The organism is Hymenobacter setariae (assembly GCF_007713685.1).
Taxonomy (GTDB): domain Bacteria; phylum Bacteroidota; class Bacteroidia; order Cytophagales; family Hymenobacteraceae; genus Hymenobacter; species Hymenobacter setariae.
Genome location: NZ_VMRJ01000003.1, coordinates 790,604 through 847,457, shown reverse-complemented (window position 1 = coordinate 847,457; position 56,854 = coordinate 790,604). Strand labels below are relative to the sequence as shown.

Here is a 56,854-nt window from a genome sequence, read left to right as displayed (position 1 = left end):
GGTCATTTCCTTTTGATTGACTTCGCTGGCTCCGTTTTCGCGAAGCAACTGAGTCAATTTCGGCAACTGCGAGCTGGTTTCATCCAGTTCAATAGCTACTACAAATTTGTCGTCGGTCGAGCGCGCATCCAGCACTGGCGTTTTGATGCGTGGGTACAACTTCGAGATAGTATAGAAAGTGATTACCATGCCGTGGCAGGTAAAAAACACTGTCAATTCGAAGCTAACCGGAATAAAGGCCGGTAAAGCGATATTAGGCTTACCACCAATAATCATTGGCCAGTCAAAACCCAACATATATATCTGCATCCACAGTGCGAAAGACAAACCGCACAAGCCATAGAAGAAGGCTGCAATAGGCAAACGCGACCGCTCAATACCTAGGGCATCATCAATGCCGTGGACTGGGTAAGGAGAGAAAACATCGTAAATCTTAACTCCCGCGCCGCGAACATTATCAATTGCGTGGAGGAGCACATCTTCATCCTCGAAGATGCCGAGAGCAAAGCGCTTAGTCATGTTTGTCGTAGTTTACAGGTGCCGAAGCAGGAACACCGGGCGTAGAATAAGGTGTCGGCGAATTACGACGGCTGGCCGATTGTGAGCCATCATTAGTACCACCGTAAGTAGGGCCATCGTTAACGGTGTACTTCAGGATAGTCTTAACTTCTGCCATGTTAATAACAGGGAAGAACTTAGCGAAAAGCAAGAACAGCGTGAAGAACAAACCAATGGTACCTACATAGACACCTACGTCGATGCTAGTTGGCGAGAACATTGCCCACGAGGAAGGGAGGTAGTCGCGGTGTAGCGAGGACACAATGATTACAAAGCGCTCGAACCACATCCCGATGTTCACGATGATAGACAGGATGAACGTGAGCAGAATACTATAACGAACCCGACGGAACCATACCAGCTGTGGAGTAATAACGTTGCAGGTCATCATGCTGGCATACGCCCACCAGTATGGACCAGTAGCACGGTTGATGAAGCAGTACTGCTCATACTCAACCTGCGAATACCAAGCGATGAAAAACTCGGTAATGTAAGCTACACCCACAATAGAGCCAGTAGTCATCATGATTTTGTTCATGAGGGCAATGTGCTCCAATGTGATGTAATCTTCTAGTTTGAATACTACGCGGGTGATAAGCATCAGCGTAAGTACCATTGCGAAACCCGAGAAGATAGCACCTGCTACGAAGTAAGGCGGGAAAATGGTGGTGTGCCAACCTGGTACTACTGAAGTTGCAAAGTCCATTGATACGATAGTGTGTACCGAGAGCACTAGAGGCGTTGAAACACCAGCCAGAATCAAGGACACTGTCTCATACCGCGACCAATGCTTGGCCGAGCCAGTCCAACCGAAGCTTAATAGCGAGTAGCTTACTTTAGCAATTTTACCCTTAGCACGGTCACGGATGGTAGCAAAGTCTGGTACTAGACCAGTGTACCAGAATACCAGTGATACTGTGAAATAGGTAGAGATAGCGAATACGTCCCACAGTAGGGGCGAATTGAAGTTTGCCCACAACGACCCTAGGGTATTTTGCAACGGGAAAACGTAGAAAGCGAGCCAAGGGCGTCCCATGTGCAACACCGGGAACATAGCAGCGCAGATTACGGCGAAAATCGTCATAGCTTCTGCTGCCCGGTTGATGGACGACCGCCATTTCTGACGGAACAGCAACAGTACTGCAGAAATCAGTGTGCCGGCGTGGCCGATACCTACCCACCATACGAAGTTGGTGATGTCCCAGGCCCAACCAATGGTTTTATTGAGACCCCACTCGCCGATACCATACCATAGAGTACGGTAAACAGAGTAGAAGAAAACGCCTAGCAGAACCAGGGCTACAGCCAAGGCGCCCATCCACCGAACGTTCGGGGCAGCTTCTACTTGGTAGCAGATATCCTGAGTTACGTCGTGGTACGTCTTGCCACTCGTTACGAGCGGCTCGCGTACAGGTGATACGTGCTGCATAATGATGAATAATTAAAGACTTAACTCTTGGTAATCAGGCTATCTGCAGCTTAGGCTGGCTTTTCTTCTGGGAAGAATGCCGACTGCTCTACATTGCGGATTTTAGTCAGGTACGTAACGTTGGGCTGCACGTTGATAGAATCCAACACGTGGAATGCACGCTCGCCATCTTCGCGCTTCAACAGCTTGCTGATACGGCTGCTAGGGTCACGCATATCGCCAAAGAGAATTGCTTCGGTGGGGCATGACTGTGCACAAGCAGCTACAACTTCTCCATCGAGTGGGCGACGCTTCTGCTTCTTGGCTTCCAACTTACCTAGCTGAATGCGCTGTACGCAGAAAGAGCATTTTTCCATCACGCCACGAGCCCGTACAGTTACGTCAGGGTTCAGCACCATCCGGCCTAGGTCAGTGAACATGTGGCCGTTAACGTCCTCAAACTTCTCGTTAGAGTAGTAAGAGAACCAGTTAAAGCGACGCACTTTATAAGGGCAGTTGTTAGCGCAGTAGCGGGTACCTACGCAACGGTTGTAGGTCATCTGATTGAGACCTTCCGAGCTGTGCGTGGTAGCTAGTACAGGGCACACCGTTTCGCAAGGCGCGTGGTTGCAGTGCTGGCAAAGCATCGGCTGGAATACGACCTGCGGGTTATCCGAGGGGTCTTCCATAGCTGCATAAGTATCCAGCTTGCCTTTTTCGTCAAAATCACTTTTATGCGCGTTTGAGCTATAGTAGCGATCGATACGCATCCAGTGCATCTCGCGGCGATTGATAACCTGCTGCTTTCCTACAACGGCAATGTTGTTTTCGGTTTGGCACCCAATTACGCAAGAGCCACAGCCAATGCACGAATTGAGGTCAATTGCCATTCCCCAATGGTGGTCATTATACTGATAATCCTGCCAGAGCGAAACCTTACTGGGTTTTTCTAAGCCTTCAGGCGTAGCAATCCGCTCGTATTCCGTTACTTCTTTCGGATTCTCGCGATACTTTGCTAACGTATTTTCCTGTACCACCTCACGGCGGTCCATGATAGTATGGTGAGTCTGCGTCTGCGCGATAGGGCTATTAGCGCCTGTAGCTTTCAGCGTTACAGCATTTGTGTAGACAATACCATCCTTACCAACCTGAGCAAAGGGGAAAGCGTTTTCGCCAACGTTGTCACCAACTCGGCCGGCCATCATGCGGCCATATCCAACAGCGATACTAACAGTACCGTCAGCTTGACCTGGCTGAATTAGCACTGGTAGGTTGAGCGGCTTGGCTACTCCAGCAGCACTAACACTCAATACGTCACCCTGCTCCCATTTATTAGCTACTGCCATAGCACGGGGCACAGCTACATAGTTACCCCAAGTGGCTTTAGAGATGGGGTCAGGCAACTCTTGCAAGAAGGGATTATTAGCTTCTACGCCTCCTTCACCAATACCAACTTTTTCGTATAGTGCAAGCTCTACCGTACCGGCTGGAGCAGCAGTCACATTACGTAGACGGCTTACTGCTTCGGCTGCACCGATTACGGGCGAAGAGAAAGCTGGAGCTACAGCTAAAGCGGTACCGGTAGCAACACCATCATGTACTGCTTTGTCCCAAGCAGCTTGGAAACCATTGGCACCAAGCACATTACGCCAGCCTGCTTTCAGGAAGTTGTAGTAGGTCTCGTTAGAACCAGCCCACCGCAAGAAGCTCTCCTGCCCTTGACGGGTTTTGAAGATAGGGGTAATCGCAGGTTGAGCGAGGCTCAGGAAACCACGTTTAGGCTCATAGTCATTCCACGACTCCAGCCAATGGCTATCAGGAGTCTGGTATTGACATAGCGAACCAGTTTCATCAAGACGGTCATTGAGCGATACACTCAACGCAGCTTTTGCAATACCAGCCTTAATCTGAGCACCTAGAGGGTGGTTGTATACTGGGTTTGCGTTGTAAAAGAATACAGCGCTAATAGCACCATTATTGAGGTCACGAACGAACTGAGCCATGCGTGCATCATCGCCCTGACGCACATAGGATGGGTTAGTTAAATCGACCGTTGTACCTACGTTGCCGAGGCTTTGGTTGATAGCTGCTACCAAAGATTGAACAGCAGGGTCGTTAGAGCCAGCTACCACGAGCGAAGCGCCCCGGTTGTTTTGCAGCTCAGCAGCAGCAGTCTTAATCTTCTCGTTGATAGCTGGCGTCAAAGTAGGCACAGCCCCACCACCTACGATTGCACCATACAATGCCAATACGACCGCCGCCATCTGCGAAGGCTTAACTGGCACACGAATATCAGCATTGGAACCACTCAGGGATAAAGCAGTTTCAAACTGATAGTGGCGTGACATAGTAGGCTTTGCAGGCCCATCGCTTCTTACCTTGCGGTTAGTGATATACTGGCGAGAATACTCAACAGGAGATATCCAAGTGCCCAAGAAATCAGCACCTAAGCTTACAATAACGTTAGCACGGCTGAAATCATAGGCAGGCAGTACGCCGCCATTGGCTTGCAGAAGCCCCGACGCAGAGTTGACATCGTACATGACGTGCTCAACATTGCGGTGGCTTCCTGCAAAAGCAGCAATAGCCCGCTTAGTGCTAGGGCTGATAATGGTTGGCGATACAATGGTGATTTTACCTGTAGCACTGTTCAACCCAGCTCGAATGGCTCGGTCGGCCTCTTCAAAATCGACCTTCTTACCTTTTGCCATAAAGTGCTGCAAGCGGCCACCGTCGTATAGACTTAGAATAGCTGCTTGAGCACGAGCTGAAAGGCCACCACGCGTTACGGGAGACTCTGGGTTGCCTTCTAGCTTGATTGGACGACCATCACGGTTTTTTACCAAAACAGCGTTATAGTCAGAGCCCGTAAAGTAAGTTGAAGCGTAGAAGTTAGAAATGGTTGGGTCAACCTCTTCCGGCTTGTTGAGATACGGGATTGCTTTGCGAACCGGCGCTTCACAAGCGGCTAGGGTAGCTGCTGCTACGCCGAAACCCATGAGCTTTAGGAAGTCGCGGCGCGGTGCTACCGAAGTATCCTCGGCATCACCAGCGCGGCTTTCCTTCACCGGCAGAAAGTCGGGAAATTCGGCGAAGGCGTTCTTGGCGAACTCCGGCGAATTATCCAGCTCTTCAATTCCCTTCCAGTATTTCATTGTAGGTAGTAAGGAGACAGCCAAAGCAAACCTAAGATGCAGCGGTAGGATGACAACCTGCGCTTGCCTATGCTTAGATAGCGGCTTCGGGTCTTAAATAATAAAGCTTAGCTGAAAAAACTTAGTAGTGGCACTTCGAGCACTCGGTACCGCCGTTCGACGACACGGTGAAAGGCACAGCATTGTTAGACTTATCGTGCAGTTTCACGAGATTGTCGTAGTAGGCATTGCCTTTCGTATTGAGAGGAGTCTCGCGGTGGCAGTTAATGCACCAGCCCATGGTAAGAGCCGAATACTGATATACCACCTCCATATTTTGGATGGGGCCGTGGCAAGTCTGGCACTGAATGCCGCCGACCTGGGTGTGCTGCGAGTGGTTGAAATAGGCAAGGTCAGGCAAGTTGTGCACGCGAACCCACTGGATGGGTTGCTTGCGCTCGATAGCCCGGTATATTTTCTTAATTTCTGGCGATTCTGTTTTAATCTGCGAGTGGCAGTTCATACAGATGTTAGCCGAAGGAATGTTAGCCGACTTCCCTTTGTAAACCGAGGTGTGGCAGTAAGCGCAGTTAATATTGTTTTCACCAGCGTGCAGTTTGTGCGAGAAGGCAATCGGCTGAGTAGGTTGATAACCTTGCGTCAAGCCAACGGCCATCACGCTTTGCACACCAGCATACAGTAGGGCTAAAGCTACTACTGCCCCTACTATACCACGGAGAGCAGTAGACTTATACAGACCAGCCCAGTCGAAACGCTGCTCTAAGATTTCTACATCACGGCCATCTAGGTCTTTGCGACCACGCAGCACGTCTTTCATCAGGTTGGCGATGATAACGAGCGTTACTACGAGTACAATTAGCACTACTACTAGTACGATGAGTAATACATCGGCATACTTACCAGCACCTGCACCGGAACCATCCTGACCATCGGTTGCAGTTTGATTTTCTTTTGTCACACCAGCGCCACCACCATCAGCAACAGTTTTTTGCCCTTCTTGGGAAGTAACCCAAGCCATGATGCTAGTTATCTCCTGGTCCGACAGTGCGAACGAAGGCATTTGCTGCTTGCCATAGTCATTAAACAGCTTTACGGCATACTCGTCGCCGCTAGCAATAACTTTGGCAGGATTCTTGACCCACTTAACCAACCACGGAATTTGACGGCGCTTGGTAATTCCGGCTAGTGCCGGACCCACTACCTTTTCATTTACTGCGTGGCATTGCGTACAGTTAGCCTTGAAAAGAGCGTCGCCTGCTTGAATAGCAGCGGCATCACCACCGCCAGTAGCGGGGTTGGCTCCTGCGGCGCCCCCAGGGGTTACGCCTTGCTGGCTTACGGTAGCTGCCGATGTGGCGTCCTGTGCAGTGGCGGAGCCCGCCAAAGCCAGAAATAGTGCTAGCACCCAATAGCTGGTGCGCGATAGAAAGCTATTCATCATCCAAACGAACCGGTAAAAACGGAATGCGGGCGTACCCTTTCCGGGGTACAAATGTAGGCTAGGAATTGTGGGTGGCAAAGGTAGAAAAGGCATTTTAGAGCCCCGGCACCTTATTTAGAATTTACCTAAATAACCAATTAAGACAGCTTTATCCTGCTGTAGTGCAGGAGCGATTTATACTAAGGTATCACCTACGCAGTTAATTGGCTAAGCAGGAGCTTAGTTTTAAGAACGACTAGAGGCGCGGTGCTTGGTTGGGTAAGTCTTGCTACTTACGATTAGTTCAGGTAGCTAACTAGACGGTTGGCTCTAGATGGAGGATACTTAATGTTAGCGCTTGGTAATCTTGCGGAATATCAGTACCTTTGCACCCCAATTCATTTTTTCACTCCCAAAATCAACCCCGTCAATGGACGTAAGAAATTACGAGACGGTCTTCATCCTTACCCCCGTACTAAACGAGGGCCAGGTGCAAGAGACGGTCGAGAAGTTCTCGCAGGTGCTTAAGGAAAATAGCGCCGACCTCATTTCTACTGAAGCCTGGGGCTTGCGCAAGCTGGCTTACCCAATTCAAAAGAAATCCACTGGTTACTACTTTACCCTGACCTACAACGGCTCGGGCAATATTGTAGACGTACTGGAGCTGGCTTTCCGCCGCGACGAGCGGGTTATCCGCTTCCTGACTACGGTGCTCGACAAGCACGCCGTGACTTACAACGAGCGCCGCCGCAACGGCGAAATGAACCAGCCGAAAGCTCCGCAAGAAGCCGCAGCTCAGTAACCCTCTAGTACGTAACACGATGGCTACCTCGAACAACCGCAATAACAACCGCGATAACGGTAACAAACCCGTTGACACGCGCAATAAGTACTGCCGCTTCAAAAAGAACGGTATCAAGTACGTAGATTACAAAGACCCTAACTTCTTGCTGAAGTTTGTGAACGAGCAGGGCCGCTTGCTGCCCCGCCGCATCACAGGCACTAGCCTAAAGTTTCAGCGGAAAGTAGCTCAGGCCGTGGCTAAAGCCCGCCACCTGGCTCTGATGCCCTACGTAACTGACGCTCTAAAATAGACTTTATAGAGATGGAAATCATTCTGAAAGACGACGTTAAGGGTCTAGGCTACAAGAACGACCTCGTAACGGTAAAGTCGGGCTACGGCCGCAACTACCTGTTGCCCCAAGGCCTTGCTATCTTGGCTGATAAATCGGCTAAGAAAATTGTAGCAGAGAACGTGCGCCAAGCAGCACACAAAGCTGAGAAGGTGAAGGCTGACGCGCAAGCTGTGGCTGACCAAATTGGTGACCAAGTATTTGAGCTACCCGCTAAAGTAGGCGAGACCGGCAAAATCTTTGGCCGCGTAACCACTCTGCAACTAGCTGACGCACTGAAGGCTAAAGGCATCGAGGCAGACCGCAAGCGTCTGAGCTTCGACCAGGAGCCTACTACTGCTGGTGACTACACCGCTACCCTGAACCTACATAAAGAGGTGAAGCACACGATTAATTTCCGTGTGGTAGCTGCTTAATTTTAAGCCGTTGGCTATTAGCAATAGCTACTAGCTATTCGTATTAAGAAGCCCCGATGGGTGGCCTGCTCTTAGCTAGGTCACTACATCGGGGCTTTTTTGCATTGACTAACAAGCTACTATTAGTGTCAAAACCTAATGCTTAGCCTCTATAAGCTAACAGCTAAGTAGCGCCTACCTTTGTGGCTCATGTTTCGGACTGAATTAACTATTGCGCCGCAGGAGCGGCTATTGCCGCGCACGGCGCGGGTGCTGACGGTGGGCTCGTGTTTTGCCGATAGCATTGGCGAGCGGCTGCGCCTCAATAAAGTAAACACCTTGGTCAATCCTTTTGGCACTGTGTTTCAACCATTGGCGCTAGCGCAATTGCTGCGGGCAGCGGCTGGCGAAGAGCAGGACTGGCAACAGCACGTGGTAGAAGCTAGGGGCCGTTGGCAGAGCTACGACTTTCACAGCACTATCGGGGCCGAGTCGCCGGTTGAGTTACTGCAAACCATTCAAGAAACAGTGCGCCGGGTGGGTGACTTTGTGCGCACAGCTGATGCAGTAGTTCTTACCCTAGGTACCGCTTGGGCCTACCGCCTACGCGAAACCGGTGAGCTAGTGAGCAATCTGCATAAGCTGCCATCTGGCCTATTTGAGAAGGAACTGCTGACGGCTGATGAGATAGTGAATGGGCTGGCGGAGGTTCATGCCTTGTTGCGGCTGATGAACCCAGCTATTCGCATCGTACTCACAGTGAGCCCTGTGCGGCACATTAAAGATACGCTACCGCTAAATGCAGTCAGTAAGTCGGTGTTGAGGGTAGCCTGTCATTACTTGAGCGAGTTGTTACCTAATGTCAGTTATTTCCCAGCTTACGAGCTATTGACTGATGACTTACGCGACTATCGCTTTTATGCGGCCGACATGCTACACCCGTCGGAGGTTGCGGAAGACTATATCTGGGAGCGATTTGCACGAACTTATTTTGACGCTGATTTCGGACGCTTCCGCAAGGAATGGGCGGCGGTGCGGCAGTCTTTGGGCCATCGGCCACTGCACCCGGGTGCTCCCGAGCACCGTGCTTTTCTTGACCAAACGCGCGAGCGCCTAGAGCGCATGACGAGCCAGGGCGTAGATGTGCGCCAAGAGCTGCGCGATGTGAAGCGCCAGCTAGCTGCTTTGCCCCCACCCCGCCCCACACGTGTGCCCGAGGTGGAGCCGCTAGATGACGAAGAACGGATTGATATTGGCAGTGACGAGGCTGATAATGCCTCCCCTACCCTTCTACCGCATACTGAGCCTACGCAGCAGCAAAACCGTCGCCACGAGAATCGCCGCGATGGCCGGCGCAACGAACGCACCAACCGCGACCGGCGTGATAACCGCCCAGCCCCGGTGGCATCGCCAGCGCTGGAGGAAGTAGCAGTACCGGTCGAAGCACTGCCCGAAGAACCGGTAACAGCTGAGGTAGAAGCTCTGCTCACTACCCCAGAGGCGGAGCTATTAGTAACGGTGCCGGAGGAAGGTGTTGGTTATCCTGCTAAAAAGAAGAAACGCCGCTCGCGAGGTGGAGCCAAGCGCACGGCGCGTAAAAATGCCGCCCGCCTAGCTGCTGAACAGGAAACTAGCCCACTTTCATCGGACGAGATAGGAGAGCTTACTGCAGAGGCAACAGAAGATTTTGCTGCTCCTGATGAGACACTTGAACTCTCGGCTGTAGAAGAAACTTTTGCTGAGCCGCTTGCCCTAGGTGAGCTACCCAATGAGTTGGCTTTCGAGATAAATGATAACCTAGGAGCTGGCACTGCTATGGAGCAACCGGTCGAAGCTTCGGCACCAGCTAGTCCCGAGCAGCCAGCGCCGGTTCGTAAGCGGGGAACTGGTCCGACTCCTAAAAAATCTAAAGTCATTACGAAATCGGGCCTAGTGAAGCGAGGTAAGCGCACCAGCCTATACCGCTCGCCTACGCCCGAAGCCACCGAAGCGGCTGTCCCCGAACCGACCGCAGTACCCGCAACGGCGCCAATTATTTCGCCGCCGATTATTCCTGAAATTCTACTAGAGCGGCCCGCAGTAGCGCTGGCTGAATTTCCGCCTAGTGAGCCCGAGGTAGAAGAGTTTGCGGCTGAGGTAGCTGCTGATGCTGCTCCTGCTAAGCCTAAAAGAGGTCGGCCTAAAGCCACTCGCAAGCCCACAGTGCCAGCCGAGAGTCCGGCACCTACTGAGGCCGAAGCACCCAGTTTACCAGTTGAAGCAGCTCCGGCTGCTTCGGAACCTAACGAGGGCGCGGCCAATGATAAGCCCGCTACTCCTAAGGCTAAGCCCCGGCCGGCTCGGGCTGCCAAAACTGCTACGCCTAAAAAGCCAGCGGCAAAAGCAGACACGCCACGCCGCGGTCGGCCGCCAGGCAAGAAAACACCACCAGCGGCTCCAGAAGCGCCTGCTGAATAATTTCTCGAAACCCAGCCCACCCGGCTGGGTTTTGTTTTACCCGTCCCTTTCCTCGCTATGTCTACGTCCTCGTCCATTTCGCCCGCTAACCGCCTAGGGCACGAAACCAGCCCCTACTTGCTGCAACATGCTCATAACCCCGTGGACTGGTACCCTTGGGGACCGGAAGCACTGGCACGGGCGCAGGCCGAGCAAAAACCTATTATCGTAAGCATAGGCTACGCAGCGTGCCACTGGTGCCACGTGATGGAGCGTGAGTCGTTTGAAAACGAGCAGGTGGCGCGGGTAATGAACGAGCACTTTGTATGCATCAAGGTTGACCGGGAGGAGCGGCCCGATGTAGACCAGATATACATGGACGCGGTGCAAGCTATGGGCATCCAGGGCGGCTGGCCGCTGAACGTGATGCTGACGCCCGAAGCCAAGCCTTTTTACGGCGGCACGTATTTCCCACCCGGCAACTGGGTGAAGCTGCTGGAAAACATTGCCCAAGCCTATGCCGGCGAGCACCGCGCTGAGCTAGACGGCTCTGCCGAGCGTTTTGCGCAAGTGCTGCAAGCTAGCGAATTAGAAAAATACGGCGCGGCGAGCGATGGCCCCAGCGCACAGGTAAACGATGAAGAGTTTAAGCTGCTGGCGTACAACCTAGGGCTGCGCTTCGACCGCGAGCGGGGCGGCACCAACCGTGCGCCAAAGTTTATGATGCCTAGCATCTGGCGGTTTTTACTGCGCACGTACCACATCACGGGCAGCCAGCAGATGCTTAATCAAGTCAACCTGACGCTACGCGAGATGGCGTGGGGCGGCATCTACGACCAGGTAGGCGGCGGCTGGGCTCGCTACTCGGTCGATGCGGAGTGGCTGGTGCCACACTTCGAAAAGATGCTGTACGACAACGGCCAGCTACTCAGCCTCTACAGCGAGGCGTATCAGGTCACGCGCGACCCGCTGTACCGCGAGGTAGTGTTTCAGACTGTGGCTTGGGTGCGGCGCGAGCTCACCAATCCAGAAGGCGGTTTTTATTCCTCACTCGATGCTGACAGCGAAGGCGAAGAAGGCAAATTCTACGTCTGGACGCGGGAGGAACTGCAACATATCCTAGGTGCCGAAGAAGCGCTGGCAGCGGCTTACTACAACTGCACGGGCCTAGGCAACTGGGAGCACGGCCGTAATATTCTGCACCGGCGGCAATCGGACGCTGACTTTGCTGCCGAGCATGGCCTAGAACCGCACGTCTTGGCTAAACTCGTGCATGGGTGGCAGCACCAGCTACTGGCGGCGCGAAGCTACCGCGTACGGCCAGGACTGGACGACAAAGTACTGACTGGCTGGAATGCGCTTATGCTCAGCGGGCTGGTGGCAGCCTACCGGGCCTTTGGCGAAGCGGAATTGCTAGAGTTGGCTCTGCGCAATGCGGAGTTTTTACAGCAAAACCTCCGCAACGGCCCACAGCTTTACCGCACTTGGAAAAACGGCCGCGCCACTATCAGCGGCTTTCTGGAAGACTATGCGCTGGTGATTGAGGCCTACATTGGCCTCTACGAAGTCACCTTCGACGAAAGCTGGCTGCGCGAAGCCGAGGTGCTGATGCGCTACGTGCTCGACAACTTCTTCGACCCGGCCGAGCAGCAATTTTTCTATACCGATGCGAGCGCCGAGCCACTCATTGCCCGCAAGAAAGAATTATTTGATAACGTTATCCCCGGCTCTAACTCGGTAATGGCGCATAACCTACTGCGCCTAGGTCGCCATCTCGAAAACACTCAGTACCAAGACATAGCAGCGGCCATGCTCGGCCGAGTGCAAAGCCTGGTGGTGAAAGAGCCGCAGCACCTCACCAACTGGGCTAGTCTCTACGTGGCGCTGGTACGGCCGGGCGCCGAGGTGGCCATCACTGGGCCAGAGGTTGAGAAGTTTCGGCGTGAGCTTAGCCAATATTTTCTGCCCAATGATATCCTCGCCGGCACGCTGTCTTCTAGCAGTTTACCGCTTTTACAAGGGCGCGAGGCCACGGCCGAAACTACTCTTTATGTATGCCGCAACCGGGCTTGCCAGCTACCAGTGCACTCGGTGAATGAGGCCCTAGGTCAGCTCGCGCTGGCCGAGCAATAGGGTAACGCTAGGCGCCAGACGACGGGCAGTATTAACGCACTTTATTAAACCATCTGCCCCGCGGCCGGGGTTATCTTTACTATTCGCCTGCCGCTAGTTAGTCTCTGTGTCGCTTACGTTCGAATTTGCTTCGCCTGCCCCCGTCCCAACGCCCGCGCCCGACCGCGTGACGCTGTTTGTGGACGTTATTTTGCCCCTGCCGCTGCCCAAGCTCTACACCTACCGTGTGCCCTACGAGCTGAACGACAACGTCGTGATTGGCGGCCGGGTCATTGTGCAGTTTGGGGCCAAGCGCACGCTGAGCTGCATCGTGGCTGCCGTGCACGAAACGCCACCTAAGGAATACCAGGCTAAGTACATTCTGGAGTTTATCGACGATGCGCCAGTAGTGACGCAGCCACAACTGAAGCTTTTTCGCTGGATGGCTGAGTACTACATGTGCACCCTGGGCGAAGTGATAAACGCCGCGCTGCCCTCGGCGCTCAAGCTGAGCTCGGAGTCGCGCATTCAGCTGCACCCGGTGTTCGTGGCTGAAGGCAGCCCGTACCCACTCGATGATAAGGAGCAACGCATTGTGGACGCCCTAGGTGGCGAAGATGGCAAAGCGTTGACCTTTACCGAGGTGGGCGACCTGCTGGAAGTGGCTTCTTTTCACAAGGTTATTAAGTCCTTAATGCAGAAGGATGTCATCTTTCTGTTTGAGCAGATGGCCGATAAGTACACGCCTAAGGTGGTGAAGAAGGTGCGCTTGGCCGAGCACTTCGTGACCATGGCGGCCGTAGAGCAATTGTTCGACACGCTGGCCAGCAAGCCTAAGCAGGTCGATGTGCTGCTGAAGTATTTGCAGCGCGTGCCGGTGCACCACAACGAGCATCTCAACCAGCAGGGTATTGAGAAAGCCGCGCTTACCAGTTCGCCGCACTTGTCGCCTTCGGCTGTAAATACGCTGATAAAGAACGGCATTCTAGAGCAATTTGACCAGATTGTCTCGCGCTTTCCGCTGGAGGAAAACCCGCTGGCGCAGATGCCCTTCCAGCTCAGCGAAGCTCAGACTACAGCGCGCGACGAGGTAATGACCTTGTTTGGTCAAAAGAATATTGTGCTGCTGCACGGCGTCACGGGCTCGGGCAAGACGGAGATTTATATTGACCTCATTCGCAATGCGCTCGATGGCGGCGGGCAGGTGCTATACTTGCTGCCTGAAATCGCGCTCACGGCCCAGATTGTAACGCGCCTCATGCGTGTGTTTGGCTCGCGCCTAGGGGTGTATCATTCTAAGTTTTCGGACAACGAACGCGTAGAGGTCTGGAATGGCGTGCTCTCGGGCCGCTTTCAGGTGGTGGTGGGCGTGCGCTCAGCGGTGTTTCTACCCTTCGACAGCCTCTCGCTGCTGATTGTAGACGAGGAGCACGAGTCAAGCTACAAGCAGTACGACCCCGCCCCGCGCTATAACGCCCGCGAGGTGGCCCTGATGATAGGCAACTTCCAAGGCGCCAAGGTGCTCCTAGGTTCGGCTACGCCGGCGGTCGAGACCTTTTACATGGCGCGGCAGGGTCGCTATGGCCTAGTGTCGCTGAGCAAGCGCTTTGGCGAGGCCGGCATGCCCGAGATTGAGCTGATTGACACCCGCAAGCTGCGAGCTGACAAGAAGATGCACAATCATTTCTCGTCCGACTTGCTGAGCGCGATGGAGAGCAAGATTGCGCAGCAGGAGCAAGTTATTCTGTTCCAAAACCGCCGGGGCTACGCGCCGGTCATTGCCTGCCAAGACTGCGGCTATATTCCGAAGTGCCAGAGCTGTGCTGTGAGCCTGAGCTACCACAAGCACGCCCACGAGTTGCGCTGCCACTACTGCGGCTACCACGAGGGCATGCCCACGCAGTGCCCGGCCTGCGGCTCGCGCGCCTTGCGCACCCAGGGCTTTGGTACCGAGAAGCTGGAAGACGACCTCAAAATCATGCTGCCGCAGGCCAACGTGCAGCGCATGGACCTAGACACTACTCGCGCCAAGAATGCCTACCAGCAGATTATCGGCGACTTTGAGCAGCAAAAAACCAACGTACTCGTCGGTACCCAAATGGTGACCAAGGGGCTGGACTTTGAAAATGTGAGTTTGGTAGGCATTGTCAATGCCGACGCCATCATCCACTACCCCGACTACCGGGCCCACGAGCGCGCCTACCAGATGTTTGTGCAGGTGAGCGGTCGGGCTGGGCGCAAAGGCAAGAAAGGTAAGGTCTTAATTCAGACTGGCGACCCCACACAGGTAATTTTTGATAAGGTTATCCGCAACGATTACCTCGAGTTTTACGCCTACGAAATCGAGCAGCGCCGCGAGCACGAGTACCCGCCCTTCACTCGCATGATAAAATTGACAGTGAAGCACATGGACCAGGAGCTAGCTCAGAAAGCAGCCATCCTGCTCACGCAGGAACTGGTCGACCGCCTAGGCCGGAGCGTGGTGCTGGGGCCCGAGCCGCCGTACATTTTCCGCATTCGTAATTTCTTCTTGCAAGAAATCGTCATCAAGCTTAGCCGCGAGCACACGGTGCTTAAGCAAGCCAAACTTGACATCTGCGCCGCGATGGACATAGTACGCGACCAAAAAGAGTTTCGCCAGGCCCGGCTCGTGGCAGACGTAGACCCCATGTAATGCCAGCCTAAATGCAAGAAAGCCCTAGGTGCTAAGCACCTAGGGCTTTCTTTATGCCTCATGCTAGTTTTCTCTAGGCTTGGTCAAGCAACCAGAGCACTAGGAAGACCAGGCCAATGACGAGCAGGATGGTACCTACGATACCAAAAATGGCATTCACACCGCTAAATAGTAACACAATCAGACCTATCAAACCAAAGAGGACAGCGCTGCGCAAGTTGCCATCGAGGCCCCCACGAGCGGCGCTGGCATCGCGCTGCTTGAGCTGCGGAGCCTGACTGGCTAGCTTGTCCAGCTTCTTGGTGATTTTGCGTAGGGTTAGGCGCTGAACCAAATTCATCTTAGGAGCCGGCGCAGTAGCAGCGCTAGCTTGGGGTGCTACGGCAGCTACCGAAGCAGCTGGCGCTACAGCTGGAGTGGCGGGTGCCACAATGGCCGGGGTAGCTGCGGGCGTGGCCGGAGCTGGCTGCACGGCTACTGGAGCGGTAGGCGCAGCTTGGGTTGGGGTAGCTACTTTCACGGTAGCTGAAGCGTCGTCAGCTACTGGCACATAGGGAGTCGCTTGGGCGATGGGGGTGCTGGCAGGCTGCGTGGTAGCGCGCGACAGCGGAGCATAATCGGCGCGGCCGCAGGCGCCAAGCGAGAGAGCGGTAGCAACTACAAGCGTTACGCGGCCGAGTGTAAGGGATAGTTTTTTCATAAGGTGAAAAAAGGGGAAGAAGTAAGAAAGTAGGGGTCCCTACGTTATATGACGCAATTTGGCTGCCCTATTAGGGTATTTGTTATACTTAATGTTGTTATTGCACTAAGAAATAACTGTACTGCTTTGCTGAACGCCTATTAGCTCAGCACTGTTGGGCAGGCAGTTCAATAAGCTAGCCTAGGTCTAATTACGTATGAAAAAAGCCGTTGTGAGATGGATATTGGCTGGTACAACCGCCGCTGGCGCTTGCACTCAGCTACCGATAGAGTCAAACGTCGCCTCGCAGGCTTTCTTGCGTTCGGACATGCCTAATGCCCAAACGTCGGATACGGCGGGCTACGAAACTCGTGCTCCGCGCGACCCGAGTGGCATCGGCCGCTACTACCTAGGGCGGCAAATAGCCCACGTAATGGGCCACGAGGGTGCCGACTGGCTCGAGCGCTCGGACCGCCGCGAGGAGGAAGGCACCGATATCCTGCTTAAAGAGCTACAGCTCAAGCCAACTGATGTCGTAGCCGACCTAGGGGCGGGCACTGGCTTCTTTTCTTTTCGGATGGCGGCGCTAGTACCTAATGGCCAAGTGCTGGCTGAAGACATTCAGCCCGAGATGATAGCCGAGCTAAACCAGCGCAAGGCCAAAAACAAGCTGACTAATGTGAAACCCGTCTTGGGCACGACGACCGACCCGCACCTACCCGCCAATAGCGTCGACTTGGTGTTGCTGGTTGATGCATACCACGAGTTTGACCACCCGCGCGAGATGGGCCGTGCCATTCGCAATGCTCTACGACCGCACACTGGCCGCCTGGCACTGGTAGAGTACCGGGCCGAAGACCCTAAGGTGCCTATCAAGCCCATCCACAAAATGACCGTGACACAGGCCAAAAAGGAAATGAGCGCCGTCGGGCTAGAATTTGTAGAAGTGCGAGAAAGCCTACCGCAGCAGCACTTGATGTTATTCCGGCGGCCCTAGGTAGCTAGTCAGCTACTCAAAAAACGACTGTCATGCTGAGCCTGCGAAGCATCTTATCACGTCAGAATGGTTGTTCTCAGCGTGATATGATGCTTCGCAAGCTCAGCATGACAGTCGTTTTTTACCGCTTCATCAAGCGCTCGATGTCGGCCAGTTCCAGCGGAATGTCGGCCATTAAGTCCTCATTGCCGGTAGGCGTGATGAGGAAGTCGTTTTCGAGGCGAATACCTAGCTTCTCCTCCCGGATATAAATGCCTGGCTCGTTGGTGTACACCATACCTGCCTCAAACTTGCGGTACTTAAAACCTACGTCGTGCACGTCGAGACCTAGGTAGTGGCTGGTGCCGTGCGGAAAGTACTTCTTGTAGAGCGGCGCGTCGGGGTCCTGGTTTTTGACGTCGCTGGCGTTTAGCAAGTCCAGCTTAATAAGCTCCTGCTCCATCGTTTCGCCCACAGCCCTGTGGTAGGCCTCGATTTCGTTGCCTACTACAAGCTGGCTTTGGGCAAACTTGAATACTCGGAGCACCGACTCGTACACTTGGCGCTGGCGCGGCGTGAAGGTGCCATTGACCGGAATGCTGCGCGTGAGGTCAGCAGCGTAGTTGGCGTACTCAGCACCGAAGTCCATCAGCAGCACGTCGCCGTCCTGGCACTGGCGGTCGTTGGAGATATAGTGCAAGATGGTAGCGCTTTCGCCGCTGCCAATGATGCTGGTGTAGGCCGGGCCGCGCGAGCCCGAGCGCACAAACTCGTGGAGGATTTCAGCTTCTACCTCAAACTCCCACACGCCAGGCTGCACAAAGCCTAGCACGCGGCGGAAGGCATTGCCGGTAATCTCGCAGGCGCGGCGCATCAGCCGGATTTCCTCGGGGCTCTTGATGGCGCGCAGTTGGTGCGTGAGGCGAGCGGCGCGGCGGTACTGGTGCAGTGGGTAGCGGCGCTGCAAGTCCTTGATAAAGCGAGCATCGCGGGTTTCAACCTCCACCACCGAGCGAATGTGCTCGTTGGAGTTCAAGTATACATACTCCGCCTCATTCATCAGGGCCGGCAGTACCGTCTCAAACTGGTCGAGCCACATGATGGTCGGGATGCCTGACACTTGGCGCGCCTCTTCCTTGGTCAGCTTGTAGCCTTCCCAAACTAGGATATGCTCGGAGGTTTCGCGCAGAAACAGGATTTCGCGATACCTAGGCAGTGTGGCATCGGGGCAGATGACGAGAATGCTTTCCTCTTGGTCAACGCCGCTGAGGTAAAACAGGTCGGTGTTTTGCTTCAGCGGCAAGGTGCCGTCAGCGTTGGTAGGCAAGATGTCGTTGGCATTAAAAATGGCCAGCGACTGCGGCGGCAGCAGCTCGCGAAAGCGGCGGCGATTCTCGATGAACAGCTCGGGGGCAATGGGTCCGTAGCGCATGGGCAGCAAGTAAGTAGGACAGAATGGAGGCCGCAAGTTAGCGGTCGGCCATCGGCCATCCGCAGTTACCAGAAGCTTCTTTCTACCCTACCCTCTCATGCCCAACCAGTTGACCTAAGCTAACTGCGGCACCAGCGCCGGCAGCACAATGCGCTGCGTGCGCGACCGCAAAAGAGCTACTACCGAAGCCTCGTCGCGAGGCTCGCCATCGAGCAGCACAAAGTGGCGCGCCAGTAGGTCATAGCGCTTGGCCATGAGGTAAAAGAAAATGTGCAGGAAGTGGATGCCATCAAAGACAATGGCCTTCTGCGCGATGTACTCGCTTAGGTTCTGGCGAAAGTGCGCCGGGTGGTCGGTCCAGTGCAAGGCCGGCTTGAGGTGGTGGCTGATATGGTAGCCATCATTCCAGCACTTGTGGTTGTAAGCAGTATTGATACACGTCACGCTATTAGTGTAGCAATTGTCCGGGGTGTTGGCATCGACAAACGCGTGCTGGGCCCAGTTACCGAGCATCATAATGACCCGCGACAGTACAAACGGCACCACAAACACGGCCAGCGTGCCCGGCAGGTTCATAAAGCTGAGCACCAGCACCAGCCCTAGGTAGGCCGTTTCGCCGCGCAAGAGCCGGAACCGCAGTGTCGTCTTGTTGCGGCGCGTGAAATACCCGGCCAGCCGCACAGCCCCGAGCACTAGAAAGTCGCCTAAGTAACGCAAAAACCCCCGGAGCGAATCGCGCTTATACGCCATGGTCGAGCTTTCATCATCAGGCATGTTGTTTTCGGGGTGGTGCATGCCCATGTGGTGCACGAAGTACGACTCCGGCGTCTGGCCAAACAGCGGCCCTAGCACCCACGGAATAATGTGATTCAGCCAGCCGTGCTGCTTCTTAAACAGCATGCGGTGGCTAGTGCAATGCAGCATCAGTCCGAATGGCCCTTTGAACCGCGCATTGCTGAAGTAGAAAAACAATCCAAATACCGCCCACCACCACGCCCCGCGCAATGCGGGCACAAACAGCGCCACTGCCAGCGGCAGCATAGTGGCCGCTATTTTCAGCATAAGGTGCGCAAAGGGCAAATCACGCGGGTCTTGCAAATAGCGCAGCAGCCATGCGTTGAGGTAGGAATGCGTAGCCGGCCGGCTATAAACCGGGTCGGTACTAGGAGTTAGTAGCTTCATGAGGTTAAATTGTGAGCTCCTTCTCCCCTACCTAGCTGCCCGGTCGCCTACGCAACGCGGCTATATCTGGGCAACAGCAAGTGACTGGTCAGCTAAACAGAGAGCTGAACGCAGCCCGGCGTGGGCCAGCTTGGCCCTACGTGCTTTCCTAAAACCCTACTTAAGCGAAGTAGTTCAGGCAGATACTAAAATAGCTATTTTTACTAGCTGGCTTTGTGTCTCTAACACCTTACTAGTTATGCTTTCTAATAAGCTCGCAACCAGCACCTGTATCGCTTGCCGTAGCCATTTATTTTTTTACTAGCCCAGTATTGGTGAGTTGCAGCATACTTAAGTCAAGGCCCTGGCTGCGAAACTGTTGCGCGATAGTTTGGCGAAACTGACCGGCTTGCCCGTGCTGGCGGGCGCTTTGCCAACCTAGGTACAGCATAATGGCTTGCAGCTTCGTGGCTTCGCCAAACCGGGCAACGGCCGTGGTCGAGGTCAATCCTTTGTTTTGGCTCAAAATACCGGCGGCCTGCCGTTGCAGCGCCCGGTCCATGGTCGGCGTGATGCTGCTTTCATTTTGTACATCGTTGACGATGGCGTAGCCAATTTCTAAGTAAGCAGCGAATGCGGTAGCGGCATTGTTGGCCGGCAGACCCGACTGCTTCACCATCTCCATAAATAGCTGGTTATAATCGGCTTTACCTGGCCCAAAGGCATTGTTGAAGGACTGCCCGGCGGCCGGGTTGCTGGCTTGCAGCTTGCGCCCTAGCTCCTGCACCGTTTGCTGCCGCAGGGTGGCCGTGGGCGTGTAGGCTAAGTTGACGGTGCGGCTGGCGGCGCTACCAGCTGCTTTCCCGCGGGCTGCATCTTTCTTAGCAGTCGAATTTTCATAGGCCGACATTACCGCGTTGTTGTTCAACAGGGTAGTGGTCTGCGAGAGCACCGAACTGGTGAAAATATCCATCGTCAGCTCTACCGACTGCGCCCGGCCTGGGCGGGCACCTAGGGCCAGCCCACCCAGCAGCGCTAGCATCAACAGTCCTTTTTTCATAATTGGCAGGTTGCTACGTTCACCCGGCATTCATTTGCCGACTTGGGGCTGTACGCCACCCGCCCGCCTAGGTTGGTGCGCGAGATTGGGCCAGGCAAAAACGCAGCAGCCAGAAAATCAGGCCGCCCCAAAACCGGGCTTGGGACGGGTTGAGTAGCGGGGGTATCTTTACTTAAACCCGCCGCACCAATCACCGCCCTTTACTTGTTGATTGAGGCTAGCTACTTGATACGATGCCCACGTTTTCGCACCTCCACTCGCACACCCAGTACTCGTTGCTCGACGGCCAGGCCAGCATTGGCGCGCTCATGAAGAAGGCGCAGGCCGACGGTATGCCCGCCGTAGCCCTCACCGACCACGGCAACATGTTTGGGGCGTTCAACTTCGTGGCCGAGGCTAACAAGTACAATGTCAAGCCGATAGTAGGCTGCGAATTCTACCTAGTGGCCGACCGCCATAAGAAAACCTTCTTGCGTGAAAAGGGCGAAAAAGACGAGCGTTACCACCAGCTGCTGCTCGCCAAAGACCAGGCTGGCTACCACAACCTGGCCAAGCTATGCTCGCTCAGCTTTATCGAGGGCGTGTACTCGAAGTTTCCGCGCATCGATAAAGAGTTGATTCTGAAGTACCATGAAGGGCTAATTGCTACCTCGTGCTGCATCGGGGCCGAGATTCCGCAGGCCATTCTATTTGAGAGCGAAGAAGTAGCCGAAGAGAAGCTACGCTGGTGGCTCGACGTGTTTGGCGAGGATTTCTACATCGAAATTCAACGCCACGGGCTGATGAACTTCGACGGCACTGGCAAAAGCCAAGAGGATGTAAACCAGGTGCTCCTAGGGTTCGCGAAGAAGTATGGCGTCAAGGTTATCTGCACTAATGACTCGCACTACGTAGACCAAACCGACTACGCTGCCCACGACCTGCTACTGTGCGTGAACACGGCCGAAGAGCGCAGCATCCCGGTCGGCGACTTTGAAACGAACTACTACACCGTACTCACCGCCGACCAGCGCGTGCACTACGGCCCGCTCGATGAGCTACGCAAGGCGCACAGCTACGACGAAAACGCCCGCCGCATGCTCTCGCGCATTGATGAAGAGCTGCAAAAGCCGCCCAAGCAGCGCCGCCGCCGCTTCGGCTTCGCCAACGACCAGTTCTATTTCAAGACTCAAGCCGAGATGTCGGAGCTGTTCTCTGACGTGCCCGAGAGCCTTGACAACACCAACGAGATAGTCGATAAAATAACGCCGCCCAAGCTGGCGCGCGATATTCTACTGCCCAACTTCCCGCTGCCCGCCGGCTTCGCTACGGCCGACGACTTTTTGCGCGAGCTGACCTACGTGGGGGCCTTCGGGCCAAGCGCCGGCAACGGCACCGTGACCATGAGCAAGCCGCCTAGGTACTCCGAGCGTACGCCCGAGGTTGAGGAGCGCCTGGAATACGAGCTGCGCATCATCAAGACGATGGGTTTTGCGGGCTACTTTCTGATTACGCAGGACTTTATTAACAAGGGTCGTAGTATGGGCGTGGCCGTGGGGCCGGGCCGGGGGTCAGCGGCGGGCTCGGCGGTAGCCTACTGCGTGGGTATCACCAACATCGACCCCATCAAGTACTCGCTGCTATTCGAGCGCTTTCTAAACCCCGAGCGCGTGTCGATGCCCGATATCGACATTGACTTTGACGACGTGAACCGCCAGAAAGTCATTGACTACGTGGTGGGTAAGTACGGCAAAACGCAGGTGGCCCAGATTATTACCTTCGGTACGATGGCCGCCAAGTCGTCTATCAAGGACGTGGCCCGCGCCATGGAGCTGCCGCTGCCCGCCGCCAACGAGATGGCCAAGCTCGTACCCGAAAAGCCCGGTACTACCCTATCTGGCGCCTTCCGCGACGTGCCTGAGCTGCAAGCCATCCGCGATGACAAAACCGACCTAAAAGGTCAGATTCTGGCCCTCGCCGAGCGCCTAGAGGGCTCGGTGCGCAACACCGGCATCCACGCAGCGGGCGTTATCATCGCGCCCGACGACATCACAAACTACATTCCGGTTTCGACCTCCAAGGACTCGGACCTGCTCGTGACGCAGTTTGACGGCAAGGTGATTGAGAGCGCCGGCATGCTCAAGATGGACTTCCTAGGGCTCAAAACCCTGACCATCATCGTGGATGCCATGAATTTGATTGAGCGCAACCACGGCGTCAAAATCGACATCGACAATATTCCGCTCGACGACGAGAAGACCTACGCGCTCTACCAGCGCGGCGATACCATCGGCACATTCCAGTTCGAGTCGGAAGGTATGCGCATGTACCTCAAGGACTTGAAGCCAACCAACATCGAGGACTTGATTGCGATGAACGCCTTGTATCGGCCCGGCCCGATGCAGTTCATCCCTGACTTCATCAACCGCAAGCACGGCCGCGAGCCGGTCGAATACCCGCACGAGCTACTCAAGCCCATCCTGGAGTATAGCCAGGGCATTATGGTGTACCAGGAGCAGATTATGCAAACGGCCCAGATTCTGGCCGGCTACTCCCTAGGTGGCGCTGACTTGCTGCGCCGCGCCATGGGTAAGAAAGACATGAAAAAGATGGCCCTAGAGCGCGAAAAATTCGTGAAGGGTGCGGGCGAAATCCACAAAATTCCGGCTAAGAAGGCATCTGAAGTCTTCGACGTGATGGAGAAGTTTGCGGAGTACGGCTTCAACCGGTCGCACTCGGCCGCCTACTCGGTAGTGGCGTATCAGACTGGCTACCTTAAGGCTAACTATCCAGCTGAGTACATGGCCGCCGTACTCACCAACAACATGGGCGATATCAAGAAGGTGACCTTCTTTATCGAGGAAGCCCGCAAGCAAGGCGTGGCCGTACTCGGGCCGGATGTGAACGAAAGCGAGCAAAAATTCAACGTACCGCGCGCCAACCAGATTCGCTTTGGCCTAGCCGCTGTGAAGGGCGCGGGTGAAGCCGCCGTACTCGAATTGGTAGAAGAGCGCCAGAAAAACGGCCCGTTCACCGATGTATTCGACTTTGCGAAGCGCGTGAACCTGCGCGCTGTGAACAAGAAAACTTGGGAAAGCCTCGCCCAGGCCGGCGCCTTTGACAGCTTCGAGAAATACAACCGCCGCCAGTTTATGGACGCTCCGGCCGGCGACCAAAACCTGATTGAGAAGGCGCTGAAGCTCGGCCAGCAGCATCAGGCCGCTAAGGAATCGGCGCAGCACAGCTTGTTTGGAGCCGGAGCTTTTGGGGCGGTGGCCGCGCCACTGCCCAAGGTGCAGGACCTAGAGGAATGGAGTGCACCTGAGAAGCTGCGCCGCGAAAAGGAAGTGGTAGGTTTCTACCTCTCGGGCCATCCGCTCGATACTTTCCGCATGGAAATCGACGCCTACTGTACTTGCCCGCTCGACAAACTCGACCAGCAGAAGGGCAAGGATGTGAACATCGCCGGCCTACTCTCGGGCGTAGTGTTCCGTACCACTAAAAGCGGACAGCCGATGGCCTCGTTCAACGTAGAAGACTACGATTCGAGCATCAACCTAGCGCTGTTCCGCGATGATTACACGCGCTTTAGCGCTCTCATCAACCCTCGCAACTACCCACAGGAGCAGGTGCCACCCATGTTCATTCGGGGCAAGATGGAGCTGCGCTACGGCACCCAGGACCAGTGGGAACTGAAGATAAAAACCATGGAGCCGCTGGCCCAGGTAGCCGAAAAGCTCAGCAAAGGCGTGCGCGTAAAACTCGACCTGCGCACCGTGACCGGGCCCATGATTGACCGCTTACAAGAAGCTATTGAGCACGCCAAGGGTTCGAAGCGGTTGGAGATTCAATTTGTGGAGCCGCACGAAAAACTGGCCGTAGATATGTTCTCGCGCCGCTTTCAAATTGAACCTAAAGCGTTTATAGATAAAATGCGCGAGTTTGAATTAGATGTATGCGCGCTGATTTAGGGCGTATGAACTAGCGCTGAACTTTCTACCACCACTGTTGTTTTACTCGCACTCCGCTACCTTGCGGCCTTGTCGGCCGTACACGCCGGACGTTTTTTCACTAATAAAACCTTAGCGTCATGGCGCACAAAGCAATTGAAATAACCGACGCCAACTTCGAGGAGATTATCAACTCGGATAAGCCAGTACTCGTGGACTTTTGGGCCGAATGGTGCGGCCCCTGCCGCATGGTAGGCCCCGTAGTAGAAGAGTTGGCTGGCGAATACGAAGGCAAAGCCATCATCGGCAAGGTAGATGTAGACGCTAATCCACAGACCTCAATGAAGTTTGGCATCCGCAGCATCCCTACGCTGCTGGTCTTTAAGAACGGCCAGATTGTAGACAAGCAAGTAGGCGCCGTGCCTAAGCACGTGCTCGCTCAGAAGCTCGAAGCTCAGGTAACTGCCTAGGTAGCTCCGCTGCCTCGCTTTATGTAAAAGCCCCTCGCCCTCACTAGGCGAGGGGCTTTTGCTATTTTAAGGCACTGCTGCGACTGCGAACACAACCTAGCATGCCAAACTTATCGTAAAATATTCTCGACAGTGCCCGCTGTTTCTACTCTGCAGGTGCCTTACCTTTTGGCACATTTTCTGCCACCTAGGGCAACACTTCTTCCACCTATTTTTTCACATCCCATGCAACGCCTCACCTCCCTTTTCGCCACGCTGCTCGTAGCCGGTAGCATCGCTGCCCACGCCCAAACGACCCCGGCCGCTACCACCACAAGCAGCACGTCGAAAACCATGACCACCAAAACGACGCAAGCCCCAGCGACCAAAACCACAACCCGCACGACAACCATGACCAACCCAGCGGGCATGAGCAAATCGGCAACTACCACTAAAAGCCAAGCCAGCACGAGCAAGTCGAGCACCATGACTACGCCCTCGGGCATGAGCAAGTCGTCGACTACGACTAAGACCAACACCGCTCCAGGCATGCAGTCGAAGTCTACCAAGACTACCTCGACGACCAAGTCGGTAATGTAAGACTAACCCTAGCCACAAAAAAGCCCCGCGTAGTGAGACTACGCGGGGCTTTTTTGTGGCTAGGGTTGCTTTCGTAGGGCAATGCCGGTTGTCAATGAGTCAAAAATTAAGAAACGTAAAGGCACAGCTCCCCCGTAACAAGGTTCTTTCAAGCCCTAGGTCCATATGTAAAGGAGCCACCAACACGAATGTTGGTGGCTCCTTTACATATGGACCTAGGGCTTCTGTCGCTACCCGGCTATTGGCTGAGCGGTTGGCTCTAGCTGTACCGAGCGGCTAAACACTTCGTCTAGCGAGATTAAAGTTTCGGTGCGCTCCACACCCTCTATCTGTTGCACCTGGTCGTGCAGCACATTGCGCAGGTGCTGGGTATCGCGGCAAGCCAAGCGGGCAAACAGGTTGTAGCTACCTGTGGTGAAATGCAGGCTTACCACCTCGGGAATGCCGCGCAGCCGCTCGATGACGCTGTCGCAGTAAGAACTCTTGAGCAGATAGATGCCTAGAAAAGCCTGGATGCTATAGCCGACCTTTTGCAAATCAAGGTCTAGGGTAGCGCCACGCACAATACCTAATTCTTCGAGCCGCGTCATGCGCACATGGATAGTGCCGCCGGAGACTTGTAGTTGGCGAGCTATTTCAGAATAGGGCAGTTTGGCATCCTTCACTAGCAAACTGATGATACGGCGGTCAGTGTCGTCTAACTCATAGGGGCGGGACATAATAAAAAGACAGTAAGGATGAAAAGACAAAGCTAGGCACACATAACAAATACTATTATAAATTCGGTCTTTGATTGAAGATTAAATAATTTTTTACTCTTTTTTAAATAAAATTTGCATAATTAAGAAAATTCGCTTTACCTTTGACATATCAAAACGCAAACGGCGCTTCGATACCAAACCTTGTAGTGTGGTGAAATTGGCAGACACGCCCTCCTATCTCGGGGGTGAAGAGTAATGGGATAAATTGCACGCTTCTCGGAGCCGCGACTAACCACTTCGTGGAGGTTCAAGTCCTTCCGCTACAGCAATTTGTGAAAAAGGTGCTTTTTAGGTAAAAGGCGCCTTTTTTGCGTTATAAACTCTTCTTTTAGCGGTAGATAACGAGCGGTTCTGACGTTATCAATTACCTCGACGTCAACCCGCTCCTTTAAACTCCGTACTTTTGGCCTTATAAAGGCTGCCCGACCGTCCGCGTCTGAGGGGAGCCGACCACATGGGCTTAAAAATACTGATTACCCTCCTACTCGTTTTAATCAACGGGTTTTTCGTCGCCGCCGAGTTTGCCCTAGTCAAGGTTCGCTCTTCTCAGATTGACTTGCGTGCTCAGGAGGGCAACAAGCTGGCCCGGCTCACCCAGACGATGTTGCACAATCTGGAGGCGTACCTGTCGGCCACGCAGCTCGGTATTACGCTGGCTTCGCTAGGCCTAGGTTGGATTGGGGAGAGTGTCGTAGCCGAAGTCCTACTGGCCATCATCCACAAGCTTGGGCTGGTAGTTTCTCCCGAAACAGTGCATAGCATTGCGCTAGTGGCTTCGTTTGCCACTATCACGGTGCTGCACATTGTTATTGGCGAGCAGGCACCTAAGGTGCTGGCCATTCAGAAGCCAGAGGCAACCACTCTGTCTATCGTTGCACCGCTGCGCATCTTTTATATTGTTACGTTTCCGGCTATTTGGCTGCTGAATAAGTTGTCAAACGGCTTGCTGGGTCTATTTGGTGTAAAAGCCGTGCACGGCAGCGATGTGCACACAGCCGAAGAGCTGCGCCTTTTGCTCGACCAAAGCAAAGAGAGCGGTGAGATTCAGGACTCAGAACACGAGCTGATTGAAAACGTCTTCCAGTTCAACGACCGGATGGTAAAGCAGATAATGGTGCCTCGCACCAAACTCGCTGCTCTCGACGTGAATGCGCCGGAAGAAAAGTTGCTCGAGAAGATTTTCAGCGAAGGCTACTCGCGCTTGCCAGTATATGAAGGCAGCATCGACAATATTGTGGGTGTGCTCAATGTCAAAGATTTGCTGCCCATTGTGCGGCGCGGTGAGCCGCTAGAGCTAGCCCGCATTATGCGCCCGGCCTACTTCGTGCCCGAAACCAAGAAAATCAACCGCCTGTTGCGCCAGTTTCAGCGCAAGCACATTGTGATGGCGGTGGTGAGCGACGAGTTTGGTGGTGTGTCAGGCATCGTAACTATCGAGGACATCATGGAAGAGCTGGTAGGCGAAATCCAGGACGAGTACGATAATGAAGTGCCGGTAGTGGAAAAGATTTCTGAATCGGAATATCGGGTTAATACCTCTACCCCTATCCCCGACGCTAACGAATACCTCCCTTATCCCCTACCCGAAGGCGACGACTACGAAACGGTGGGCGGCCTGCTGAATGTGCTGTATGGCAATATTCCGGAAGTAGGCGACGTGGCCGTACTCGAACCCTACGAGTTCCGGGTGCTCAGCCGGGCCGGCCGGGTAGTAGAGATGGTACAACTACGCGTGCTGACCCCGCTAGTGCCAGCCGATGTAGACCCACTGGCCGCTTAGGGTCTTGCTACAAGCTTTTTTCGCATTAGCCGCTGTTTGCTTAAAGGCAAGCAGCGGCTATTTTGCTATACCACCGCTGTTGCACCGTCGGTAAACCAACTGGCGTATAGCTGGTAATTGGCCGCCGTGCGGCGCAAGCCTTCGGCTTGTGCCTCGCTTACGGGCTTTATTTTCTTAGCGGGCACCCCCGCGTAGAGATAGCCTGGCTCACACACCATATTTTCGAGCACCACGGCGCCCGCTGCAATGAGGCAGCCGCGGCCTACTAAAGCGTGGTCCATCACAATGGCGCCCATGCCGATGAGCACGTCGTCCTCGACGGTGCAGCCGTGCACTAGTGCTCGGTGGCCAATGCTTACCCGCGACCCGATTGTAAGGGCTGCCTTTTGATAGGTACAGTGCAGTACTGCGCCATCCTGAATGTTGGTTTCGTCGCCGATGCGGATGCTATTAACGTCGCCCCGAATCACGGCCGTAAACCACACTGTGCAGCCTCGGCCTAGTACTACATCGCCCACCACTGTAGCATTATCAGCTAAAAAGCAGTCAGGGCCAATGGTGGGCATGATGCCTTGAACGGGCAGCAATAGAGCAGGCATGAGGCAAATAAGTAAGGTGAGCGGCCAAATGTAGGACAGCCGCCGTTAGCGAGCACAGTGGCCCCTAGGTAGCCTACCGGCTCGTTGATAGCACTAAGGCGCTACGCTAAGCGCGCAGCAGACGCTTCCAAGTACCCTTTTCCCAGTTGTATTTCAGCGTACTTGGCAGGGCTTCCCAGAAGTACTTGCTAGTTTCGACTGCGAAGCTGGGCTGCATGTAGCAGTTGATGGTGCAGCCCTCGCACTGCGGCAGGCGGCCTTCGAGGGCGGCGAGGCGCTGGGTGGCGGGAGCATTGTAGAGGTCAAACAGCTGGCCACCGATGGGGAATTTCTGCTCACCTAGGTGGTAGCAGGGCAGCACCAGCTCGTTGCTGGGCGAGATGACTAAGGTGGTGCTGGCAGCCCGGCACACGGGCGCGGCCACGTGGTTGCCCCCATCGCGGCGCAAGGCAATGAAGCCTTCGTTGAGGTACACGCCCCGGCGCTTGCCAAAGGCTGATAGATAGGTCAGCTCCTCCTCTGTGAGCTGCTCGCCAGTTTCGACCTCACCATAATCGAACGCCGGGTTAATAATGAGCATCAAGCCATTGGGCTGCGTAATATCGCGGTACACCGCCTCTAGGTCCGCCAGGTTTTTGCGGAAGACGGTGAACAGAATATCGGGCCGCTCACCCAGCTCCTTCGCCACCCGAATGCTTTCGAGCACAAAATCGTAGCAGGCCACACCGCGCCCTAGGTCGTGGGTGGCGCGGTCGGCCGAGTCGAGCGAGAAATGCAGCATATCGACCAGACCGCGCAGCTTCTGCGCATTCTTCGGGTAGAGCAGGCCGTTGGTCGTGACGGTGGTGATGAAGCCCAGCTGCCGGGCCAACGCCAAAAACTCGGGCAGCTGACGGTGCAGCAGTGGCTCGCCGCCCGTAAAGTCTATTACCCTCACCCCTAGACGCTTGAGGTCACGCAGATTTTGCTCAACATCGGCTAGCGTGATATAGGGCGACGGCTTCTCCCAGATATCACAAAAAGAGCACTTCGCGTTGCAGCGGTACGTGACGTAGTAGTTGCAGAGAACCGGGTGGCGAACGAGACGCATAGCTGAGGGCAAACTGAGGAGCTCGCGGGGCTGCGAAAATGCCACAGCTACGCGAACTACAAAGTTCGCCCTACGAAAGTTAGTGCGGGAGTTGGCCCCAGGCCGCCGCATCCCAGTGCTTGGGGGTAGCTGCTAGGGCCTCGGGCGTGGCTTCTCCATAGTGCTCTTGGTAGTAGCTGCAAAACCCTTTGAGCGGGCAGCGCGGGCAATTAGGCTTTTGAAAAAAGCAGATTTGCTGGCCAAGCCAATAATTATGCTTGTGAAAATTAAATAAGCCTTCGGGGTCGAGCTGCGGCTTTAGCATATCTAACAGCACAGCATGGGCCTTCTCGACCGACACCTTAGGACCTAGGAAGCCCACGCGCTGCGCCACGCGATGCACGTGCGCATCGACGGGAAGCACGGGCTTGCGGAAATTAAAGAGGAGTACTAACGAAGCCGTTTTTAAGCCAATTCCGGGCATGTCGGTCAGCCAGGTCATGCTGCGCTCGGTAGGCCAATCGGCCAGAAAATCGAGATTGAAGCTCCCCCCAGTTTCTGCTTTGATGCGCCCCAGTATTTCTTGAATGCGGGGCGCCTGTGTAGCTGGCCAGCGCGTGGTGCGGATGGCATGAATCAGGTCGTCGAGCGGCGCTGCCAGTACGCCTTCCCAGTCGCCGAAGGCTTCGAGCATACGGTCGTAGGCTAGTTCTTCATCGGCGTGGGTGGTGCGGTGCGACAGCAAGGTCGAAATGAGCTCACGCATGGGCGTGCGCCGGGCCGCGGTAGGCACCGGCCCAAAAAACTCATTCAGGATAGCATGGTCGGCCAGCGCCTTGTCGGTAGGCGAGGCAGCGTAGGTGGCGGGAGTAGGCATAGCTGATTGTACCGCCAAGCCCGGCCCTAGGTTGTTGTGGCTGGGCACAAAAAAAGCGGCTCCTTGCAGAGCCGCTTTTTTGTGAGTTAGTAAGCCTTACAGCTGACCGCGTTTGGCAGCCTTCTGCATTTTCTCGTTGGCGAAGATGGCAACCTCAACACGGCGGTTAGCGGCTTTGCCAGCTACAGTCGTGTTGTCGGCCACGGGCTGCGACGAGCCATAGCCCGTAGCCGTGATGCGGCTAGTTTCTACACCTTTGGCGGTCAGTTCGTTGGCCACGGCTTGGGCACGACGCTGGCTCAGAGGCTGGTTGATGGCATCGGAGCCCGACGCATCGGTATGGCCATCGATTACCACGTTGGTATCAGCATATTTCTGGAGCGTGGTGGCTAGCTCATCGATATTGCCCGTAGCAGCGGCCGTTAGGCTCGACGAGTTAGACGCGAACAGAATGCCCGAGGCGAACGTGATTTTGATGCCCTCACCAATGCGCTCTACTTTGGCGCCTTCGAGGTCGCGGCGTAGCTCGGCGGCTTGCTTATCCATCTTGCGGCCGATGAGCGCACCGCCCGCACCGCCTACTACAGCACCTAGGATAGCGCCCTTGGCCGTACCCGACTTACCGCCAATAACGCGGCCCAGAATGGCACCACCAGCCGCACCACCCAGGCCGCCAATAATACCGCCCTTCGTGGTTTTGTTCATGCCTTTCGGCTTGTCAGTCGTTACCGTCGAGGATTGTGCCTGTGCAAAGTGCCCTACCAACAGCAATAGCGCCAGCAAGTAGGAAAAAGAAAAGCGTAGGGTCTTCATGAACTTATAAATGGAATGTAAAAATGGTGACGGGTTGAATGGAACAGCTATTCGCTGGCAAGTTCGGCACGTTGCAACCACCTTGCCAAATATCCGGCTTAGGATAGCGGCCTTTTACGGCCCAACTACGAATAGGGTCCGCCTAGGGCACAAAAAGCCCGGCTAATGGGCCGGGCTTTGCATTGCTAATTGGCTGGCTGAGCAGCTTATTTTTTGTTTTTATAGCGGTTGTAGCGAGCTGGGTCTTTCTTCTTGTCTTGGTTGCGGCCAATGAGGCCACCGCCTACTACGCCAGCAGCCGTGCCAATTAGGGCACCTTTGCCGCCCCCAATCACAGCGCCCGTTACGGCACCAGCACCACCGCCGATGGCGGCACCTTTGGCTTTACGGCTCCAGCCTTTACGGTCTTGGGCTTGCACCGCCGAGCTACCTAATACAATAAAAGTCAACAGTAAAACGAAGATTTTGGCAAACGCTTTCATATCGAAGAGGAAGTTTAGAGAAAGAGAACGTAGCGTGGCCGCCACACAAGAAGCTTTAACGAAACGGCTAAATTTCAGGTTGTGTTTAACACACAAAAAAGCCTGAGCACTACTGGCTCAGGCTTTTTAAAGTTCAGCTTATCAAGAAGATTAATTACTTATAGCGTGCCGGCCTCGGCAGCTTTCTTCATTTTTTCATTGGCGTAGATGGCTACCTCCACGCGGCGGTTGGCTTGGCGGCCTTCGGCAGTGGTGTTATCGGCCACTGGCTGGGTTGAGCCGTAACCCTGGGTAGTAATGCGGCTAGTGGCTACGCCCTGCGCCGTGAGGCTGCTAGCTACCGATTGGGCCCGGTTCACGCTCAGCGGCTGGTTGATGGCGTCGGTACCGGTGTTATCGGTGTGCCCTTCCACGAGCACGTTAGTGTCAGGGTATTTCTGAAGCGTAGCGGCCAGTTTCGAAATATCGGCCTGCGACGTCGAGCGCAAAGCGCTGCTGTTGGTGTCGAAGAGGATGCCCGAGTCGAACGTGATTTTGATACCCTCGCCTACGCGCTCTACTTTGGCGTTGGCCATGTCGCGCTGCAATTCAGCTGCTTGCTTGTCCATCTTGCGGCCAATGAGAGCACCAGCGCCACCACCTACGGCGGCCCCTAGGATAGCACCAGCTGCCGTGCCCCGGCCGCCCCCGATGATGCGGCCCAGCACAGCCCCAGCCACGGCCCCACCGCCAGCCCCGATGAGGCCGCCTTTAGAGGCTTTGGTCATTCCAGTTTTGCGGGCGCCAGTGCCGTTGTTGCTCGATAGGTCGGGCTGGGTAGTGGTTTGGCGCGAAGAAGCACACGAGCCAAGCAGCATTACAAAAGCCATCAGCGTGGCTAGAAAGGTCTTAGGAGTTGTCATGGGGACAGGTAATAAAGAAAAATTTGGCTTTGCAACCGGGCAGTATACGAAAAAGCCCACCCCGGTTGTTGGGGTGGGCTTTTCAAAGGGTGTGCCAAAGCAAAGCAAGCTGGCAGCAGCAGGCGCAGGCAAGAGACCGGAAAAAGTTTTCTCTTAGTGTCTTACCTAGCTGCCTAACTGTTTACTTTTTGACCATACCTAGGAGATTGGCTAAGCGCTGCTTTAGCTCGCGGCGGTCTACGATAAAGTCGAGAAAGCCGTGCTCTAGCACAAACTCGGCGCTCTGGAAGCCCTTAGGTAGGTCTTTGCCAATGGTTTCCTTGATAACCCGCGGGCCAGCGAAGCCGATGAGGGCACCGGGCTCCGCAATGTTGAAGTCGCCAAGCATGGCAAACGACGCCGTAACGCCGCCCGTGGTAGGGTCAGTGAGCAGGCTCACGTAGGGAATGCCTGCCTCGGCGAGCAGCGCCAGCTTGGCCGAGGTTTTGGCCATTTGCATGAGCGAGTAGCCGGCCTCCATCATGCGGGCGCCGCCCGAGCGCGAAATCATGAGGAAGGGCACGCGGTTTTGGCGAGCGTAGTCGATGGCGCGGGCTATTTTTTCGCCTACCACCGAGCCCATCGAGCCCCCAATAAAACGGAAGTCCATGGCGGCCACCACCAGCGGCTGGCCAGCGCTCTGGCCGTGCGCCGTGCGCACGGCGTCCTTGAGGCCCGTGTTTTTTTCGGTGGACTGCACGCGCTGCGGGTAGGCCTTGGTATCGGTGAAAACCAGCGGGTCGGCCGAGGTCATAGCAGCGTCCAGTTCCTCAAATTGCCCGTCGTCGAAGAGCAGCTCGAAGTACGTGCCAGCATCGATGCGGTCGTGGTGGCCGCAGTTGCCACACACATAGCTGAGGCGCCGGTGCTCGGCCATCGTGACCACTGTTTTGCACTCGGGGCATTTGTACCAGAGGCCATCGGGGGTCTCTTTCTTTTGCTCGGTAGGGGTAATGATACCCTTTTCCTGTCGCTTAAACCAAGCCATAGATAATGGGGAGAACCTAGGTAGCTGCCGCCCGGCGGCGGGTAGCTAAAAGGTGCGGGTGAGTACGTGTAGAAGCAGTAAAAAAACTAATTGGCGACGCCGCCAAGCTACGGGCAAAAAGAAGGGCGACCACCCACCAGCCCACTGACGCACGCCGCGCCGTGCCTAGGGCCAGGGTATGGAAGGGTGGGCAAAGGTACGGCAGCGGAAATTGCGGTAACTTGGCAGGCAAAACTCATTTTTCTTCCGCTTATGTTTTCTGCGAAATTTACGGCTCGCCGGGCGTATCTGCCTGGGCTGGCGCTGCTGGCGGCCACCGCCCTCACGCTGCCAAGCTGTGTAACGGCCAAGCGCTACGAAGACCTGCAAGCCCGCCAGCGCAACGAGCAGGAGGCCCGCCTCGCCGCCGAGCAGCAGACCAGGCAGCTCAAAGCCGACCTGCAAAAAACGAATGACGTGCTAACCGAATTGCGCGCCGACCAAAAGCGTCTCATCGCCGACTCGACCCAAACAGGCAACTCACTGCGCCGCACCCGCACCCTCTACAGCCAGCTGACGGAAAGCTACGACAAGCTGCTCAAGAACAGCGACCGTGCCCTTGCCGACCGCAACAACGAGTATGGCAAGCTGGCCAAGGACCTCGCCACCCGCGAAAGCGAGCTAGGTACCCTCGACCAAAGCCTGCGTAAGTCAAAAGCTGACCTAGCCGCCCGCGAGGCCAAGCTAACTGAGCTAACCCAGGCGCTAGCCGAGAAGGACAAGGCCGTAAATGACCTCAAGGCCCGCGTGAGCAACGCCCTACTCAGCTTCAATTCTAAAGACTTGCAAGTGAAGCTCAAGGATGGCAAAGTGTACGTGTCACTTTCTGAGCAACTGCTTTTCAAGTCGGGCTCGACCAAGGTAGACCCTAAAGGCCAGGAAGCCCTGAAAAAGCTGGCAGCCGTGCTACAAGAGCAGAAAGACGTGAATGTGGTGGTAGAAGGCCACACCGACAACGTACCCATGCGCCCCACGGGCGGCATTACCGATAATTGGGACTTGAGCGCGCTGCGCGCCACCGACATTGCCCGCCTACTCACTACTAGCGGTGTCGAGCCCAGCCGCATCACGGCTTCGGGCCGCTCGCAGTACGTGCCCGTGGCCAGCAACGACACGCCCCAAAACAAGGCCATGAATCGCCGCACCGAGATTATTCTCACGCCTAAGCTCGACGAGCTGTTTCAGATTTTGGACGCCAACAGCAGCGGCTCTGCGGCCAAGCCCTAGGTAGCTTGCCGACCGTTTTGCTGCAAAAACCCCGCTCCACGAAAATGGAACGGGGTTTTTGCTTTGTACTAACTTAGGACGATTTTGTACCAACTTAGGGCGTTTCCGCTTAAAGCGTCACGGAAAGCCGCGTGAAGTAATATGCGCCGTTGAAGCCGAACTGGTTGGCATTGTACAGGAAGCGGCCCCGGTTGGAGTTGTCGACGCTGGAGCTGTAGCTGTTAGCGCCCACTGCAAAGTTGTTGGGGTCGTTGCGCGGGTCCACGATTACTTTGTCGGGGTACACGTTGAAGAGGTTGTTGACGCCCACCGTCAGGCCCACTTGCTTGAGAATCTGGTAACTCACAGTGAGGTCCGTAATCCATTTGGCCGAGAACGTCTGGTCAAGGTTCGAGCGAACCGGGTCCTGGTCTTTGGTTTGCACTTCGCCAAAGCGCACGCTGCGGGCTTCGACGCTAAACTTATCGAGGCTGTAGTTGGCGGTCAGCAGGATTTTGCTGCGCGGGTTGCCGTTTTCGAGGCGGGTGCGCTGCTGGCGGTTGAAGAGCGTGTTTTGCAGGTTGGCGGTGCCGGCGGTCTGGTCGTTGTTGATGGTGCTGGAGGAGCTGTTGAAGCTACGCACCACCGTTTCGTTGAAGTTGGCCGCCGCTGTGAAGCCTAGGTTGCTGCGCTCATTTAGGCGCAGGCGCTCGCTTAGCACCACGTCGATGCCCTGGGTGCGCGTGTTCACGGCATTGGCAAAGAACTGCACCGACGTCACCTGCGTGTTGCGCAGGATGGTGGCCACCGTGGGGTTGCTTGTCGTGAACTGCGACGAAAGCACGATGCGGTCGCGGATATCAATCTGGTATAAGTCGGCCGTGAGGGTGAACGTGCGCAGAAAGCGCGCCGTGAGCCCTAAGCTATAGTTGGTCGATTTTTCCTGCCGCAGTGCCTCTACCCCAAAGCCGGGCTGTGTACTGTTGCTCACATCGTTGCGCACGATGGGGCTGTCGTTGTTGGCCGTAAGCACTTGGCGCGGGTTGCCACTCACAAACTGCGTGGCCGTGCTGGTGAAGTAGCGCTGCTGCAAGGAAGGCGCCCGGAAGCCATTGCCTATAGTGCCGCGAATGGCCAGCCCGTCGATGATGCTAAAGCGGGCGCTGGCCTGGCCGCTCACGTTGCCGCCAAAATCGCTATAGCGCTCGGCCCGGCCAGCCAAATGCACCAGCAGCCGCTCCGAAATATCGCTTTCTAGGTCTACGTAGCCAGCCAGGTTAGTGCGCGACTTATTCACCTCATCCTGCGGCTGATAGCCCGGAAACACCTGCGAGCCTGAGGCCGTGGGTGCCCCGTTCAGCAGCCGCCCGCCGTTGATGTACGAGGCATATTCCCCCCGCCCAATCAGGAAGTTATCCACCCGAAACTCGCCGCCGAAGGCCACGTTGAGCGTGGCCAACGGCCCTACCTGCTCGAAGCGCCGCGAGAAGCCTAGGTTGGTTGTGTTCTGCAAAAAGGCCAGCCGCCCGGCGTAGAAGCTGGTAGGATTCACGCCCACCAGGTTAGGGCCCTGCGGCAGCGAGGCATTCACCGAGCCCGACACGTTGTAGGCCAGCTCGTTGCGCCCGAAGGTGTTGCTGAGGTCGGCCGCGAAGCCGCCGACGGTTTTGCGCACACCCACAATGGCCGACTGGTCGTAGAGCGTGACGTCGATAAACGGCAAATAACCGTTGGGAAAGATGTTTAAGTCTATCTGCGTGAGCGCGGTAGGCAGGCGATTGAAGCCCGCGGCGTGGCTGGTGCGGTAGGCGGCGTTGCCCATCAAATACACCTCGTAGCCGCTACCTAGGCGGTAGCCGCCATTGAGGAAGCCCGAAAAGTTGCGCAGCGCCGATTGCCCCACCCGAATATCATTGCGGTCGAAGCCCCGCTGCGATACTAGTGCATCGTCCTGCGCCTTCAGGTCGCGGCGCGCCTGCTCGGTGTTGGCCGAGGCCGGGTAGTTGCCGCCCGAGTCGCCTAGGTATATGAGCGGCGCCGTGTCGGCAAAAGACCGATTGGTATAGCCGCGGTTCAATAACTGTCCGCCAATATCGAGGAAGCCTCTTTTATTCAGGCCAATTCCGATGTTGATGTCAGCCTGCTGGGTTTGGCCGTCGCTCTCCACAGTTTGGCCGTAGAGGCCGGTGGCCTGCACGCCAGTAGTGTCGTCTTTGAGCTGAATGTTGATAACGCCCGCGATGGCGTCGGAACCGTATAGCGCCGCCGCGCCATCGCGCAGCACTTCAATGCGCTTGATGGCGGCCGTGGGTATCACGTTGAGGTCGGTTCCCACCGAGCCGCGGCCCACCGTACCGTTGATGTTCACCAGCGCCTGTTGGTAGCGGCGCTTGCCATTCACCAGCACTAGCACTTGGTCAGGACCTAAGCCGCGCAGCGTGGCGGGGTCGGCAGCATCGGTACCGTCTGAAATGGTCTGGCGTGACGACTGAAACGAGGGCGCCACGTAGGTCAGCACCTGGCTCACGTCGGTTTGGGCAAAAGCTTTAATTTCACGGGCCGAAATCACGTCTACCGGCGAAGCTGTCAACACGTTGGAGCGGCCGATAGCGGCCCGCGAGCCGGTTACTACCACGTCGCCTAGGTCGGTGGCCGAAGCCACCAAGCGCACTTCCAGGGTGGTGCGGCCTTGCACGGGCACTTGCTGCGGGGCAAAGCCCAGGGCCGAGATAGTGAGCGTGGCTTGCGGCGATACCGAAAGCGAAAACTCGCCGTTGGCGCCGGTGGCGGTACCGTTGGTGGTGCCGCGCTCAAGTACGGTGGCCCCCGGCTGTGCCTCGCCAGTGGCGCTCAGCACCCGGCCCGTTACGGTGATGTTCTGGGCATGCGCAGCCAGCGCCGTGACGACCAGCAAGGGCGTAAGTAGGCTTTTTTTCATATTAAATGAATGGAGTAACTGTTGGAGAGAAGGATAGCCACTTGTACGTCATGGCTTTGCAAAAAGCCGACGTGCCAGCCACTGCCCTAAGCTGGCAGTTGGCGCTACCCACAAAAAATGAGAGAATTGATTGGTCTTCGCCGCAGCGAATTGCTGGAAACTACGCGCAACAACACGCCCCGCCTGCCGGGCGGCAACAACACAAACAGCAGGCTACAAAAGGACGCATGAGGGCATAGGCGCTAGAGACCTAGGGCGCTTCAAACTGGCTTGCCGGTTTTTTGTTCGCGCAAGCCGTGCCCACAAGCCACCTTAGCATGCCAGTATCATTCTATTATCCAACAGGATATCTAGACGATAATTATTTCCACCACTGCGCATTTAGCGGCCCGGCGGCTACCTCCACGCGTTGCCCCGGCGCGGGAAGCAGCAACTCAGACTCCCTCACCAGCTCGAGCAGGCGCTGCACCGGCTGCCGCCAAGCATGAAACGCCAAGTTGAAGGTGCCCCAGTGTAGCGGCAGCAGTGGCCCACCGCCTAGCAGCTGGTGCGCCCGCGCGGCCTCGTCTGGCCCTAGGTGGATGCCGGCCCACTCCGCGTCGGCCGCGCCGATTTCGAGCATCACGAGGTCGAAGGGCCCAAACTTCTCCCCTATCTGCCGAAAAGCTTCGTCGAACGGCCCCGAGTCGCCACCAAAAAACACACGGTGCTGCGGCCCCAGCAGCACCCATGAGGCCCACAGCGTACTGTCGCGGTTCAGCAGCCCGCGCCCCGAGAAGTGCCGCGCCGGCGTAGCTATCAACTTAAAATCGGGCGCTACGGCTACTTCATCCCACCAAGTCAGCTCCGTAATCTTATCGGCCGGCACGCCCCAGCGGCGCAGGTGCGCACCCACCCCTAGGGGGCAATAAAACCGCGCCGTGCGCCCAGCCAGCGCCCGAATGGCGAGTGGGTCGAGGTGGTCGTAGTGGTCGTGCGAAAGGACGATGCCATCGAGCGGTGGCACATCGGCCAGGGCAAAAGGCGGGGCAAAAAACCGCTTGGGGCCAACCAGCTGCGAAGGTGAGGCGCGCTCGGCCCACACCGGGTCGGTGAGAAAGCGGCGGCCATCTACCTCCAGCAGCACGGTGCTGTGACCTAGCCAAGTAGCGCGCAAGGCATCGGCCGGCACAGGCGCACCTAGGGCCGCTGTATCGGCCCGAAACGGACCTAGGGGCTGCTGAGGCTCGCGTTCGGCTTTCTCAAACAGGTAGCGGCGCAGCATGACCCCATAGCCCGAAGGCGGGCTGATGCTGGTGGGCAACACGTTATAGTATTTGCGGCCGTCGTGGCGGGGCTGAAGCAGCATAAGTAGGAGCCAGCGCTAATAAGCTGGCTCCTGCCTAGACGCGGAGCCACTCCCAATGTTTTTGGGCAGCGGCTACTTGAGGCGATATGCCAGCCCCACGCGGGCGATGCGCACCGAGGCATCGGGGCTGGCTATCGACGTGGTAGCAGGCTGGTAGTTGGCGAAGCCCAGCGAATAGCTCGCTAGCAGGCCCACCCGGTTGCGCCACACGGTGAGGTCGCCGCGCAGCCGAAAATCGAGGCGGTTGGCGGGCGGGCGGCTCAGGTCAGTGCGCCAGCTGCCATTCACGGCCGAGCTTCCGTCGCCTATTTCTCGGGCATTCAGCACGTAGGCTAGCTCAGGTCCCACTAAGGCATCTAGGGCCAGCTTTTCGCCACCTAGGCGCCAGCCCGCGCCCAAAAAGGCCGTGATGCTGGGCGTGTACAGGTGCACCTTGCCTGTAGCGGCGCGGCTGTAGCTAGCCGACGAGCTGCTGTAATAGATAGCATCGACATTGGCGCGGGCTTGCAGCCAGTCGAAGCCCAGGTCAAAGGCCGTGAGCAGGCCGGCCTTGCCCACGCGCTGCGCTCGCAGGCTGAGGCCGGCGCCCGCACCTAGGTGCTTGCCATAGGGGTTGATTACCCGGCTGCTCTCGGCCCCATTGGCAGTAGTGGTCGAAACGGCAGTGGTAGCAGTGGCGTTAGCGCCCCTGAATTCCGAAAAGCCGGCATTGGCGCGGACCGAGTATTCGAGGTGTTGCCCAAAAGCCTGCGTGGCCACGAGCGTGGCGGGCAGCGCCAGCAATAAGTATTTCATACGTGCAGAAAATAAGGGAGCAGCCTGCCCCCTAGGGGCGCTACCGCCGGCAAGCTAGACCGGCAGTGGTGAACGGCGAATGACGTTCGGCGGCGCCCTAAATTTCAGCGCGATTGGGCGTCAGGCTGGTTTTCAGCGCAACTGCTGCTGCACCACGGGCAATGCCAGCGTCGCCCACTGCTGCATTTGCGCGCCCGTATAATGCAGACCATCAGCAGTAAACTGATTTTCAGCGCTAGCAGCAGCCCGCGTGCGCGGCGTAATGTCGACAAAGGCTACGTCGGCGTGCTGGCACTCCTCGTGGGCTACCAGGTTAAACTGGTCGATTTCTTGGGCTATTTGGGCCCGATTGCGGTCGTGGGCGAACGGCGTCACGCCCCAGTCGGGAATCGAGAGCACTACCACGTGCCGCGGCTGCCCGCCCGCAAAGGCTATGGCCGTAGCCAACAGCGCCCGAAACTCGGTGCGGTATAGGGCCACCGACTGGCCCCGGTATTGGTTGTTGACCCCAATCAGCAGCGACACTAAGCCATACGTATGGTGGTCGTGGGCCGCTGCAATGGCCTCTTGCAGCTCGGCGGTCGTCCAGCCGGTGCGGGCAATGATGGTAGGCTCGGCCAGGTTCAGCCCTTGCTGCCGGGCCAGCGCGGCCAGCTGCACCGGCCAGCGGTGAGCGGCCGTTTCGCCCTCCCCAATGGTGTACGAGTCGCCAAGGGCCAGAAAAGACACTGGCGCAGATGAAGTAGAAGCAGCCGAAGTGAGCATACGAGAAGGGCCAGCGCAAGAACAGAGCGCCAGCAGAAGCATAATAAACCGCATAAAACTAACAGGTAGGGGCCCTAAGCTAGGCAAGCGGCCTACCTACGCCACCTAGGCGCTGTCGGATTAGGCCGGTACCGAAGGGACTGGGCGCAGCGGCTGGCGCAGCTGCCGCCAGGCAGTCCATGGACGGGCTAGGCGGTAGAGCTGCCAGGTACCCTGCAGCAACACCGCAGCGAAGAAGGCGGCTACCAACTTGGGTTCAAACAGGAGACTGGTATGCACGAGGGCATTAGGCAGCGGATAATTGGCCATCCGCATTTTGACAATCTCATCCAGCCACTCTATTGGGAAATAACTTGGCAACAAGTAATTCATACTCCCCTCCAAGTTCAGAAAATAAGCCAGTGAAAAGAGGCCAAACAAGGCGTAGCGCCGCGTCAACACAGCGTGCGCACCTAGCAGCAGCAGCGCTGGGTGCCAGTAGCGCTCGTGCATTTGGGTGTTGAAGAAACAGCAGGCTAGGGGGACTAACCCTAGGCTCAGTAGCACCAGTTCATAGTCGGCAAGCTCAAACAACTGGCGGGTACGCATCTTTTGAATCGTAGCCAACCCGAGCGGCAAGAGTACCACTGCCGAAGCTAGCAGAAAGCTCAGCAGTCCCCAGCGCTTGTACGTGACACCCCAAAAGAGTAGAGAATCGGGCTCGTTAAAAGCACGGATTACCCACGCCCACCCATTATAGCAGTTTAAGCTAGCATAGGGAAAATAGCTTGCTGCATCATAGACGATATGCGCGATACGCACCACAGTACCACTCCAGATAAATGGCGCTAGTATAAGCAGTTGTATTGCTACACCTAGAACCACACTTTGCGCCAACTGGCGGGGAGCACGCCACCATTGCGGCGCCCATAGCAGTAGCATGGGTGGGAGCAGCATAATACCTTGGCTCTTCATATTGACGGCCAATAGGTAGAATAAAGCGCTACTGACAGACCGCTGACGCAGGGCCTGCAGCAGTGCCACAAACAGCAGCGTGCTTAAAATGGCATCAACCTGCTCCCACACCACCGTATCGTAGAGGTAGCCGATATTGAGCAAGAACAGCAGCGATAAAATAAACCGCTGGTTGGCATCACCATACCCAAAATAGCGCACTACCAAGATAGCCCCGCCAAAATCAAAAAGCAGCGTAAACGCTTTGAGCCAATGAATGTAGGTAGCAATGTGAGCGGGGCTACCCGCTAACTTGGCATATATATATAATACATACTGATAGAGCGGGTTGTAGTTGTTAGAGTCGAGCTCGTAGGCGGTAGTCAGCCCATGCACGCCTATCTGCGTGGCCCACCCCATCCAACATATGACATCTGTAGTAAAACCCGCATTAGGTGTCAATGATAAGAGCAGTACGTAGAGCAGCACATAAAGCAACCAATGCACCCGGTCTAAGTAGCTTGCTTCAGCAGATACCATATTTATGAAAAGAAAATACAGCTTAAGCTTGCACTTGAAAATGCAAGCCGAAGCGCTTAGAAGCTGTAAGGTAATGCCAGCCTAACCCCGTGCCATTGGCACTACCTTACAGCTTCTGAGCGCATGAATAATTACCCTATTGCTTGGGCCAAGTCCTCAATTAGGTCTTCGGCGTCCTCGATGCCTACGCTGAGGCGAATGAGCGAGTCGCTGAGGCCCGAGGCGCGGCGCTGCTCGGCTGGGATGCTGGCGTGCGTCATGGTGGCAGGGTGGCCGCTCAAGCTTTCTACGCCACCTAGGCTTTCGGCCAGGGTAAAAAGCTGAAACTTCTCAAGCACTGCGATGGCATCCTCTTGCTTATCACCCATAAGCACAAAGGAAATCATACCTCCGAAGTCATTCATCTGGCGGGCGGCCACAGCGTGGTTGGGATGGTTCTCGAAGCCAGGCCAGTACACTTTTTCTACCTTAGGGTGCTGGCGCAGGTATTCGGCCACAGCGCGGCCATTTTCGCAGTGGCGCTGCATGCGCAGGTGCAGGGTCTTGAGACCGCGCAGCACCAAGAAGCAGTCCTGGGGACCGGGCGTGCCACCGCACGAATTTTGATAAAAGCTAAGGTCCTTCAGCAATTGGTCGTCGTTGAAGACCAGCGCGCCCATCACCACGTCGGAGTGGCCGCCCATGTACTTGGTCAGCGAGTACACCACAATGTCAGCGCCCAGCGCCAGCGGCGTTTGCAGGTAAGGCGTCGAGAAGGTATTATCAACGGCCAGCAGAGCGCCGGCCTCTTTGGCTACGCCCGCTGCCGCCGCAATGTCGATGACGTTGAGCAGTGGGTTAGTGGGAGTTTCGACCCAAATGAGCTTAGTACGAGGCGATATTTTGGCGCGCACGGCGGCCATGTCGCCCATCGGTACGAAGTGAAAATTGATACCTAGGGGCGCGTACACCTTGGTCATGATGCGGTAGCTGCCGCCATAAAGGTCGTCGGTCGAGATGACCTCATCGCCGGGTTTCAGCAGGCGCAGCACGCAGTCGATAGCTGCCATGCCCGAGGCAAACGCCAGGCCGTGGCGACCATTGTCGAGGGCGGCCAGGGCATCTTGCAGCTGCGTGCGGGTGGGGTTGTGAGTGCGCGAGTACTCGTAGCCTTTATTGTCGCCCGGCGACCGCTGGGCGTAGGTCGAGGTCTGGTAGATAGGCGTCATAATGGCCCCCGTGGTGGGGTCCGGGTGCACGCCGGCGTGGATGGCTTTGGTGGCGAATTTCATAGGACTACAAAGGTACCGCCTAGCGCGGGCGCACGGCTGACGCGCTAGCTTACTAGTTTTCAAAGGCAACCTGAGCTTCGAGATTATATTCGCAAGGACATTTTTAACCTTCTTTTTATTCATGAAAAAACCCCTACTCAATCTGTTTTCCCTGCTCTTAGCGGCCACCGGAGCTATGGCCGCCCCCGCTCCTAAACCGACACCTAAGCCAGCCGCCGTCGACTCGGCCGCCCGCTACCGGGCGGTGGTCGATTCTATTCAGAGCACGCTTCATTACCAAACGGGGCACCTCACGCTGCCCGGTGGCATCGGCGAGCTAACGGTGCCGGCTGGCTACCGCTACCTCGACTCGGCCCAGAGCCGCCGCGTACTCACTACCTATTGGCACAATCCTGACGGCACTAGCCTAGGCATGCTTTTCCCAAAAGACAAAGGTCCCCTCGACGATGCCAGTTGGGCCTACGTCATCGAGTATGACGGCATGGGCTACGTGAAAGATGACGACGCCAACGACATCGATTACAACGACTTGCTGGCCGACATGCAGAAGGACTTAGAAGAGGAAAATCCAGAGCGCGAAAAGGCCGGTTTCGAGGCTGTGCACCTCATGGGCTGGGGCGCCAACCCCTACTACGACAAAGACCAGCACGCCCTGCACTGGGCCAAAATATTACGCTTTGGCAGTAGCCGCGACTCGACCCTCAACTACAACGTGCGCTTGCTGGGCCGCAAAGGTGTGCTGGTGCTCAATGCCGTAGCCTCGCCCGAGCAGCTGGCCGAAATCAAGGCTAGTATTCCTAGCCTGCTGGCCAACGTGTCATTTGCCAAAGGCCAGCAATACACCGATTACAACGCGGGCATCGATGAGGTAGCGGCCTACACCATTGGCGGCCTAGTGGCGGGTAAGGTACTGGCCAAGGTCGGCTTTTTTGCCATCATCCTCAAGTTCTGGAAGCTGGGTTTGCTGGCCCTAGGTGGCGCCTGGGCCGCTATCAAGCGCTTCTTCGGTTTTGGCTCTAAAGAAGCGTAGCTAGCCACGCACGGCCCCGGGCCGTAAATAAACGGGAAAGCCCGTCCGGCACTGGCCAGGCGGGCTTTCCCGTTACTTTGTGGCAATGACATTTCTGCGCGAGCTTTTCCAAAAGAATTTTTCTACCCTGCTCACAATGGCAATGCTGGTAGCCGTGCCCTTGCTAGGGTCGGGCTCCTTGGTGTACCTCCTGACCCAGCACCAAGACTTGCTGCAGCACCTCACGCCTTGGCAGATGCTAGCGTACTTCGCACTGATGGGCATCACGATGGCGCTAGCGCTTACCAACAGCACGTTTGTAGTCATCATTACGGGCTACTTTTTGGGCTGGGCAGGGCTGCCAGGCATGGTAGCCTCTTACGCCCTAGCCGCTGCCCTAGGCTACGAGTTGGCCCGGCGCCTCGACCAAGGCAAGCTGCGCGGCTTCCTGCATCACTTCCCCAAGGCTGATGCCGTGCTAAGCGAATTACAGGACCAAAGCTGGCAGCTCATTCTGCTCACGCGTCTATCGCCAGTGTTGCCGTTTGCACTTATGACTTTCGTACTAGCCATCGTGGGCGTGCCGCGAAAGCGTTTCCTGGCTGCGTCGGTGCTAGGCATGCTGCCGCGCAGCTTATTTTTCTATTGGCTCGGCACTAAAGCGTCGGATGTGCTAGCTCTACTGCGCGACCCCGATGAGGGCACGCTCAGTAAGCTGGTATTGCTATTACTAGTGGCCGCCTCGCTACTGGGACTCTACGTAGTTTTCAACCGAGCCCTTCAACGCGTGCTGCGGCGTGGTACAGCAATTCCAAAAAATTAGTGCCTGACAATGACTGGCTTGCTTAAAATGCCACTCATTTTGAGCTAAAAAGTTTGACCTAGGCTTGTGCGACCCAAATTTTTCTTTCTACCTTTGCACTCCCAACACGGGAACACGGTTGCATAGCTCAATTGGATAGAGCATCTGACTACGAATCAGAAGGTTTGGGGTTCGACTCCCTATGCGACCACTAAAAACCCTCTCAGCAGCACGCTGAGGGGGTTTTTTGTTTTCCGGGGGACGGTTTAGGGGACAGGCCTAGAAAATGGATGTTCAGGCACGTACTTCGCGACTACTAAAGTCGCTACATCTTACCGCCTTTCTCACCCAATGCCTTTCAAATACCAAGCTCAACTAGATGCATTAACGCTAACGCTTGTAGTCTGCCCCTGTAGACAGGCCAGCCCACGAGAAGGGATAGCATATCGGTTTGCACATATTCCCGCTAATAACCCGGCTAACTTCTTGCCCCGTCCGTTGGAGGGGGCTCCACCGCCCCGGCGTATCAATATTGAGTCTGATTCATCTCGCGAGCAAGTTATTGAAGCAGAAACAACTATGTGCGACCTATGGGGTATATCTTTATTTGAAACCCCAGAAGCTGCCCAGCGACTATTTAGGGCTATTAACAAAAAGAGACAGCTCTTGACGCACACTCATATTGCGGAGCTTATGCTTACCCCGGCCGATGGCAAATGCACACCACCAGACGGAAACCGACATTTTAATTTGCACGAAGCGGAGGATGTATGCCTGAGTAATAATGTGCGCAAAGCCCTTCCCATCTTATGAAAACGCAATCAGGTTGGCCTCTTAGTGCAGAAGCATTTGCTAGTGGCTTAGTCAAGCAGGGCGACTTGATTCAGTATGATGGGCCAATACTTTCACATTATACCTCTCGCTCCAAAAAGAAGCATTACCTTTTTTCGTGGGTAGATTATGATGAGACGTACAACCGATGGCTCGTACTTGAGGCCACATTAGTACAACTCTACGACTACCTTACCAACGCTATCTCGCTAGCTGACATCTTCGAAGACGGCTATAACAACCGGGTTATCTTGCTGCACACCGATGCTAGTGGCACCTGCTCTAATGGTTTGCTAGTACCAGCCGATGAATTGGTAGCTGATTACCAGCCTGACGCAGACTCTTACTACGAGTTGGCCATGCCAGCATCGTATGAACGATACTTTGAGAATGCGAAAACCGACATAGAATTCGCTGGACACCTGCAAAACTTGCGTGCAGAGGCCGTTCGGTTTCGCCTAGCTCCGTTTGAGAATCGCTTTGCCTCTACTATTGGTGCCGGCGACATCGGCGGCTTTTTACAGCGAGTTACGCGCTCATTTAAGAGCTATGTAGAGGTACGATTCCTATTTCTTTTCAGTGGCCTATTCAGGGGGGAAGAGCAAATGCTAAGTGCTCTAAGCAAGGTACTCAATATGGCTGAACCTAGGTCAGTTTTTACTAAGCATGGGAGCTTTGAAATCGACTTAGCAGTTGATATTCTACCACTTATTCAAGTAGATAGCGCAATAATAGACTGGCAAAAGCAAGCCTTGCAGGAGTACAAGCGTGACGTTTTTGACTTTGACTTTGCTACTAACGGTCGACCTCTAAACTTGCTCAATGCTACCGATGAGCAGTTACGGGCCATCTACTTACCCCTTATTCAGATAGCTAACAATCCGAATTACTACGTGGAGACACGTATTGAGAAGCAGACGGATTATCAAGTGCTTAAACCAGTTTCGCGAGCTATCTCACGTCAAATTGCCCCCGCCAAACCTAAGACTGAGGAAACCGATGTAGCCATTGAAACAGAATTAACTAACGTTCTACTAGAGCTTCAAAAGGGACAGGATATTCGCAATATCTCCTTAACCCAATTGCGCAGGGCTATGATTTCCGTTAGCACTGGTGACCAGTCATCTAGCACTGTGAGCGGATTTAGAACCGCAGAGGGTCAGGTGTTGGAGTTTAGTGAATCTATTGACGTAAGTCTTTCACGTATTGGAGATCTATACCAAGCGAGTTACACCCCATGGGATATATCTGTATTAGGTGCCACGGGCAAAGCCGCTATGGATGCCTTTTATAATGAATTGCGCAAGTTGTACGCTCGTTTCCAGCGTAACCAAGAAGACCGGCAGGAGCAGCGCGGAGGATTACGCTCAGAGCGCGAAGGCAGAATACTCGATGCATTCGGGGAGTTACTTGTATCACCCTCTTTATAACAAAGCCCCCCTATCGATTTTAATGGGGATTTTGCTATTACCAATCCTGCTCTCCTAAACTAATCCATTAGTTAAGCTTCGAAGCGTTCGCTACTGACGCTATAGCACTGAGATGCTACTTATGATACCGTGGCTCCAATTAGCCGTCCGCTTCCGTCCTGAACGTGTTCGACCGCTACTCGACACGCTGACGGCCCTGGCCCTACTGCAGCCGACACCGGAGTGAGCGTACGCGGGATAGCTGGGGCTATCAGAATCCGCTTGTGGCTACACAGTAGAGCTATCTTCACGGTCATGAAAAAACTCTTATTCTTAGGGGCGTGCTTGGTAGCATTAGCTTCGTCGCCGGTAGTGGCACAGACGGGTGGAGCGGACGTAGTGGTGGTACGCGTATACAGCGGCAACTACAGCAGGATAGTTATTGCGCGTGAAGGTGGCAAAACGGAAGTATTAGATTTCCACGCTGGCATAACTGAGAAAAGAGATAAAGAGGCAGCCACTGAATTACAGCAAGTTGTTTCGTCCTTATACCGGGAGGGGTATGAATTAAAAAGTACCTTTAGCGAGCAGAATTCCTACACAGCTAACCTGATTTTTATAAAACCTAAGTAGCTAGTGGGCATTGAATAGGAAGGCGGGGCGGGGCATTACTTTGCGTCCATGAAAACACTCTTATTATTAGGAGCATGCCTGATAGCACTGGCTTCGCAGCCAGTGATGGCGCAAACCGGTGGGACGGACTTAGTAGTAGTGCGCGTATATGAGAGCTCTAGGAGTCTTCATTTCTCAATTGCGCGAGGGCAGCAGCAACTAGAAGAGGTCGAAATTAAGCTGAATAAAGAGGTCAAGGCGGCCCTGAGCTACCACACTGCGCTTTCTAAATACTATGCTCAGGGGTATGTAGTACAAGCCGTTATTCCAGGTTTGAATAGTAGCACCAACTGGACTGAATCTACTTTGATACTTGGTAAGCCTGCGCTGAAGCCGTAATCGATTCGAGAGGCGGTATGCATAGAGGTGACCGGCTACTATGTTTGCTTTATGCACGTTTCTATTGATGCTCTCGACTCGGCCCTGCTGCTCATGGATAATTGGGCGCATAATCGACGCACTGAACTGAAGCCAGGCCATTGGCTATATATTCTCAGCCGACGGAGTTGGCCTGGTGACCCGTTGCATCCGAGTTGGACCTGGCAGGTAGTGGAAGGCGAGGGCGGACAGCTGATGTTACGAGCTGACGGAATTGCCGAGCAACTCGTGCTTACCCAGGACCTAGCCGACGACCTCATCATCTTCACGCCTTCGGAGCGAGTATTTCTAGCTGACTACCTGGAGGTGCTGAGCTGGTATCGGGCGTGCCGGTGGGGACCGTGCTTACTGGATAATCCTGACCAAGGAGATATTACCGTCACTGCCGACCGTTACGCAAGCCGCCTCAACACCCGAGCCATTGGTGTTATCCCCGCTGAAGATATCGACCAACCCGAAGTAGTGTGGCTGCACCTAGTCGAGATGCTCTATGCCTTGACGCACCCAAGAAAGGCGAAGGCGATGGGAAACGAGCTTGGCGAGAAGGAGCGAACGGCCTTTATAAAAGAGATGCGGCGTAAGGTGGCGAAGCTGGCAGCAGGCTAAGCGCATACCCTTTTGCCTGCCACTAGAAAATCACATCCCGCAGCCGGCTGCGGTAGTCAATAGCTTGGTAGACTTGGGCGGGTAAGCGACCAGGCGGTAGATGAACGATGGCCCCGCCACCGGTAGGAATACCCGCTTCTTCGAGCAGCACGCGGTAGAGGCTAATCTGCAGCGAATAGGTGTTGTGCTCGTGGTCGGCCAAGTCTTGGAACGGCCCCCACATCATGCGCCAGATAGTGTCGCGGTCGGAATTAATGGCCTTATTAGTTTTCCAGTCGAGCACGTAGAGCTGCTGGGTGGGCACGTGCCAGCCTAGGAAGTCGAGGGTGCCACAGAGGCCGGTGGGCTCGTGGAAAACGCGTAGCTCCTGTGCCACCGGCAGAAAGTCTTGGAGCCTACCTTGATGCAGGGCCAGAAACTTCTGGCAGCGTAGCAGCACCTCTTTATCGTGCTCACAACTGGCGTTGATATCTTGGTAGTAAGCCTCGATGTACTCGTGCGTTTTAGTGCCTACCCAATTGCTACGCTCCCACTCGGCCAGCACCTGTTCGACGGTGAGGCCCCGTTTGGCAGCAGTGCGGGGCGCCTGGGCCTGGGCGTCGAAGGTCTCTTTGTATTGCTTAATCCACGTGCTCCAGGAAGTGAGCTGGCGCTCGTCGAGGTGGTACTCGTGCAAGTCAGCATTGAAGCGCAGGCGCGGGTCGGCAAAGAGCTGGAGGCGTTCGTAAATCCAGGTTGGTATCATAGGTGGGCGGGCCCGGTACTGCTTGGGGTGAGTGCTATTAAACTAGGCAGTACTTGGCCACGAAGTTCCAGAAGCGCTACTCTTCTGAGTTATGACAAGTAGCTTCTCCCCTACTTGCTGGGGATACGTGCGGTTGACCGCCTGATCACCGATGCTGGCTTAGGTAACACAAGACGACGCAAACAGCTCGTTGGACTTAAATAGGCTTGTAGTTCTTCAAAGGTGAAGTCGAGTCCAAATCGACCATTATAGTCCTTGGCGATAAAGTCCGATAGCAACTCATAGCTAACCTGATAGGGAAAAGACACGAAGCCATCTACCAGCGCTAGCTGCTCAGGATTGAGCATAAATTCCTGCTCCCGTAACCCCGCCACATCGTCTTCGCTCAGCAGCGGCTCCTTGCTCTGCGGGCCACGCTCTTTAATGTAATCCTCGATTTGCTGATGCAGTCGCCAGTTGGCTTCTACTTGAAAAGCTGCCTGTCGGCGGGCATCTAGTTCATTGGGGAAGTACACCAGTTGGCCTGTACACAAGTCGAGCGTCTGCGAGCTGTAAGACGCATGCACACTGGCCCCTACCATCTCGCTACTGAAGTGCAGGCCTAACAAGTTGTGGCCAAAGTAGCTCACCTCGCAGGCCTGCGTACCTGCATCACCGCCAATAGCGGCTAACTCACCCCGTAACGCCCGAGCAATAGCTGCATCGAGCGGCTTTTGGCCGGTAGTAATGGTAGGCAGGATGCGCCGGGGCTGGTGGGCGAGCCGGGCAGGTGGGCAGGAAGCCGGTCCCGGGCCCTGAGTTGGGCGCAGCAGCACAGACAGCAACGGCTCCGGTGTTGTCGCAGGCTGGGCCTGCCAAGTGCCGCGCAGGCTGCCGTCTGAGTACGGTGTAAGGGTAAAGATGCCGCTGAGCATCTCGAAGCCACCGCCATCAGCGTACTCCATTAGCACCAGCTTGCCCTTAGCATAAGGAGAGCCTTGTAGGACAATTTCACCTTTCTCCTTGTGATAGTAGTAGGTAGCCGCCAGCATGTTTTCGGCATCGGTATTGAAGAAATACAGATGCACGGATAGCTTACCGTTAATCGTGCCCTCGTAGTAGTGGCCCAGGTGAGGCGCGCTGGGTACAGCGGGTGCGGTAGCCTGTGCAGCAGTTCGGTGACTTAGGCTGGCCAGCAGCAGGACCAATAGCCAGCGCACGGTGAGTGAGAGGTTAATAGGGGAGACGGAGAAACGCATGGAACAAAGAAAAGCTCCACTGGTAATGCATGAAGCCTTGTACGACCTACTAAACTGCTCGCTTGCGTTGCACTCGGCTTGAGCGCGTACTATTAGTGTTACCTGATTACCACCAAGCCGTTTTAAGCTATGCAGGTACCCACACTGGAACAGCACTTAGACCTCGTGCGCAAGTACGACGAATTATTGGCGCGCATCACCAAGCTAGAAGCTGCGCAACCCGAGTGGCTACGCGAAGAAGAGGCCCAGCGGCTTACCGGCCTTTCGCAGCCGACACTAGCGCGTGAGCGCAAAAAGCCCGACACCCTGCTCGTCTTCAAAACTGCTGGTGGTCTGCGCTACCTGCGCAGTAGCGTGGAAGCATTCAACGAAGCGCGTATGCTGCGCAAAGGGCACGCATCCCCCTTGACACTAACCAGCATCAGCGGTCACTAACCGTGCGCCAGGCCGCCACGCTGCTCGACGTGTGCGTGGCTACTATTCACGAGTGGAAGCGTGGGGGGCTGCTGGGTTATACCCGGCTCGGTGGGCGGGTCTATTTGAAGAAGGCTGAGGTACTTGGGGCGGGGACGCGGTGTAGAAGGAGTGGGAAGTAAAGGAGGTGGCGCAATAGGGGCTGCTGAAGCGTTAGCGAAGGACAAGTACCATAGGTTACTGTTGGCCCTCTTGCTGCTCACGCGCCTGACGTTGGCGCTCGGCGGCTTCTTCAGCACGTGCCTGGTGCTTCCACTCTTCGTCTTCAGTATCCCTTTCAGTTAGCCAATAACCTGCAAGTATACTTTTGGCTGTTTGGGCTTCTTCGGATTTGTTACTACTAAGGAGAGCATCCATTGCCTTTGCTAGCAAATCCATTTCCTTCTTTATAGAGTCATTTTCGGGGAGTGGCGGCAAAAACTGACGAGTATCAATAGTATTAGTCGGAGACGTATTTGTGAATGAGCCCACTTGCTCAACAGGTTGAGATAATAGCATCCCTCCACGACCCAATACCAGCCAATTAGCATCTATTGTTGGGTAACTCTCAAGAATTTTGACAAGCACCTTAAAAGAGGGGTCTCCTTTACGACCTGCCAAAAGTTCTTGCGCACCTTGAGGCGAAATCCCGGCTTTACGAGCAAATGCTGCTTTAACGCCATTCTCGAAGGTATCGACTAATAAATTTAGTCTTTGATTAACAGTAACTTGATCCATTATCCTTATTTGTTGTATGCAAAAAATACAAGTAATGTTATAGGTTTTATCAACCATTCTATTACATTTGTTGTATAACAACTGCAACACAACAAATGTAGAGCAATGTCAAGTAAAAACAATATATCCCAGCTTGTGCCACACGGAGGGATGAAGAAAATAGCGGAGAAATTAGGCATCACTTCGCAAGCTGTTAGTCTAGCATTGAAGGGTGGCAAACCTGGTAATCGCGTAGTGCAAGAAGCCTTGAAAATGGCTAAAGAGTCGGGAGCCCTCGAAGCCGCCCAAACCCTAGCCAGCTTACCCAACGCCGCCTAGCCCGGTGCCAGCCACCGCTACCGCCACCCACTCTCGCATTGCTACGCCAGCCGCTCCAACTGCCAGCACACCCCGCCAAGGCGACCTGCTGAACATCCTAAACAACCTTGCCTGCATGAGCGAAGCCGACATCCGAAAGGCCAAGAAGCTGCTTAACCTCTGGTATCCGATGTCATGAGCACTGTGGTCTGAGCACAACAGATAGCAGGCATCATATCCTTTTACTATCAATTCGTTATCTGCCTCACAAAAGGCTAGGCTACCCCCTATTGCCCTCTCACAATGGCTATTATCATCACACAAGGCGTTGAATACCAACAGTTGCTCGACGACTTACGCGCCCTTATTCGTCACGAGATGAGCCTCGCTAAGCCGTCAGCCGCAGAGAGCCAACAACCAGCCAGTGATGAGTTGCTGACCATTAAGCAGGCTGCAGAGTTACTGGACGTGTGCGTGGCTACCGTCCACGAGTACAAGCGTCGAGGGTTGCTGGTCTACCAAAAGATCGGTGCACGCGTCTACATCAAGCGCTCCGATGTGCTGGCAGCTGGCACCCAGCACCAGCGAACCACTAAGCCGGCTCGCGTTAGGAGCGGCTAGGTTTTCGGACCGCTATCAATTAAGTAACCCACGCTAGGCAAGGGCTACGATGACCGCCTTACCATGCGCCTGGGGTGCTCGCCTACAACTGCTTACCTCTACCTAGGCGTGCCTGAGCACCGTGGCGCCATTCGCCATCGCCGCCTAGGCAAGAAATACCATGTCACCGAGCGGGCCATCCGCGAGTGGGAAGGTGACCCCATTGAATAACACAGCTATTCACCACTGATTTTCTGGCCTTTACAACTAGCTGATTTTCTCAGCCTAGCTACTGCTTTGCCCTTTTCTCACCCTCTTACCCTCCCACCTCATGTGTATTACCACCACTCCGGCTACGCAGCCTAACACCGCTCCCCTACTCGAAATGGGCTTACCCTGGCTCACGCCGGAAGTATGGTACAACCCGCCGCTGGGCTACAGTGGCTTCAAGCTCATCTGGAGCTACGCCGAGCTATGGGATAACAGCATGGCCCCACGCTTCCCAAAAGGCTGTCAGGTAAACGTCGCGCCAGTGGTCGAGCGCAAGAATCTGGTGGTGGGCCGCGTGTACCTCTTCGACGGGCATCACCCTGAAACCGGCCACCCTTTCTGCCAAGTGGCCCGCCTCGTCAGCGTCCACGATACTCACTTGATGGTGCGGCCTGACCAACTACCCACGCCTACCATCTGGCCCCTGCGGGCTGAGGAGCGCACGACGGTGTGGGACGTGTACGAAGTGACGCACTACGTGAAGTGGCCCCTGGCCGAGGCGGCCGAGCCTCTCTCAGCCCCCTCAACATTTCCTAACAGCTTACCCGCCGTCGCTTAACTCTTTCACTGTCTTCTCATTTTCTATGACTCAGCTACTCACTTCCCCGCTGGCCGTCCAGCAACTAGCCGTCGTGCTGCGCGCCAAACGCATTTTACACGAGGCCGCCGAGGTGGCGGCCGGCCGCCTGGTAGCCATTCGCTACATCGGTCCCGACGGCGAAAGCTACTGCCTCTATCCCGCCCGTGTAGCGGCCCACGCCCGCCGGCTACTAGGCACGCCTACGCTGCCTGGCGATGGGCTAGCCTTGGCCTTCACGACCCAGGGAAGCACCGATACTCAGCATTATGAAGTCGAGGCCGTACTGAACGCCTTGCTGTCCCTACGGGCCCACCAGCTGGCCGCACGCCGCCACACCCAGCGCCGCCTGGCGCGCAATACGGCTAAGATTGCCCGGCTGCGGGCGGGAAGGGAGGTAGCCAGTGCTTAGGCTTCCCATCCTCGACGAGTACTGCCGCGCCCCCTACCCTGAGCTGCCATCCACGGCCACCATGGCCTTTCGGTTCCATCAGGGCAACAAGCTACTACTTTTTAGCGCTGGCCAGATTTACGAAGGCGACTTGATTGAGCCCGCGCGCTGGCATCATATCCAAGCGGGCCTTCGAGTCTTTGTACGTCTGCCCGGCGGGCTGGAAACGGCACCTATCGTGGCTGCGCTGGTGCTGGCCAATCACCTCAACCAGAACTCCGTCGCAAACTCCTGCTGCCTCGACCTCGACCTGAATCCCGACCGGCCACTAGGCCAAGAGCCCGCAGCGGGCGAAGTGGTGTGGTGGCACCGCTCCCAAATCAAAACCCTTTTCGTGTACTGGGAACGTGCCGGCAAAGTGGGTCCCAAGCGTGATACGCCATGCTAGTTAGTTTTTATCCTGACCCCGTTACTACCACTGGCCAGACCCTCGACTTACCAGAGGTGCTAACCGGCATCGAGACCGGGCGCTGGCGGGCCGAAGTCGAGGCGGCGCGAGCAGTTGTCGACAACAAAGCAGCCTACGCGGCGGCCAAGCGCAAGCTGCCGTGCTTCACCACGTCGGGCACATTCAGCACGCGCAAGGCTGAGCAACTGCTGGCGCACTCGGGCCTGTTGTGCCTCGACATCGACGCTAAGGACGTTAATGCGGCCGTGGACCTAGTGGCAGCCCGCCAAGCTATCGAGGGCGACAGCTACACCTATGCCGTAGCGGCCAGCACCGGGGGCGTGGGCTTCTTCGTGCTGGTGCCGATTCCGACCAATGACCACAAGGGTAGCTTCCGAGCCCTGGCCGCCTATTTCCTGACCGAATACGGCGTGGCTGTTGACCGCGCCTGTCAGGATGTGAGCCGCTTGCGCTTCGTCAGCTATGACCCTACCCTGTACCTGAATGAGCGGGCCGCCACGTTCGAGGAGACCTTGCCCGAGCCCGCCCGCCCGGCCAGCGTACCGCCGGTGGGCGCTGGCCAGTGGCGTCCCAGTGCCCGCGGTGAGGGCTACGGCCAGCAGGCGCTCGACCGGGCCTGTGATAAAGTATTGCGCGCTGCCGACGGCGAGAAGCGCACGGTGCTCAACAAGATGGCCTTGCTCTGCGGTGGCTACATCGCAGCCGGCTTCCTGAACGAAGCTGAGGCCGAGCAGGCGCTGCAGGCCGCCATCAGCCGCCGCGAGGTAGATGACCTACCTCATGCCTTCAAAACGATTCGCATCGCCATCGCTGATGGCAAGCTGCGGCCGGTGCTACCGCCGCTGCTCCAGCAGCATGTGCACGAACGGCTGCGCAGCGGCGCAGGGGTAGATGCTGTAGCCACAGCGCTGGCCGCCAGCCAGGGCCTGCCGGTGGGCACCATTGAGGCGGCCGTGAAGGTGGCCGCTGCCGAAGTCGAGGAGGCTGTGCCGGTGCTGGCCTTCTGGGAAATGGTGCCGGGCTCCGCTAAGCGCGACCCGCCCATGAAGCTGGTGCTGCGGCTGAATCTGCTGCGCCAATTTCTAGCGCGCCATGGCTTTCGCAAGCTGCCGGTGGGCCAGAAGGTGAGGGTAGTGCGCCAGGTCGAGCAGGTGGTGCACGAAGTAACGCGCGCCCAGCTCAAGGACTTCGTACTGGGCTACGTCGAGGACTTGCCGTTTGCCTTCGACGGTACCTACCGCGACCGCGTGGAAGAGCAGGTGCAGGCCCAGCACCGCATGCTCTTCGACGAGGGCACCAGCGAATTTCTGCCGACCCTGGGCGGCGAGTTTCTGCGCGACACCGCCCAGCATGCTTACCTGTTCTACCGAAATGGCGTGGTGGTGGCCACCAAGGACGGGCCCGAGCTCCAACCTTACGGCGAGTTGCCAGGCCTGGTGTGGGCCGAGCAACTGCGGGCGCGCGACTTCACGCCCCTGAGCCAAGAAGAGATTGAAACCGGTGAGTTTTTTCGTTTTCTCTGGAACCTGGCCGATAAGAAGCCTGAGCGACTGCGGGCGCTGCTGCTGTTCATCGGGTATTACCTGCATGGCTACAAAGACCCGAGCAACCCGAAGGTGGGCGTGTTGCTCGACGAGGGCATGGGCC

The 56,854-nt window shown here is 55.8% G+C and carries 52 protein-coding genes and 1 tRNA gene (2 of these 53 cut by a window edge); 28 read left to right on the top strand and 25 right to left on the bottom strand.

The annotated features are described in order from the left end of the window. The 4 genes from FNT36_RS14650 to FNT36_RS14635 all read right to left on the bottom strand — a co-directional run. Positions 1-519: the 5' portion of a DUF3341 domain-containing protein gene (locus FNT36_RS14650; protein WP_144849059.1), read on the bottom strand. It extends 9 nt beyond the left edge of the window; only the first 519 of its 528 coding nucleotides appear in the window; it begins with the start codon at positions 517-519; its stop codon lies off the left edge, out of view. Next, the gene (nrfD, locus tag FNT36_RS14645) at positions 512-1,987 is read right to left on the bottom strand and encodes an NrfD/PsrC family molybdoenzyme membrane anchor subunit (protein ID WP_233635929.1); all 1,476 of its coding nucleotides are present in this window, start codon (positions 1,985-1,987) and stop codon (positions 512-514) included. Before nrfD ends, FNT36_RS14650 begins: the two co-directional genes overlap by 8 nt. A 50-nt stretch (positions 1,988-2,037) precedes the next feature. Next, the gene (locus FNT36_RS14640; protein WP_144849055.1) at positions 2,038-5,121 is read right to left on the bottom strand and encodes a TAT-variant-translocated molybdopterin oxidoreductase; all 3,084 of its coding nucleotides are present in this window, start codon (positions 5,119-5,121) and stop codon (positions 2,038-2,040) included. 121 nt (positions 5,122-5,242) lie between these two features. Continuing rightward, a complete protein-coding gene (locus FNT36_RS14635; RefSeq protein WP_144849050.1) occupies positions 5,243-6,559 on the bottom strand; it encodes a cytochrome c3 family protein in 1,317 nt (438 codons plus the stop codon). A gap of 412 nt (positions 6,560-6,971) precedes the next feature. On the opposite strand from FNT36_RS14635, the gene rpsF reads away from it, so the two are divergent. The 6 genes from rpsF (at position 6,972) to priA (ending at position 15,291) form a co-directional block, all read left to right on the top strand. Continuing rightward, on the top strand, positions 6,972-7,343 hold the full coding sequence (gene rpsF / locus FNT36_RS14630; protein ID WP_144849047.1) for a 30S ribosomal protein S6: 372 nt from the start codon (positions 6,972-6,974) through the stop codon (positions 7,341-7,343). 19 nt (positions 7,344-7,362) lie between these two features. Beyond that, positions 7,363-7,635: a 30S ribosomal protein S18 gene (gene rpsR, locus FNT36_RS14625; protein WP_144849044.1), complete on the top strand. Its 273-nt coding sequence runs from the start codon at positions 7,363-7,365 to the stop codon at positions 7,633-7,635. An 11-nt stretch (positions 7,636-7,646) separates the two neighbouring features. Next, a complete protein-coding gene (rplI, locus tag FNT36_RS14620) occupies positions 7,647-8,090 on the top strand; it encodes a 50S ribosomal protein L9 (protein ID WP_144849042.1) in 444 nt (147 codons plus the stop codon). A gap of 189 nt (positions 8,091-8,279) precedes the next feature. Beyond that, positions 8,280-10,526, top strand: a complete 2,247-nt coding sequence (locus tag FNT36_RS14615) for a GSCFA domain-containing protein (protein ID WP_144849040.1) — start codon at positions 8,280-8,282, stop codon at positions 10,524-10,526. A 57-nt stretch (positions 10,527-10,583) separates the two neighbouring features. Then, positions 10,584-12,638, top strand: coding sequence for a thioredoxin domain-containing protein (locus tag FNT36_RS14610; RefSeq protein ID WP_144849038.1), 2,055 nt, complete (start codon positions 10,584-10,586; stop codon positions 12,636-12,638). 106 nt (positions 12,639-12,744) lie between these two features. Next, positions 12,745-15,291 (top strand): replication restart helicase PriA, encoded by a 2,547-nt coding sequence (gene priA / locus FNT36_RS14605; protein WP_144849036.1) that lies wholly within the window; start codon positions 12,745-12,747, stop codon positions 15,289-15,291. Positions 15,292-15,364: 73 nt separating this feature from the next. On the opposite strand, the gene FNT36_RS14600 is transcribed toward priA, so the two are convergent. Next, entirely contained in the window at positions 15,365-15,991 is a 627-nt protein-coding gene (locus tag FNT36_RS14600; protein WP_144849034.1) for a hypothetical protein, read from the bottom strand. A 196-nt stretch (positions 15,992-16,187) separates the two neighbouring features. Between FNT36_RS14600 and FNT36_RS14595 the strand changes: the two genes are divergently transcribed. Continuing rightward, on the top strand, positions 16,188-16,967 hold the full coding sequence (locus FNT36_RS14595) for a class I SAM-dependent methyltransferase (protein WP_233635928.1): 780 nt from the start codon (positions 16,188-16,190) through the stop codon (positions 16,965-16,967). A 121-nt stretch (positions 16,968-17,088) separates the two neighbouring features. On the opposite strand, the gene FNT36_RS14590 is transcribed toward FNT36_RS14595, so the two are convergent. The 3 genes from FNT36_RS14590 to FNT36_RS14580 all read right to left on the bottom strand — a co-directional run bounded on the left by FNT36_RS14590 (position 17,089) and on the right by FNT36_RS14580 (position 20,599). Continuing rightward, positions 17,089-18,378 carry an aminopeptidase P N-terminal domain-containing protein gene (locus FNT36_RS14590; protein ID WP_144849032.1) on the bottom strand — a complete coding sequence of 430 codons (1,290 nt, stop codon included), beginning with the start codon at positions 18,376-18,378 and terminating at the stop codon, positions 17,089-17,091. 114 nt (positions 18,379-18,492) lie between these two features. Beyond that, on the bottom strand, positions 18,493-19,560 hold the full coding sequence (locus FNT36_RS14585) for a fatty acid desaturase family protein (RefSeq protein ID WP_144849031.1): 1,068 nt from the start codon (positions 19,558-19,560) through the stop codon (positions 18,493-18,495). 289 nt (positions 19,561-19,849) lie between these two features. Further along, positions 19,850-20,599, bottom strand: coding sequence for a DUF6683 family protein (locus FNT36_RS14580; protein WP_144849030.1), 750 nt, complete (start codon positions 20,597-20,599; stop codon positions 19,850-19,852). 233 nt (positions 20,600-20,832) lie between these two features. On the opposite strand from FNT36_RS14580, the gene dnaE reads away from it, so the two are divergent. The 3 genes from dnaE (at position 20,833) to FNT36_RS14565 (ending at position 25,577) form a co-directional block, all read left to right on the top strand. Then, complete coding sequence (gene dnaE, locus FNT36_RS14575) at positions 20,833-24,549, top strand: DNA polymerase III subunit alpha (RefSeq protein WP_144849029.1); 3,717 nt, start codon at positions 20,833-20,835, stop codon at positions 24,547-24,549. A gap of 119 nt (positions 24,550-24,668) precedes the next feature. Beyond that, positions 24,669-24,998, top strand: coding sequence for a thioredoxin (trxA, locus tag FNT36_RS14570; protein ID WP_144849028.1), 330 nt, complete (start codon positions 24,669-24,671; stop codon positions 24,996-24,998). A 225-nt stretch (positions 24,999-25,223) separates the two neighbouring features. Further along, positions 25,224-25,577, top strand: coding sequence for a hypothetical protein (locus tag FNT36_RS14565; protein ID WP_144849025.1), 354 nt, complete (start codon positions 25,224-25,226; stop codon positions 25,575-25,577). Between the two features lie 230 nt (positions 25,578-25,807). Here FNT36_RS14565 and FNT36_RS14560 read toward each other — a convergent pair whose 3' ends face one another. Continuing rightward, positions 25,808-26,296, bottom strand: a complete 489-nt coding sequence (locus tag FNT36_RS14560) for an Lrp/AsnC family transcriptional regulator (protein ID WP_144849020.1) — start codon at positions 26,294-26,296, stop codon at positions 25,808-25,810. Between the two features lie 496 nt (positions 26,297-26,792). Between FNT36_RS14560 and FNT36_RS14555 the strand changes: the two genes are divergently transcribed. Beyond that, positions 26,793-28,118 (top strand): hemolysin family protein, encoded by a 1,326-nt coding sequence (locus FNT36_RS14555; RefSeq protein WP_144849017.1) that lies wholly within the window; start codon positions 26,793-26,795, stop codon positions 28,116-28,118. 65 nt (positions 28,119-28,183) lie between these two features. On the opposite strand, the gene FNT36_RS14550 is transcribed toward FNT36_RS14555, so the two are convergent. The 7 genes from FNT36_RS14550 to accD form a co-directional block, all read right to left on the bottom strand. Further along, positions 28,184-28,717, bottom strand: coding sequence for a gamma carbonic anhydrase family protein (locus FNT36_RS14550; RefSeq protein ID WP_144849014.1), 534 nt, complete (start codon positions 28,715-28,717; stop codon positions 28,184-28,186). A gap of 106 nt (positions 28,718-28,823) precedes the next feature. Continuing rightward, positions 28,824-29,807: a radical SAM protein gene (locus tag FNT36_RS14545; protein ID WP_144849011.1), complete on the bottom strand. Its 984-nt coding sequence runs from the start codon at positions 29,805-29,807 to the stop codon at positions 28,824-28,826. A gap of 79 nt (positions 29,808-29,886) precedes the next feature. Further along, positions 29,887-30,663, bottom strand: a complete 777-nt coding sequence (locus tag FNT36_RS14540; protein WP_144849303.1) for an endonuclease III domain-containing protein — start codon at positions 30,661-30,663, stop codon at positions 29,887-29,889. Positions 30,664-30,759: 96 nt separating this feature from the next. Then, a complete protein-coding gene (locus FNT36_RS14535) occupies positions 30,760-31,476 on the bottom strand; it encodes an OmpA family protein (protein ID WP_144849008.1) in 717 nt (238 codons plus the stop codon). Positions 31,477-31,682: 206 nt separating this feature from the next. Then, the gene (locus FNT36_RS14530) at positions 31,683-31,958 is read right to left on the bottom strand and encodes a YMGG-like glycine zipper-containing protein (protein ID WP_144849005.1); all 276 of its coding nucleotides are present in this window, start codon (positions 31,956-31,958) and stop codon (positions 31,683-31,685) included. A 158-nt stretch (positions 31,959-32,116) separates the two neighbouring features. After that, positions 32,117-32,860 carry an OmpA family protein gene (locus FNT36_RS14525; protein ID WP_233635927.1) on the bottom strand — a complete coding sequence of 248 codons (744 nt, stop codon included), beginning with the start codon at positions 32,858-32,860 and terminating at the stop codon, positions 32,117-32,119. Positions 32,861-33,041: 181 nt separating this feature from the next. Beyond that, positions 33,042-33,887, bottom strand: a complete 846-nt coding sequence (gene accD, locus FNT36_RS14520; protein WP_144849002.1) for an acetyl-CoA carboxylase, carboxyltransferase subunit beta — start codon at positions 33,885-33,887, stop codon at positions 33,042-33,044. Between the two features lie 252 nt (positions 33,888-34,139). Here accD and FNT36_RS14515 point away from each other — a divergent pair, with 252 nt between their 5' ends. Then, positions 34,140-35,153 (top strand): OmpA family protein, encoded by a 1,014-nt coding sequence (locus FNT36_RS14515; protein WP_144848999.1) that lies wholly within the window; start codon positions 34,140-34,142, stop codon positions 35,151-35,153. Positions 35,154-35,262: 109 nt separating this feature from the next. On the opposite strand, the gene FNT36_RS14510 is transcribed toward FNT36_RS14515, so the two are convergent. The 6 genes from FNT36_RS14510 to FNT36_RS14485 form a co-directional block, all read right to left on the bottom strand. Further along, complete coding sequence (locus FNT36_RS14510; protein WP_144848997.1) at positions 35,263-38,070, bottom strand: TonB-dependent receptor; 2,808 nt, start codon at positions 38,068-38,070, stop codon at positions 35,263-35,265. 361 nt (positions 38,071-38,431) lie between these two features. Then, a complete protein-coding gene (locus tag FNT36_RS14505) occupies positions 38,432-39,418 on the bottom strand; it encodes an MBL fold metallo-hydrolase (RefSeq protein ID WP_144848994.1) in 987 nt (328 codons plus the stop codon). A gap of 72 nt (positions 39,419-39,490) precedes the next feature. Beyond that, entirely contained in the window at positions 39,491-40,213 is a 723-nt protein-coding gene (locus FNT36_RS14500; RefSeq protein ID WP_144848991.1) for a hypothetical protein, read from the bottom strand. Positions 40,214-40,345: 132 nt separating this feature from the next. Further along, a complete protein-coding gene (locus FNT36_RS14495; RefSeq protein WP_233635926.1) occupies positions 40,346-40,978 on the bottom strand; it encodes an SGNH/GDSL hydrolase family protein in 633 nt (210 codons plus the stop codon). Between the two features lie 120 nt (positions 40,979-41,098). Next, on the bottom strand, positions 41,099-42,451 hold the full coding sequence (locus FNT36_RS14490) for a hypothetical protein (RefSeq protein ID WP_144848987.1): 1,353 nt from the start codon (positions 42,449-42,451) through the stop codon (positions 41,099-41,101). A gap of 131 nt (positions 42,452-42,582) precedes the next feature. Beyond that, positions 42,583-43,722, bottom strand: a complete 1,140-nt coding sequence (locus FNT36_RS14485; RefSeq protein WP_144848984.1) for a cystathionine gamma-synthase — start codon at positions 43,720-43,722, stop codon at positions 42,583-42,585. Positions 43,723-43,843: 121 nt separating this feature from the next. Between FNT36_RS14485 and FNT36_RS14480 the strand changes: the two genes are divergently transcribed. The 7 genes from FNT36_RS14480 to FNT36_RS14450 all read left to right on the top strand — a co-directional run bounded on the left by FNT36_RS14480 (position 43,844) and on the right by FNT36_RS14450 (position 49,429). Next, positions 43,844-44,752: a DUF2167 domain-containing protein gene (locus tag FNT36_RS14480; RefSeq protein ID WP_144848981.1), complete on the top strand. Its 909-nt coding sequence runs from the start codon at positions 43,844-43,846 to the stop codon at positions 44,750-44,752. A gap of 85 nt (positions 44,753-44,837) precedes the next feature. Then, positions 44,838-45,554, top strand: a complete 717-nt coding sequence (locus FNT36_RS14475) for a TVP38/TMEM64 family protein (protein ID WP_144848979.1) — start codon at positions 44,838-44,840, stop codon at positions 45,552-45,554. A gap of 116 nt (positions 45,555-45,670) precedes the next feature. Further along, positions 45,671-45,744: transfer RNA gene (locus FNT36_RS14470), tRNA-Arg, on the top strand. 598 nt (positions 45,745-46,342) lie between these two features. Continuing rightward, positions 46,343-47,794: a chromo domain-containing protein gene (locus tag FNT36_RS14465; protein ID WP_144848976.1), complete on the top strand. Its 1,452-nt coding sequence runs from the start codon at positions 46,343-46,345 to the stop codon at positions 47,792-47,794. Between the two features lie 294 nt (positions 47,795-48,088). Further along, positions 48,089-48,406, top strand: a complete 318-nt coding sequence (locus FNT36_RS14460; RefSeq protein WP_144848973.1) for a hypothetical protein — start codon at positions 48,089-48,091, stop codon at positions 48,404-48,406. A 48-nt stretch (positions 48,407-48,454) separates the two neighbouring features. Further along, positions 48,455-48,784 carry a hypothetical protein gene (locus FNT36_RS14455; RefSeq protein WP_144848970.1) on the top strand — a complete coding sequence of 110 codons (330 nt, stop codon included), beginning with the start codon at positions 48,455-48,457 and terminating at the stop codon, positions 48,782-48,784. A gap of 51 nt (positions 48,785-48,835) precedes the next feature. Then, on the top strand, positions 48,836-49,429 hold the full coding sequence (locus tag FNT36_RS14450; protein ID WP_144848967.1) for a hypothetical protein: 594 nt from the start codon (positions 48,836-48,838) through the stop codon (positions 49,427-49,429). Between the two features lie 22 nt (positions 49,430-49,451). Here the strand turns inward: FNT36_RS14450 and FNT36_RS14445 are convergent, their stop codons facing one another. Together FNT36_RS14445 and FNT36_RS14440 are read right to left on the bottom strand one after the other, a co-directional pair. After that, positions 49,452-50,174 (bottom strand): hypothetical protein, encoded by a 723-nt coding sequence (locus FNT36_RS14445; protein ID WP_144848964.1) that lies wholly within the window; start codon positions 50,172-50,174, stop codon positions 49,452-49,454. Positions 50,175-50,284: 110 nt separating this feature from the next. After that, complete coding sequence (locus tag FNT36_RS14440; protein ID WP_144848961.1) at positions 50,285-51,412, bottom strand: hypothetical protein; 1,128 nt, start codon at positions 51,410-51,412, stop codon at positions 50,285-50,287. Between the two features lie 129 nt (positions 51,413-51,541). On the opposite strand from FNT36_RS14440, the gene FNT36_RS14435 reads away from it, so the two are divergent. Then, positions 51,542-51,847: a hypothetical protein gene (locus tag FNT36_RS14435; RefSeq protein ID WP_144848958.1), complete on the top strand. Its 306-nt coding sequence runs from the start codon at positions 51,542-51,544 to the stop codon at positions 51,845-51,847. A 2-nt stretch (positions 51,848-51,849) separates the two neighbouring features. Continuing rightward, positions 51,850-52,008: a helix-turn-helix domain-containing protein gene (locus FNT36_RS25980; protein ID WP_394348942.1), complete on the top strand. Its 159-nt coding sequence runs from the start codon at positions 51,850-51,852 to the stop codon at positions 52,006-52,008. Between the two features lie 55 nt (positions 52,009-52,063). Here the strand turns inward: FNT36_RS25980 and FNT36_RS14425 are convergent, their stop codons facing one another. Next, positions 52,064-52,693: a hypothetical protein gene (locus FNT36_RS14425; RefSeq protein WP_144848955.1), complete on the bottom strand. Its 630-nt coding sequence runs from the start codon at positions 52,691-52,693 to the stop codon at positions 52,064-52,066. A 232-nt stretch (positions 52,694-52,925) separates the two neighbouring features. Here FNT36_RS14425 and FNT36_RS25525 point away from each other — a divergent pair, with 232 nt between their 5' ends. From FNT36_RS25525 to FNT36_RS14395, 7 genes are all read left to right on the top strand, one after another. Further along, positions 52,926-53,099, top strand: coding sequence for a hypothetical protein (locus FNT36_RS25525; RefSeq protein WP_233635925.1), 174 nt, complete (start codon positions 52,926-52,928; stop codon positions 53,097-53,099). A 104-nt stretch (positions 53,100-53,203) separates the two neighbouring features. After that, positions 53,204-53,521 carry a helix-turn-helix domain-containing protein gene (locus tag FNT36_RS14420; protein ID WP_144848952.1) on the top strand — a complete coding sequence of 106 codons (318 nt, stop codon included), beginning with the start codon at positions 53,204-53,206 and terminating at the stop codon, positions 53,519-53,521. Positions 53,522-53,584: 63 nt separating this feature from the next. Continuing rightward, positions 53,585-53,731, top strand: coding sequence for a helix-turn-helix domain-containing protein (locus tag FNT36_RS14415; RefSeq protein ID WP_144848949.1), 147 nt, complete (start codon positions 53,585-53,587; stop codon positions 53,729-53,731). 100 nt (positions 53,732-53,831) lie between these two features. Continuing rightward, a complete protein-coding gene (locus tag FNT36_RS14410) occupies positions 53,832-54,329 on the top strand; it encodes a hypothetical protein (RefSeq protein ID WP_144848946.1) in 498 nt (165 codons plus the stop codon). Between the two features lie 25 nt (positions 54,330-54,354). After that, entirely contained in the window at positions 54,355-54,759 is a 405-nt protein-coding gene (locus FNT36_RS14405; RefSeq protein ID WP_144848943.1) for a hypothetical protein, read from the top strand. After that, positions 54,752-55,186 (top strand): hypothetical protein, encoded by a 435-nt coding sequence (locus FNT36_RS14400; protein ID WP_144848941.1) that lies wholly within the window; start codon positions 54,752-54,754, stop codon positions 55,184-55,186. Before FNT36_RS14405 ends, FNT36_RS14400 begins: the two co-directional genes overlap by 8 nt. Further along, positions 55,180-56,854, top strand: partial view of a BT4734/BF3469 family protein gene (locus FNT36_RS14395; protein WP_144848937.1) — the 5' portion only. Its footprint extends 806 nt past the window's final position; the window shows 1,675 of its 2,481 coding nt (coding positions 1-1,675); the start codon lies at positions 55,180-55,182; its stop codon lies off the right edge, out of view. The genes FNT36_RS14400 and FNT36_RS14395 overlap by 7 nt, the downstream gene beginning before the upstream one ends.

Excerpts from the sequence above, each read along its gene's own strand:
- nrfD (WP_233635929.1), bottom strand. The coding sequence starts at position 1,987 with ATGCAGCACGTATCACCTGTACGCGAGCCGCTCGTAACGAGTGGCAAG.
- FNT36_RS14640 (WP_144849055.1), bottom strand. The coding sequence starts at position 5,121 with ATGAAATACTGGAAGGGAATTGAAGAGCTGGATAATTCGCCGGAGTTC.
- FNT36_RS14635 (WP_144849050.1), bottom strand. The coding sequence starts at position 6,559 with ATGAATAGCTTTCTATCGCGCACCAGCTATTGGGTGCTAGCACTATTT.
- rpsF (WP_144849047.1), top strand. The coding sequence starts at position 6,972 with ATGGACGTAAGAAATTACGAGACGGTCTTCATCCTTACCCCCGTACTA.
- rpsR (WP_144849044.1), top strand. The coding sequence starts at position 7,363 with ATGGCTACCTCGAACAACCGCAATAACAACCGCGATAACGGTAACAAA.
- rplI (WP_144849042.1), top strand. The coding sequence starts at position 7,647 with ATGGAAATCATTCTGAAAGACGACGTTAAGGGTCTAGGCTACAAGAAC.
- FNT36_RS14615 (WP_144849040.1), top strand. The coding sequence starts at position 8,280 with ATGTTTCGGACTGAATTAACTATTGCGCCGCAGGAGCGGCTATTGCCG.
- FNT36_RS14610 (WP_144849038.1), top strand. The coding sequence starts at position 10,584 with ATGTCTACGTCCTCGTCCATTTCGCCCGCTAACCGCCTAGGGCACGAA.
- FNT36_RS14600 (WP_144849034.1), bottom strand. The coding sequence starts at position 15,991 with ATGAAAAAACTATCCCTTACACTCGGCCGCGTAACGCTTGTAGTTGCT.
- FNT36_RS14595 (WP_233635928.1), top strand. The coding sequence starts at position 16,188 with ATGAAAAAAGCCGTTGTGAGATGGATATTGGCTGGTACAACCGCCGCT.
- FNT36_RS14590 (WP_144849032.1), bottom strand. The coding sequence starts at position 18,378 with ATGCGCTACGGACCCATTGCCCCCGAGCTGTTCATCGAGAATCGCCGC.
- FNT36_RS14585 (WP_144849031.1), bottom strand. The coding sequence starts at position 19,560 with ATGAAGCTACTAACTCCTAGTACCGACCCGGTTTATAGCCGGCCGGCT.
- FNT36_RS14580 (WP_144849030.1), bottom strand. The coding sequence starts at position 20,599 with ATGAAAAAAGGACTGTTGATGCTAGCGCTGCTGGGTGGGCTGGCCCTA.
- dnaE (WP_144849029.1), top strand. The coding sequence starts at position 20,833 with ATGCCCACGTTTTCGCACCTCCACTCGCACACCCAGTACTCGTTGCTC.
- trxA (WP_144849028.1), top strand. The coding sequence starts at position 24,669 with ATGGCGCACAAAGCAATTGAAATAACCGACGCCAACTTCGAGGAGATT.
- FNT36_RS14565 (WP_144849025.1), top strand. The coding sequence starts at position 25,224 with ATGCAACGCCTCACCTCCCTTTTCGCCACGCTGCTCGTAGCCGGTAGC.
- FNT36_RS14560 (WP_144849020.1), bottom strand. The coding sequence starts at position 26,296 with ATGTCCCGCCCCTATGAGTTAGACGACACTGACCGCCGTATCATCAGT.
- FNT36_RS14555 (WP_144849017.1), top strand. The coding sequence starts at position 26,793 with ATGGGCTTAAAAATACTGATTACCCTCCTACTCGTTTTAATCAACGGG.
- FNT36_RS14550 (WP_144849014.1), bottom strand. The coding sequence starts at position 28,717 with ATGCCTGCTCTATTGCTGCCCGTTCAAGGCATCATGCCCACCATTGGC.
- FNT36_RS14545 (WP_144849011.1), bottom strand. The coding sequence starts at position 29,807 with ATGCGTCTCGTTCGCCACCCGGTTCTCTGCAACTACTACGTCACGTAC.
- FNT36_RS14540 (WP_144849303.1), bottom strand. The coding sequence starts at position 30,663 with ATGCCTACTCCCGCCACCTACGCTGCCTCGCCTACCGACAAGGCGCTG.
- FNT36_RS14535 (WP_144849008.1), bottom strand. The coding sequence starts at position 31,476 with ATGAAGACCCTACGCTTTTCTTTTTCCTACTTGCTGGCGCTATTGCTG.
- FNT36_RS14530 (WP_144849005.1), bottom strand. The coding sequence starts at position 31,958 with ATGAAAGCGTTTGCCAAAATCTTCGTTTTACTGTTGACTTTTATTGTA.
- FNT36_RS14525 (WP_233635927.1), bottom strand. The coding sequence starts at position 32,860 with ATGACAACTCCTAAGACCTTTCTAGCCACGCTGATGGCTTTTGTAATG.
- accD (WP_144849002.1), bottom strand. The coding sequence starts at position 33,887 with ATGGCTTGGTTTAAGCGACAGGAAAAGGGTATCATTACCCCTACCGAG.
- FNT36_RS14515 (WP_144848999.1), top strand. The coding sequence starts at position 34,140 with ATGTTTTCTGCGAAATTTACGGCTCGCCGGGCGTATCTGCCTGGGCTG.
- FNT36_RS14510 (WP_144848997.1), bottom strand. The coding sequence starts at position 38,070 with ATGAAAAAAAGCCTACTTACGCCCTTGCTGGTCGTCACGGCGCTGGCT.
- FNT36_RS14505 (WP_144848994.1), bottom strand. The coding sequence starts at position 39,418 with ATGCTGCTTCAGCCCCGCCACGACGGCCGCAAATACTATAACGTGTTG.
- FNT36_RS14500 (WP_144848991.1), bottom strand. The coding sequence starts at position 40,213 with ATGAAATACTTATTGCTGGCGCTGCCCGCCACGCTCGTGGCCACGCAG.
- FNT36_RS14495 (WP_233635926.1), bottom strand. The coding sequence starts at position 40,978 with ATGCTCACTTCGGCTGCTTCTACTTCATCTGCGCCAGTGTCTTTTCTG.
- FNT36_RS14490 (WP_144848987.1), bottom strand. The coding sequence starts at position 42,451 with ATGGTATCTGCTGAAGCAAGCTACTTAGACCGGGTGCATTGGTTGCTT.
- FNT36_RS14485 (WP_144848984.1), bottom strand. The coding sequence starts at position 43,722 with ATGAAATTCGCCACCAAAGCCATCCACGCCGGCGTGCACCCGGACCCC.
- FNT36_RS14480 (WP_144848981.1), top strand. The coding sequence starts at position 43,844 with ATGAAAAAACCCCTACTCAATCTGTTTTCCCTGCTCTTAGCGGCCACC.
- FNT36_RS14475 (WP_144848979.1), top strand. The coding sequence starts at position 44,838 with ATGACATTTCTGCGCGAGCTTTTCCAAAAGAATTTTTCTACCCTGCTC.
- FNT36_RS14465 (WP_144848976.1), top strand. The coding sequence starts at position 46,343 with ATGAAAACGCAATCAGGTTGGCCTCTTAGTGCAGAAGCATTTGCTAGT.
- FNT36_RS14460 (WP_144848973.1), top strand. The coding sequence starts at position 48,089 with ATGAAAAAACTCTTATTCTTAGGGGCGTGCTTGGTAGCATTAGCTTCG.
- FNT36_RS14455 (WP_144848970.1), top strand. The coding sequence starts at position 48,455 with ATGAAAACACTCTTATTATTAGGAGCATGCCTGATAGCACTGGCTTCG.
- FNT36_RS14450 (WP_144848967.1), top strand. The coding sequence starts at position 48,836 with ATGCACGTTTCTATTGATGCTCTCGACTCGGCCCTGCTGCTCATGGAT.
- FNT36_RS14445 (WP_144848964.1), bottom strand. The coding sequence starts at position 50,174 with ATGATACCAACCTGGATTTACGAACGCCTCCAGCTCTTTGCCGACCCG.
- FNT36_RS14440 (WP_144848961.1), bottom strand. The coding sequence starts at position 51,412 with ATGCGTTTCTCCGTCTCCCCTATTAACCTCTCACTCACCGTGCGCTGG.
- FNT36_RS14435 (WP_144848958.1), top strand. The coding sequence starts at position 51,542 with ATGCAGGTACCCACACTGGAACAGCACTTAGACCTCGTGCGCAAGTAC.
- FNT36_RS14420 (WP_144848952.1), top strand. The coding sequence starts at position 53,204 with ATGGCTATTATCATCACACAAGGCGTTGAATACCAACAGTTGCTCGAC.
- FNT36_RS14415 (WP_144848949.1), top strand. The coding sequence starts at position 53,585 with ATGCGCCTGGGGTGCTCGCCTACAACTGCTTACCTCTACCTAGGCGTG.
- FNT36_RS14410 (WP_144848946.1), top strand. The coding sequence starts at position 53,832 with ATGTGTATTACCACCACTCCGGCTACGCAGCCTAACACCGCTCCCCTA.
- FNT36_RS14405 (WP_144848943.1), top strand. The coding sequence starts at position 54,355 with ATGACTCAGCTACTCACTTCCCCGCTGGCCGTCCAGCAACTAGCCGTC.